This is a genomic window from Gluconobacter vitians (assembly GCF_015244565.1).
GTDB classification, from domain to species: Bacteria; Pseudomonadota; Alphaproteobacteria; order Acetobacterales; family Acetobacteraceae; genus Gluconobacter; species Gluconobacter vitians.
The window spans coordinates 1-57,553 of sequence record NZ_JABCQG010000007.1 but is presented as its reverse complement, the minus strand read 5'-3'; the positions used below and the strand labels follow the sequence as shown (position 1 = coordinate 57,553).

The 57,553-nt window shown below is 62.0% G+C and carries 47 protein-coding genes and 1 other RNA gene (1 of these 48 cut by a window edge); 29 read left to right on the top strand and 19 right to left on the bottom strand.

The annotated features are described in order from the left end of the window. Window positions 1–1,722, bottom strand: partial view of an ATP-dependent Clp protease ATP-binding subunit ClpA gene (gene clpA, locus HKD24_RS07075; protein ID WP_062507961.1) — the 5' portion only. Its footprint begins 594 nt before the window's first position; the window shows 1,722 of its 2,316 coding nt (coding positions 1–1,722); its start codon is at window positions 1,720–1,722; its stop codon lies off the left edge, out of view. Between the two features lie 129 nt (window positions 1,723–1,851). After that, entirely contained in the window at window positions 1,852–2,277 is a 426-nt protein-coding gene (gene clpS, locus HKD24_RS07070) for an ATP-dependent Clp protease adapter ClpS (RefSeq protein ID WP_228124239.1), read from the bottom strand. 242 nt (window positions 2,278–2,519) lie between these two features. On the opposite strand from clpS, the gene HKD24_RS07065 reads away from it, so the two are divergent. The 8 genes from HKD24_RS07065 (at window position 2,520) to HKD24_RS07030 (ending at window position 10,196) form a co-directional block, all read left to right on the top strand. Beyond that, window positions 2,520–3,566, top strand: coding sequence for a D-alanyl-D-alanine carboxypeptidase family protein (locus HKD24_RS07065; protein WP_194259651.1), 1,047 nt, complete (start codon window positions 2,520–2,522; stop codon window positions 3,564–3,566). A 91-nt stretch (window positions 3,567–3,657) separates the two neighbouring features. Continuing rightward, window positions 3,658–4,458 (top strand): type I methionyl aminopeptidase, encoded by an 801-nt coding sequence (gene map, locus HKD24_RS07060; protein WP_194259650.1) that lies wholly within the window; start codon window positions 3,658–3,660, stop codon window positions 4,456–4,458. Next, window positions 4,455–6,254, top strand: coding sequence for a gamma-glutamyltransferase (ggt, locus tag HKD24_RS07055; RefSeq protein ID WP_194259649.1), 1,800 nt, complete (start codon window positions 4,455–4,457; stop codon window positions 6,252–6,254). Before map ends, ggt begins: the two co-directional genes overlap by 4 nt. A gap of 74 nt (window positions 6,255–6,328) precedes the next feature. Next, window positions 6,329–6,425: signal recognition particle sRNA small type (gene ffs, locus HKD24_RS07050), an RNA gene on the top strand. Between the two features lie 95 nt (window positions 6,426–6,520). After that, on the top strand, window positions 6,521–8,479 hold the full coding sequence (locus tag HKD24_RS07045) for a DNA polymerase III subunit gamma/tau (RefSeq protein WP_194259648.1): 1,959 nt from the start codon (window positions 6,521–6,523) through the stop codon (window positions 8,477–8,479). A 10-nt stretch (window positions 8,480–8,489) separates the two neighbouring features. Beyond that, window positions 8,490–8,813 (top strand): YbaB/EbfC family nucleoid-associated protein, encoded by a 324-nt coding sequence (locus tag HKD24_RS07040; RefSeq protein ID WP_062497712.1) that lies wholly within the window; start codon window positions 8,490–8,492, stop codon window positions 8,811–8,813. Between the two features lie 25 nt (window positions 8,814–8,838). After that, the gene (recR, locus tag HKD24_RS07035; RefSeq protein ID WP_041111188.1) at window positions 8,839–9,435 is read left to right on the top strand and encodes a recombination mediator RecR; all 597 of its coding nucleotides are present in this window, start codon (window positions 8,839–8,841) and stop codon (window positions 9,433–9,435) included. Between the two features lie 2 nt (window positions 9,436–9,437). Continuing rightward, window positions 9,438–10,196, top strand: coding sequence for an SDR family oxidoreductase (locus tag HKD24_RS07030; protein WP_194259647.1), 759 nt, complete (start codon window positions 9,438–9,440; stop codon window positions 10,194–10,196). A gap of 4 nt (window positions 10,197–10,200) precedes the next feature. On the opposite strand, the gene HKD24_RS07025 is transcribed toward HKD24_RS07030, so the two are convergent. Both HKD24_RS07025 and HKD24_RS07020 read right to left on the bottom strand, forming a co-directional pair. Beyond that, entirely contained in the window at window positions 10,201–10,704 is a 504-nt protein-coding gene (locus tag HKD24_RS07025) for a chorismate--pyruvate lyase family protein (RefSeq protein ID WP_194259646.1), read from the bottom strand. A gap of 31 nt (window positions 10,705–10,735) precedes the next feature. Further along, a complete protein-coding gene (locus HKD24_RS07020; RefSeq protein WP_062507949.1) occupies window positions 10,736–11,062 on the bottom strand; it encodes a TIGR02300 family protein in 327 nt (108 codons plus the stop codon). 172 nt (window positions 11,063–11,234) lie between these two features. Here HKD24_RS07020 and aroA point away from each other — a divergent pair, with 172 nt between their 5' ends. The 6 genes from aroA (at window position 11,235) to HKD24_RS06990 (ending at window position 22,847) form a co-directional block, all read left to right on the top strand. Next, the gene (gene aroA / locus HKD24_RS07015) at window positions 11,235–12,563 is read left to right on the top strand and encodes a 3-phosphoshikimate 1-carboxyvinyltransferase (protein ID WP_194259645.1); all 1,329 of its coding nucleotides are present in this window, start codon (window positions 11,235–11,237) and stop codon (window positions 12,561–12,563) included. Beyond that, window positions 12,560–13,201, top strand: coding sequence for a (d)CMP kinase (gene cmk / locus HKD24_RS07010; protein ID WP_194259644.1), 642 nt, complete (start codon window positions 12,560–12,562; stop codon window positions 13,199–13,201). Before aroA ends, cmk begins: the two co-directional genes overlap by 4 nt. A gap of 253 nt (window positions 13,202–13,454) precedes the next feature. Beyond that, window positions 13,455–15,167, top strand: a complete 1,713-nt coding sequence (gene rpsA / locus HKD24_RS07005; RefSeq protein ID WP_041112613.1) for a 30S ribosomal protein S1 — start codon at window positions 13,455–13,457, stop codon at window positions 15,165–15,167. A 229-nt stretch (window positions 15,168–15,396) separates the two neighbouring features. Further along, entirely contained in the window at window positions 15,397–18,744 is a 3,348-nt protein-coding gene (locus HKD24_RS07000) for a glycosyltransferase family protein (RefSeq protein WP_194259643.1), read from the top strand. 24 nt (window positions 18,745–18,768) lie between these two features. Next, the gene (locus HKD24_RS06995) at window positions 18,769–21,759 is read left to right on the top strand and encodes a glycosyltransferase (protein WP_194259642.1); all 2,991 of its coding nucleotides are present in this window, start codon (window positions 18,769–18,771) and stop codon (window positions 21,757–21,759) included. Between the two features lie 50 nt (window positions 21,760–21,809). Next, complete coding sequence (locus tag HKD24_RS06990) at window positions 21,810–22,847, top strand: CgeB family protein (protein ID WP_228124238.1); 1,038 nt, start codon at window positions 21,810–21,812, stop codon at window positions 22,845–22,847. Between the two features lie 148 nt (window positions 22,848–22,995). Here the strand turns inward: HKD24_RS06990 and HKD24_RS06985 are convergent, their stop codons facing one another. Continuing rightward, window positions 22,996–25,695, bottom strand: a complete 2,700-nt coding sequence (locus HKD24_RS06985) for a M16 family metallopeptidase (RefSeq protein WP_194259641.1) — start codon at window positions 25,693–25,695, stop codon at window positions 22,996–22,998. A gap of 179 nt (window positions 25,696–25,874) precedes the next feature. On the opposite strand from HKD24_RS06985, the gene HKD24_RS06980 reads away from it, so the two are divergent. Together HKD24_RS06980 and HKD24_RS06975 are read left to right on the top strand one after the other, a co-directional pair. Beyond that, window positions 25,875–26,414 carry a hypothetical protein gene (locus HKD24_RS06980; protein ID WP_194259640.1) on the top strand — a complete coding sequence of 180 codons (540 nt, stop codon included), beginning with the start codon at window positions 25,875–25,877 and terminating at the stop codon, window positions 26,412–26,414. Between the two features lie 39 nt (window positions 26,415–26,453). Continuing rightward, the gene (locus HKD24_RS06975; protein WP_194259639.1) at window positions 26,454–27,494 is read left to right on the top strand and encodes a glycosyltransferase; all 1,041 of its coding nucleotides are present in this window, start codon (window positions 26,454–26,456) and stop codon (window positions 27,492–27,494) included. Between the two features lie 4 nt (window positions 27,495–27,498). Here HKD24_RS06975 and HKD24_RS06970 read toward each other — a convergent pair whose 3' ends face one another. From HKD24_RS06970 to HKD24_RS06955, 4 genes are all read right to left on the bottom strand, one after another. After that, window positions 27,499–28,092, bottom strand: a complete 594-nt coding sequence (locus tag HKD24_RS06970; RefSeq protein WP_062508047.1) for a DUF4339 domain-containing protein — start codon at window positions 28,090–28,092, stop codon at window positions 27,499–27,501. A 195-nt stretch (window positions 28,093–28,287) separates the two neighbouring features. After that, on the bottom strand, window positions 28,288–30,603 hold the full coding sequence (locus HKD24_RS06965; RefSeq protein ID WP_194259638.1) for a xanthine dehydrogenase family protein molybdopterin-binding subunit: 2,316 nt from the start codon (window positions 30,601–30,603) through the stop codon (window positions 28,288–28,290). Next, complete coding sequence (locus HKD24_RS06960; RefSeq protein ID WP_062497722.1) at window positions 30,596–31,072, bottom strand: (2Fe-2S)-binding protein; 477 nt, start codon at window positions 31,070–31,072, stop codon at window positions 30,596–30,598. The genes HKD24_RS06965 and HKD24_RS06960 overlap by 8 nt, the downstream gene beginning before the upstream one ends. A gap of 26 nt (window positions 31,073–31,098) precedes the next feature. Further along, entirely contained in the window at window positions 31,099–32,433 is a 1,335-nt protein-coding gene (locus HKD24_RS06955) for a cytochrome c (RefSeq protein WP_194259637.1), read from the bottom strand. 424 nt (window positions 32,434–32,857) lie between these two features. Between HKD24_RS06955 and HKD24_RS06950 the strand changes: the two genes are divergently transcribed. The 5 genes from HKD24_RS06950 to HKD24_RS06930 all read left to right on the top strand — a co-directional run bounded on the left by HKD24_RS06950 (window position 32,858) and on the right by HKD24_RS06930 (window position 38,617). Continuing rightward, window positions 32,858–33,922: a FecCD family ABC transporter permease gene (locus HKD24_RS06950; RefSeq protein ID WP_228124237.1), complete on the top strand. Its 1,065-nt coding sequence runs from the start codon at window positions 32,858–32,860 to the stop codon at window positions 33,920–33,922. Then, window positions 33,919–34,701 (top strand): ABC transporter ATP-binding protein, encoded by a 783-nt coding sequence (locus HKD24_RS06945; protein WP_194259636.1) that lies wholly within the window; start codon window positions 33,919–33,921, stop codon window positions 34,699–34,701. Before HKD24_RS06950 ends, HKD24_RS06945 begins: the two co-directional genes overlap by 4 nt. Beyond that, window positions 34,698–35,711 (top strand): ABC transporter substrate-binding protein, encoded by a 1,014-nt coding sequence (locus tag HKD24_RS06940; RefSeq protein WP_194259635.1) that lies wholly within the window; start codon window positions 34,698–34,700, stop codon window positions 35,709–35,711. The genes HKD24_RS06945 and HKD24_RS06940 overlap by 4 nt, the downstream gene beginning before the upstream one ends. A 30-nt stretch (window positions 35,712–35,741) precedes the next feature. Next, the gene (locus tag HKD24_RS06935; protein ID WP_194259707.1) at window positions 35,742–37,889 is read left to right on the top strand and encodes a family 20 glycosylhydrolase; all 2,148 of its coding nucleotides are present in this window, start codon (window positions 35,742–35,744) and stop codon (window positions 37,887–37,889) included. A 62-nt stretch (window positions 37,890–37,951) separates the two neighbouring features. Then, window positions 37,952–38,617, top strand: coding sequence for an HAD family hydrolase (locus HKD24_RS06930; RefSeq protein WP_194259634.1), 666 nt, complete (start codon window positions 37,952–37,954; stop codon window positions 38,615–38,617). 9 nt (window positions 38,618–38,626) lie between these two features. On the opposite strand, the gene HKD24_RS06925 is transcribed toward HKD24_RS06930, so the two are convergent. The 4 genes from HKD24_RS06925 to HKD24_RS06910 all read right to left on the bottom strand — a co-directional run bounded on the left by HKD24_RS06925 (window position 38,627) and on the right by HKD24_RS06910 (window position 41,306). After that, a complete protein-coding gene (locus HKD24_RS06925) occupies window positions 38,627–39,700 on the bottom strand; it encodes a LacI family DNA-binding transcriptional regulator (protein WP_194259633.1) in 1,074 nt (357 codons plus the stop codon). 184 nt (window positions 39,701–39,884) lie between these two features. Then, entirely contained in the window at window positions 39,885–40,145 is a 261-nt protein-coding gene (locus HKD24_RS06920) for a hypothetical protein (RefSeq protein ID WP_194259632.1), read from the bottom strand. A 127-nt stretch (window positions 40,146–40,272) separates the two neighbouring features. Continuing rightward, a complete protein-coding gene (locus HKD24_RS06915; protein ID WP_062507923.1) occupies window positions 40,273–40,662 on the bottom strand; it encodes an ArsR/SmtB family transcription factor in 390 nt (129 codons plus the stop codon). Then, window positions 40,659–41,306 (bottom strand): peroxiredoxin, encoded by a 648-nt coding sequence (locus HKD24_RS06910; protein WP_194259631.1) that lies wholly within the window; start codon window positions 41,304–41,306, stop codon window positions 40,659–40,661. The genes HKD24_RS06915 and HKD24_RS06910 overlap by 4 nt, the downstream gene beginning before the upstream one ends. A 110-nt stretch (window positions 41,307–41,416) precedes the next feature. On the opposite strand from HKD24_RS06910, the gene HKD24_RS06905 reads away from it, so the two are divergent. From HKD24_RS06905 to HKD24_RS06895, 3 genes are all read left to right on the top strand, one after another. Then, window positions 41,417–42,343: an MBL fold metallo-hydrolase gene (locus HKD24_RS06905; RefSeq protein WP_194259630.1), complete on the top strand. Its 927-nt coding sequence runs from the start codon at window positions 41,417–41,419 to the stop codon at window positions 42,341–42,343. 63 nt (window positions 42,344–42,406) lie between these two features. After that, window positions 42,407–44,095, top strand: a complete 1,689-nt coding sequence (locus tag HKD24_RS06900; protein ID WP_194259629.1) for a bifunctional protein tyrosine phosphatase family protein/NAD(P)/FAD-dependent oxidoreductase — start codon at window positions 42,407–42,409, stop codon at window positions 44,093–44,095. A 7-nt stretch (window positions 44,096–44,102) separates the two neighbouring features. After that, a complete protein-coding gene (locus HKD24_RS06895) occupies window positions 44,103–44,870 on the top strand; it encodes a sulfite exporter TauE/SafE family protein (RefSeq protein WP_194259628.1) in 768 nt (255 codons plus the stop codon). Between the two features lie 6 nt (window positions 44,871–44,876). Here the strand turns inward: HKD24_RS06895 and HKD24_RS06890 are convergent, their stop codons facing one another. Beyond that, on the bottom strand, window positions 44,877–45,227 hold the full coding sequence (locus tag HKD24_RS06890) for a hypothetical protein (RefSeq protein ID WP_194259627.1): 351 nt from the start codon (window positions 45,225–45,227) through the stop codon (window positions 44,877–44,879). 295 nt (window positions 45,228–45,522) lie between these two features. Between HKD24_RS06890 and HKD24_RS06885 the strand changes: the two genes are divergently transcribed. Next, entirely contained in the window at window positions 45,523–46,065 is a 543-nt protein-coding gene (locus HKD24_RS06885) for a cupin domain-containing protein (protein WP_194259626.1), read from the top strand. 137 nt (window positions 46,066–46,202) lie between these two features. Further along, a complete protein-coding gene (locus HKD24_RS06880) occupies window positions 46,203–46,631 on the top strand; it encodes an STN domain-containing protein (protein WP_194259625.1) in 429 nt (142 codons plus the stop codon). Between the two features lie 6 nt (window positions 46,632–46,637). On the opposite strand, the gene HKD24_RS06875 is transcribed toward HKD24_RS06880, so the two are convergent. Genes HKD24_RS06875 through petA form a run of 3 tightly spaced genes read right to left on the bottom strand, consistent with a single transcriptional unit; the run spans window position 46,638 to window position 49,150 of the window. Next, entirely contained in the window at window positions 46,638–47,330 is a 693-nt protein-coding gene (locus tag HKD24_RS06875) for a cytochrome c1 (RefSeq protein ID WP_194259624.1), read from the bottom strand. Next, entirely contained in the window at window positions 47,327–48,505 is a 1,179-nt protein-coding gene (locus tag HKD24_RS06870; protein ID WP_194259623.1) for a cytochrome b, read from the bottom strand. Before HKD24_RS06870 ends, HKD24_RS06875 begins: the two co-directional genes overlap by 4 nt. Window positions 48,506–48,517: 12 nt before the next feature. Continuing rightward, window positions 48,518–49,150, bottom strand: a complete 633-nt coding sequence (gene petA, locus HKD24_RS06865; RefSeq protein WP_194259622.1) for a ubiquinol-cytochrome c reductase iron-sulfur subunit — start codon at window positions 49,148–49,150, stop codon at window positions 48,518–48,520. Between the two features lie 164 nt (window positions 49,151–49,314). On the opposite strand from petA, the gene HKD24_RS06860 reads away from it, so the two are divergent. Together HKD24_RS06860 and HKD24_RS06855 are read left to right on the top strand one after the other, a co-directional pair. Further along, complete coding sequence (locus HKD24_RS06860) at window positions 49,315–49,791, top strand: c-type cytochrome (RefSeq protein ID WP_228124236.1); 477 nt, start codon at window positions 49,315–49,317, stop codon at window positions 49,789–49,791. A gap of 132 nt (window positions 49,792–49,923) precedes the next feature. After that, complete coding sequence (locus HKD24_RS06855; protein WP_194259621.1) at window positions 49,924–50,577, top strand: TetR/AcrR family transcriptional regulator; 654 nt, start codon at window positions 49,924–49,926, stop codon at window positions 50,575–50,577. Window positions 50,578–50,606: 29 nt separating this feature from the next. Here HKD24_RS06855 and HKD24_RS06850 read toward each other — a convergent pair whose 3' ends face one another. Further along, window positions 50,607–52,940 (bottom strand): TonB-dependent receptor, encoded by a 2,334-nt coding sequence (locus HKD24_RS06850; RefSeq protein WP_194259620.1) that lies wholly within the window; start codon window positions 52,938–52,940, stop codon window positions 50,607–50,609. Between the two features lie 233 nt (window positions 52,941–53,173). On the opposite strand from HKD24_RS06850, the gene HKD24_RS06845 reads away from it, so the two are divergent. Next, window positions 53,174–55,480: a TonB-dependent receptor gene (locus HKD24_RS06845; protein ID WP_194259619.1), complete on the top strand. Its 2,307-nt coding sequence runs from the start codon at window positions 53,174–53,176 to the stop codon at window positions 55,478–55,480. A gap of 29 nt (window positions 55,481–55,509) precedes the next feature. Here the strand turns inward: HKD24_RS06845 and HKD24_RS06840 are convergent, their stop codons facing one another. Further along, window positions 55,510–57,288: a putative bifunctional diguanylate cyclase/phosphodiesterase gene (locus HKD24_RS06840; protein WP_194259705.1), complete on the bottom strand. Its 1,779-nt coding sequence runs from the start codon at window positions 57,286–57,288 to the stop codon at window positions 55,510–55,512. Window positions 57,289–57,553: the final 265 nt, after the last annotated feature.

The following is a 57,553-nucleotide window of genomic DNA, read 5'->3' as shown; positions in this document are numbered from 1 at the left end:
CTTCTCGATTTCGTCCAGCAGCAGGACTGCATGGGGATGCTGGTCGATCGCATCCGTCAGCAGACCGCCCTGATCGAACCCGACATAGCCCGGAGGCGCGCCGATCAGACGCGAGATCGAATGACGCTCCATGTATTCGGACATGTCGAAGCGGATCAGCTCAATCCCGAGCGAGTTGGCAAGCTGCTTGGCCACTTCCGTCTTGCCGACGCCCGTGGGGCCGGAGAACAGATAGTTGCCGATCGGCTTTTCCGCATCGCGCAGTCCGGCGCGGGACAGCTTGATCGCAGCGGCCAGCGCATCAATCGCCTTGTCCTGTCCGAAGACCATGTTCCGCAGATCCCGCTCCAGATGGCGCAGGGTCTCGCGGTCATCGGCCGAGACGCTCTTGGGCGGGATGCGGGCGATCTTGGCGATGGCCTCTTCCACGTCCTTCAGTGTCACTGTCTTGCGGCGCTTGTTCTCGGGCACGAGCATCCGCGCCGCACCGACTTCATCGATCACATCGATCGCCTTGTCCGGCAGCTTGCGGTCATGGACATACTTGGCCGCCAGTTCGACTGCGCCACGCAGGGCTTCGTCGGTATAGCGGACCTTGTGATGCTTCTCATAGCTGCCCTTCAGGCCGCGCAGGATCTTGACCGCATCCTCGATCGAAGGCTCCGGCACGTCGATCTTCTGGAACCGGCGGACAAGCGCCCGATCCTTCTCGAAATGCTGGCGGAACTCCTTGTAGGTCGTGGACCCGATGCAGCGCAGCGTCCCGGCGGCCAGGGCAGGCTTAAGCAGGTTGGACGCATCCATCGCCCCGCCCGACGTCGCACCGGCACCGATCACGGTATGGATCTCGTCAATGAACAGGATGGCGCCAGGGGTCTGGTCCATTTCCGTCACGACGGCCTTCAGCCGCTCTTCGAAATCGCCACGATACCGCGTGCCAGCCAGAAGCGAGCCCATGTCGAGCGAATAGATCGTGCTGTTCAGCAGCACTTCCGGCACATCGCCTTCCACGATCCGCTTGGCCAGACCTTCGGCAATGGCTGTCTTGCCGACGCCCGGATCACCCACATAAAGCGGGTTGTTCTTGGTACGACGGCACAGGATCTGGATGGTGCGTTCGATTTCCTGATCACGACCAATGAGCGGATCAATCCGCCCTTCACGCGCACGTTCGTTCAGATCGACGCAATAGGTCGCCAGCGCGCCTTCCTTGGCACTTTCCTTGCGCTCTTCACGCTCGGACGTGTCCTTGGACGCTGCGGTCGCGCGTCGTCCCGTTCCACGGTCCGGAGCTTTGGCAATGCCATGCGAGATGAAATTGACCGCATCGAGTCGCGTCATGTCCTGCAACTGCAGGAAATAGACGGCATGGCTCTCGCGTTCGGCAAACAGGGCCACAAGCACGTTCGCGCCCGTGACTTCGTCGCGACCCGTGCTCTGGACGTGAATCGCCGCACGCTGGATCACGCGCTGGAAGGCCGCGGTCGGCTTGGGTTCTGTCGGGCGTTCTGCCGCCAGTCCCGCCAGATCCTTGTCGAGGAAATCGGTCAGGTCGGAGCGCAGCTTGTCGAGATCGATGCCGCAGGCCCTGAAGACCGTCAGGGCATCGTCATCTTCTGTCAGCGCGAGCAGAAGGTGTTCGAGGGTTGCATATTCATGACGCCGGTCACCTGCGAATGTCAGGGCGCGGTGGAGCGTCTGTTCGAGCGTACGGGACAGCATGTGATGGCGCTCCTCTCGACCTCTCGTAAGAAAGGTATCTTGTCGCGGAGTAACGTGTAACGCCAGTCAGAAACGCAGATGGAAACAAGAAATTATCCTGGGTCCGCGCTTTTCTGCCTGTCAGATGGATCAGTCTTTCTCGATCGTGCACTGAAGTGGATGCTGGTTCTGGCGCGCCAGATCCATCACCTGTGTCACCTTGCTTTCAGCCACTTCATACGTGAACACCCCGCAGACCCCAACGCCGCGCTGGTGAACCTGGAGCATGATGGCTGTTGCTTCGTCCCTGTTCTTGGCAAAGAAGCGCTCCAGCACATGCACCACGAACTCCATGGGCGTGTAGTCATCGTTGAGCATCAGGACCTTGTACATGGAAGGTTTGCGCGTCCGTGTCCGGGGGCGCACCACCACGCTGATTTCAAGGTCCTGATCCCCGTCTCCCGGGCCCAGTGGAGGAATGGAGTCGGGCGACTCCGGCCCCATGCGAGACATCATGCGCGTAAAAGCGACATCAGGACGGCCGTTCAGACAGGAGGGAAGATCATAAGAAGACATGACTGGTATGATATGGTGCGAATTTCCCTCTTGAGAAGGGCTGCCGGTCTTCGAAATAAGGTTTTTATGCGCCATCTGCCATGATGTTGCCTCCTTTGGCCCCTGCTTACGAAAAATTAAGGAAAGTCCTTCAAAGCTGGTGGACGGGAAGTTTTCAATGCGCCTAGAGTACCAGTAATGCAGGGCTTCAGAGCCCAGAATTGTTCCCGCGACGATATTCCCGTTCAGAGGCTGTCAGACACATGCGTTTCCCGTTTCAGAAAGCTTTTCTGTTGTGCGCCATGACAGCCATGGGTCTGGGATCGGCCAAGGCACAGTATGCGGGGCACGTTTCCAGTTACGTGATGGATGCAAAGACCGGTGCCGTCCTGTCCCAGACGGATGCGGATCTGCAGCGTTATCCGGCGTCCCTGACCAAGCTCATGACGCTGTATCTGACGTTCCGTGCCCTTGAGGCGCACCAGATCAGCCTGGACGAGCAGGTGCCGGTTTCCATTCACGCATCTGTTCAGGCTCCCTCCAAGCTCGGCCTTGTTCCCGGCACCCGTCTGACGGTGGAGCAGGGGATTCTGGGACTCGTGACCAAGTCCGCCAATGACGCGGCCTGCGCTCTCGGGGAATTTCTCGGTGGCGGCGACGAAGTCCGTTTCGCCCAGCTCATGACGCAGCAGGCCCGTGCACTGGGCATGACCAATACGACGTTCCGCAATGCCTCCGGTCTGCCGGACCCGGATCAGGTGACGACGGCGCATGATCTCGCGCTTCTGTCACAGCATCTGATCGCCGATTTCCCGCAATATTACCACTATTTCAACGTCCCATCCTTCTACTTCCATCGTCGCATGGTCCCGAATCATGATCCGATGCTGAAGATCTATGCAGGCGCGGATGGTCTGAAGACGGGTTACACTGATCTTGCGGGTCATAATCTCATCACGTCTGCTCAGCGTGGCAATGTCCGTCTGATCGGCGTGGTCATGGGATCGTCGAGCAATACCCGCCGTTCGATGGAAATGGTGGCTCTGCTCGATAAGGGCTTTGCCGATGAAGGCATTGCGCCGCAGCCGCTTCTGCATCCGGCAGCACCGTCCGGTGTCCTGATGGCGTCTGCCCGTCGTCGCGGCCGCTTCCATCAGAGCATTCTGCTTGCAGCATCCCGTCCGATGGAAGTCGCGGATGCGCCAACGGCACCGCGCCGTTATGGCCGGATTTCCCATCATGGCGCGGCTGTCCGGATGGTCAGCGTGCGTCATGTGGTTGCCCACAAGAAGCGCTCCCGGCACAGCTGATACCGAAAATCTGACCTGCCGCCTTGCGATCCAGCCCGGACAGACGCATTTTGTCCGGGCTTTTTGAAGATTGAAGGATCGGGCAGCAGATATGGACAAGCCACGGGGTATCGTTCTCTACGACCAGGACGATTTCAAACATCTGCATCGCGTCGGTCGTCTGACGGCGGAAGCTCTGGACATGATCACGCCTCATGTTCAGCCTGGCGTCACCACGGAAGAGCTCAACCAGCTGATCCATGACTTCACGATCGCTCATGGCGCCACGCCGGCCCCGCTGAATTATCGCGGCTATCCGAAATCCTGCTGCATTTCGATCAATCACGTCGTGTGCCACGGCATTCCGGGCTCCAAGAAGCTGTCCAACGGGGACATCGTCAATATCGACGTCACCTCCATTCTGGATGGCTGGTATGGTGACAGCTCGCGCATGTATGTCGTGGGCAAGGCGCCCAAGAAGGCCGAGAAGCTGGTCGATGTGACCTATGACGCAATGATGCGCGGCATTGCCCAGGTCCGTCCCGGCAACACGCTTGGCGATATCGGCCATGCCATCCAGGAATATGCCGAGGCCAACCGCTTCTCCATCGTGCGGGATTTCTGCGGCCATGGCATTGGCCGTGACTTCCATTCCGAACCGAACATCCTGCATTACGGCAGGCCGGGTGAGGGCGTGAAGCTCGTGGAAGGCATGGTCTTCACGATCGAGCCCATGCTGAACATCGGCCGTCCGGACGTGAAGATCCTTGATGATGGCTGGACAGCCGTCACCCGTGACCGCACCCTGTCTGCCCAGTTCGAACATCAGGTGGGTGTGACGGCTGATGGCTGCGAAATCTTCACCCTGTCCCCCAAAGGCTATACCAAGCCGCCTTATGGAGAGCCTGCATGAGAGCGTTCCCGCTTTTTCTCGCAACACTTCTGATCAGCGGTACGACGCTCGCCAATGCCGCGCCTCAGGCGCTCAGTTCCGCTCATGATCCGCTGGCGTTCGGCCCGGATCATGTCAGCGCCGGCATGCTGGCTTCGGGGCGTCACGGCATGGTGGTCTCGGCCCAGCATCTGGCCTCCGATGCGGGCGCGAAGATTCTGGCGCAGGGCGGGAATGCCGTCGATGCGGCCGTGGCTGTCGGATACGCACTGGCCGTGGTTTATCCCGCAGCCGGCAATATTGGCGGTGGCGGTTTCATGACCCTGCGTCTGAAAACCGGCCAGACACTCTTCATCGATTTCCGCGAGCATGCGCCAGGTGCGGCAACGGCCACGATGTATCAGGATGCTTCGGGCAAGGTCATTCCGGGTCTGTCCACCGAGGGCTGGAAAGCCGTTGCCATTCCCGGCACGGTCGCAGGTCTGGATTCCATCCTGCAGAAATGGGGGCACCTGTCGCGGGAGAAAGTCATGGCGCCTGCCATTGCGCTGGCCCGTGACGGCTTCATTCTGAATCAGGGTGATGCGGATCTCCTGCACACCTCCACGCGCTATTTCCAGAAGGACCCGTATGCCCGGGCGTTCTATCTGCGTCCCGATGGCACGCCGCTTCAGGCCGGTGACCGTCTGGTGCAGAAGGATCTGGCCAACTCCCTCGAGTTGGTTGCGAAGGAAGGTCCCAAAGCCTTCTATGAAGGTCCGATCGCGAAGGAAATCGTACGTGCCAGCACGGAAGGCGGCGGTCTGCTTCAGCCTGCCGATTTCACGTCCTATCACATCCGGCATCTCGAACCGATCCGCTGCACCTATCGCGGCTACACGATCGATACCGCCCCGCCGCCGAGCGGTGGTGGCGTTGCGCTGTGTGAGATCCTGAACATCCTGTCCGGCTACGACATGCATGCGCTTGGCCTGCACACGGCACCGTCCGTGCAGCGTGAAGTCGAGGCCATGCGCCACGCCTATTCGGACCGCCGTGACCTGGGCGACCCGGATTTCGTGCATAACCCCGTCGAGCACCTGATCGACCCGGCCTATGCCTACCAGATCCGTCAGGGCATCCCGACCGATCATGCTCTCGCGTCCAGCACGCTCAGGGCAGGCGAGCCGCTTCCCGCTCCCGTGGCGCAGGCGGCACCCGACACGCAGGAAAAGCACGAGACGACGCAGTTCTCCGTTCTCGATCATGATGGCATGGCTGTCTCCGCGACCTATACTCTCAATGGATGGTTCGGTGCGGGTGTGATGGGCGGCCATACCGGCATCTGGATGAATGACGAAATGGACGATTTCTCGTCCAAGCCGGGCGCGCCCAACATGTTCGGCATTGTGGGCTCCGAAGCGAATGCGATTGCACCGGGCAAGACGCCCCTGTCGTCGATGTCACCGTCCATCGTCTCGCGTGATGGCAGGACCGTCATGGTGATCGGCAGCCCGGGTGGGTCGCGGATTCCGACCATCACGCTGTCCGTCATTCTTGGTGTGATCGATTATGGGCTGGATATCCGTCAGGCCGTCGATCTGCCGCGAATCCACGAGCAGTGGGAGCCTTCGGCCGTCGAGCTGGAACCCGGTGCGCTGTCTGACGAGACCATGCAGACCCTCAAGGCCGAAGGTTATGCCCTGTCGCCACATCGCCCCTGGGGTGTGGCCGAAGGCATTCTTGCAGACCACCCGAGCCTGTCTGCCGCAAAGACCGGCCTGATCTATGGTGCGGCTGATCCGCGGCACATGGGCGGGGCGGCTGTCGGAGAATAAGACGGGATAATGAGGGCGCACTCTGATGATTGGGGGTTGTCAGACACCCCTCCCTCCGTGTTAGGAGAGCGCCGGGAGGTCGGCTTTGGACGGATACCTTGCCAACCCGGTCAGGTCCGGAAGGAAGCAGCCGCAGTGAGTTTTATCCGGGTTGAATGTCCGGCCTCCTACCTCACACAGATCACCGGACGCTCCGGTTTGTTAAACGCAGCGTCCCGACCGTTACTTCACGGTCCCATCCTCAGTGCTGAGGGTCAGACAGTTCCATGACTGATGAAAACGACGATCTCCCCCTGCCGCCCGAAAATGGCGGCGGCTTCTTTGGAGACGCGCCAGAGCCGGAAATGTCTGCGCCTCCGGCTGCCGAGGCCACGCCCTATCGCGTGCTGGCCCGCAAATACCGCCCGCAGACTTTTGATGACCTGATCGGTCAGGATTCTCTCGTCCGCATCCTGCGCCGGGCTTTCGAACTCAAGCGTGTTGCGCACGCCTTCATGCTGACCGGCGTGCGGGGTGTGGGCAAGACGACGACCGCCCGGATCATCGCCCGCGCCCTGAACTGCGTTGGCCCGGATGGCAAGGGCGGCCCGACGGCCGATCCTTGCGGCGTCTGCCCCAATTGCACCGCCATTCTCGCGGACCGTCATCCCGACGTTCTGGAAATGGATGCCGCTTCCCGCACCGGCGTGGATGATGTGCGCGAAATCATCGAGGCCACGCGCTTTCGACCGATGCAGGCGCGGATGAAGGTCTTCATCATCGATGAAGTCCACATGCTTTCGCGCAACGCCTTCAACGCACTGCTCAAGACGCTTGAAGAGCCGCCACCTCAGGTCACGTTCATTTTCGCCACGACCGAACTGCGCAAGGTTCCGGTCACGGTCCTGTCGCGCTGTCAGCGTTTCGACCTGCGCCGCGTTCCGCAATCGTTGCTGGCCGGACATTTCCACAATATCGCCGTCAAGGAGGGGGCCACTCTTTCCGAAGACGCGCTTGCCCTGATTGCCCGGGCGGCAGACGGTTCCGTGCGTGACGGGCTTTCGCTGCTCGATCAGGCCATCGCTCAGGGGGCCAGCGACGCCGATGCTGTGGCGGATATGCTCGGTCTGGCGGATCGCGGGTTGGTTTTCGATCTGCTGGATGCCCTGATGGCCGGCAAGCCCGCGGACGCGCTGGACCTGACCGATCAGGCCTATGCCCGTGGGGCCGATCTGGGCGTTCTGCTGGCGGATCTTCTGGATCTGCTGCATCTGATTTCGCGGCTCAAGGCCATTCCCTCGCTGCGGGAAGGCCGGGATCTGCCGGAAGCCGAGCGTACCCGCGGTGCGGCTCTGGCCGACCGGCTGTCCAATGCCGTTCTGGGACGTGCCTGGCAGATCCTGCTCAAAGGCGTGCAGGAAGTCGAAACCGCTCCGGATCGCCGTCAGGCCGCTGAAATGGTGCTGATCCGTCTGTGCCATGCCAGCCTGCTGCCCACGCCGGACCGCCTGATCCGCCAGTTGACCGAAGGGGGGCAGGATCTGTCGCTCTCGGCTGGACCGTCTGGCCCGACGGGTGGCGGATCTTCCGCAACACCGTCTGGGGCGGTCAGCGGCATCGCGTCCAGCAGTGTCAGTGAAACCTCTAGTGGCCACGGGCCGCGCGCTCATGTCCGCCTTGTCGCCAATGGGGGCGAGATTGTCGAGCCCGGCATCGGTTACGCTGAACCTGTCCCGGAACCAGAGCCTGAACCCGAGCTTCCGCCCCCGCCGCGGACCTGGCGTGAAATGGTGGCGATGGTGGCGCGTGAGCGCGAACCCGTGCTGCACGGACTGCTCCGCAATGCCGTGCATCTCGTGCGCTTTTCGCCGCCGGACGTGCAGATCCGCGCCGAAGAGCCTCAGGCCCGCATCGAACGCCAGCTTCAGAAGCTGTTGGACCGTGTCTATCCCGGCCAGTGGCGCGTCAGTGCCTCGACGGCTACGGGTGAGCCGACGCTTGATGAGCAGGGCGCCGAAGTCGTGGCTCTCAATCAGGCTTCGGTGGAGCAGCACCCGCTGGTGCAGGCCATCCTGAAGACTTTTCCGGGTGCGAAGATCGGGGAAGTCCAGGATCATTCCCTTGATGAATACGGTCTGCCGCCGGAAATCACCGTGCCGCTGACCGATGATGAACCGCCCGATCTGGAATTCGCGCCCCTGGATGCCGATTTCCTTGATGAAGACGATCTGAACCTGAACCGATAGGACGATACTGATGAAGAACCTTGCCGGACTGATGAAGCAGGCCAGCCAGATGCAGGCCAAGATGGAAGCTGCCCAGAGCAATCTGGCGTCCCTCATTGTCGAAGGCTCTGCCGGCGCGGGTCTGGTGACGGTCAAGCTGACGGGGAAGGGTGAGATGCGCGATCTGAAGATCGACCCGCAGCTTGCCGATCCGAGCGATATTGAAACGCTGCAGGACCTGATCGTTGCCGCCTATACGGACGCCAAGACCAAGGCCGAAGCTGCAAGCTCCGAAGCCATGCGCGATGTGACGGGTGGCCTCGACCTTCCGGCCGGTCTGAAGCTGCCGTTCTGATCCGGCTGACAGGGACTGCACGCCCATGATGGGCCACGGCGACATCGACCAGCTGATCACCATGCTCGCGCGCCTGCCAGGGCTGGGGCCGCGCTCTGCCCGCCGGGCCGCGCTGGCTCTTCTGCGTCAGCCGGAAAGCCGGATGCTGCCGCTCGCCCATCTGATGGAGCGCGCGGCCACGAGCGTGAAGACCTGCACTCTGTGCGGCAATCTCGATACGGTCGATCCGTGCCATATCTGCACGGATGCAGGGCGTGACCGGGGCCTGATCTGCGTGGTCGAGACCGTGGGCGATCTCTGGGCGCTGGAGCGTGCAGGGGTCCATCGGGGGGTCTATCAGGTTCTCGGCGGAACCCTGTCCGCGCTGGCCGGACTTGGCCCGGATGACCTGAATGTCCGCCCGCTGTTCGAGCGGATCGAGGAAGGCGGGGTGCGGGAAGTTATTCTTGCCCTGAGCGCCACTGTCGAAGGCGCAACGACCGCGCACTGGCTTCAGGAGCGTCTGCTGCCCACAGGCGTGACCGTGACGCGCGTGGGGCATGGTGTGCCCATGGGTGGTGCGCTGGATGTGCTGGATGACGGCACTCTGGCCGCGGCCCTCACGGCCCGTCGGTCTCTCTGACCATGACGCTGCCCTTCCGGATTTCGACGCGCGTTCCCCGTGTCGCTCTCGTCACGGGAAGCGCGCGTCGTATCGGTGCGGCTCTCGTGGAAATGCTGGCGGAACAGGGATTCGCAGTCGCCATCCATTGCCGTGACAGTACGGGCGAGGCCGAAGCCCTGCTGGAGTGGGTCGGGGGCAAAGGCTGCGTCCTGCAGGCAGATCTGCAACGCGAGGAGGACGTCGAGGCGCTTCTTCCCCGTGCCAGCGCCGCGCTTGGCCCGGTCGGCATCCTCATCAACAACGCCTCCGCCTTTGTTCGCGACGAGATGGGCAGCGTGACCCGCGAAAGCTGGGATCTGCATCTGGAAACCAATCTCCGCGCACCATTCGTCCTCTCACAGGCGATGGCGCAGGCGCTTCCCGAAGACGCCGAGGGCCTGATCCTGAACATGCTGGACCAGCGTGTCTGGAACCTGACCCCGCATTTTGTCAGCTATACCCTGTCCCGCACGGGATTATGGACCCTGACGCAGACCATGGCCCTCGCACTCGCGCCCCGGATACGGGTGAATGCGATCGGCCCCGGTCCGGTCCTGCCGGCCGTGCGTCAGAGTCAGGAGCATTTTGACAGCATGTGCGCGCGAACCCCGCTGCAACATGGCTCCTCGCCCGAGGAAATCGCTCAGGCCGCGCTCGCGCTGTTTGCGCTCCCATCCGTGACGGGCCAGATGCTTGCGCTCGACGGCGGGCAGCATCTGAACTGGTCGCCCGCCTCCTGAAGCCTCAGGGTCGGACAGCGGCCGGAAGATAATCTTCCACAACGAGAGAAATCGGTGCGCCGTCCGCACCACGCAGCAGAAGCGCGCGGTTTTCCAGAACGATGCCGGAAACGGCACCCGGAAAACGGGTCTCGAGTCTCTGTCGCCGGAATGCCGTCTGCTGCACAACGCGCCCGAACGGCGTGTCGGTCTGTTCCAGCAGCGTGTTCATGGCAGGGGAAAGCCGTTCGGGCACATACCAGTTCCACGCATCCGACAGCACGGTCTCACCACAAAGCAGCCGGACATGCCGTGTCATGACCTGATGCGTCTCGGTGACTTGCAGCAAGGTCAGGATCTCTTCCGTCACCGGCCGGTCCACGCTCAGGCGCAGTACCCTTATCGGGGAGGGGCAGCGGGCCTGAAGCACCGCCGTGGCACTGGGCTGACCGTCAAGCCGGGCCCTGAATGCGCGAACGGCTGCGCCGTCCGGGGTGAATACACCTTCCGGATCAGAACAGCCGCTCATCAGTGCCGCCAGAAAAACAGCGAAAACGACCTTAGTTGTCGTCGCGGTCATCCTTGTCATTCGGGACTTCGATGTCATTGCTGAGATCATCGTCATCGTCCAGATCGTCGTCCGGGGCGATCACATCATCATCGTCCTCGTCTTCGGCGACTTCCAGATCCACATCATCCTCATGCTCGTTGGCCTGGGGCTTCGGATCCTTCTCTTCCGGCAGCGGAACCTCGCTGCGCTTGAGACGGGAATCGTCCGGCTGCGTCGTGCCGCATTTCGGGCACACCGCAGGGACGCGGTTGAGGTCATAGAAGCGGGCGCTGCATTCAACGCATGTCCGTTTCAGACCGAGTTCGGGTTTTGCCATTGTGCGGAGCCTGCTAATGCCTCGAATAAGGAACGCGGCCATGCCATCTTGCGCGCGCCCTGTCAAATCCCGAAGCATGATTCCTGACAGTTTTCAGGCGCATGACTGTGCCACCCCGGCATGATTCACGAGGTGATTGACAGGCGAGGGGAGCCCCAGCAAGAACATTGCCATGCAAGTCTCGCGCCCCCTGACCGTCTCCGCGTCCCCCAAGGGACTTTCCGGCCGCACCCGTGTTCCGGGTGACAAATCCATCAGCCACCGCTCGCTGATGTTCGCCGCCCTCGCTTCCGGCCGCACCTATGTGACCGGCCTGCTCGAAGGCGAGGATGTGCTGCGGACGGCAGACGCCATGCGTGCGCTGGGCGCGACCATCACGCGTGAAGGTGCGGACTGGGTCATCGAGGGGCGTGGCGTGGGCGCCCTGACCGAACCGGCGGATGTGCTGGACATGGGCAATTCCGGTACAGCAGCGCGTCTGCTCTCCGGCATTCTGTCTTCCCATGCTTTCAACAGCATCATGACGGGCGATGCGTCCCTGCGCTCGCGTCCCATGCGCCGCGTAACAGTCCCGCTGGCGGCCAACGGCTCTGAATTCCTGACCCGCGAGGGCGGCCGCCTGCCGATGGCGATCCGTGGCACGGGTGAGGCAAAGCCGATTGAATACCGCCTTCCGGTCGCATCCGCCCAGGTCAAGTCCGCCATCCTGCTGGCCGGTCTGAACGCCCATGGCACCACGGTCGTGGAAGAGCCTGTCGCGACCCGTGACCACACCGAAAACATGCTCCGCCACTTCGGTGTCGAGGTTGATGTTTCCCGCTTCGGTGCCGGCGGACGCCGAATCGCCCTGACGGGTCCGGTGCATATGACCGCCCGTGACGTGACCGTCCCCGGCGATCCGTCTTCCGCGGCTTTCCCGATCGTCGCGGCCCTTCTGGTGCCTGGTTCCGACATCTGGCTCGAAGGTGTAGGGCTCAACCCGCTCCGCACGGGTCTGTTCACGACGCTGATCGAAATGGGCGCCAGCCTTTCCATCGAGAACGAGCGCGTCGAAGGTGGTGAGCCGGTCGGCGATCTGCATGTGCGCTATAGCCAGCTCAAGGGCGTGGATGTTCCGCCCGAGCGTGCGCCATCCATGATCGACGAATATCCGGTTCTGGCCGTCGCCTGTGCCTTTGCCGAGGGCGCGTCCCGTCTGCGCGGTCTGGAAGAGCTGCGCGTGAAGGAAAGCGACCGTCTGGCGTCCACGGTTGCGCTGCTGAACGTGAACGGCGCTGAAACCGAAGTGATCGGCGACGACCTTATCGTGAAGGGCCATCACGGTCCTCTCGGCGGTGGCACGGTCCAGACCCACATGGATCACCGTCTCGCCATGAGCGCCGTCGTGCTCGGCCTTGCCGCCCAGAAGCCGGTGAACGTGGACGACACGGCCTTCATTGAAACCAGCTTCCCCGGCTTCGTGGACCTGATGAACGCCCTCGGCGCGGGGCTGACGCCGTGACAGTGCGTCCGCTTGTCATTGCCGTTGATGGTCCCGCCGCAGCCGGGAAGGGCACGCTCGCCAAGGCGCTCGCTGCAAAGCTGGGATTGCCCTATCTCGATACCGGACTGCTCTATCGCGCCGTCGCCCGCCGGATGGTGAATGCGGGGCTGGACCCAGCTGGCGATGCATCGGCTGAGGCACAGGCCCTGCAACAGGCCGATCTGGCCCGCACGGATCTGCGTGTCCCCGAGATTGACCGGGGCGCTTCCCTCGTGGCAGCCCAGCCTGCTGTCCGCGCGGCCCTGCTCGAACGCCAGCGCGTTTTCGCGTCCGAAACCGGCGCGGTCGTGGATGGTCGGGACATCGGCACCGTTGTTTTTCCGGATGCGGACGTGAAGTTCTTCATCACGGCCTCGCCACGCACCCGTGCGCTGCGCCGGCATCATCAGGTCCATGGCGGGACTCCGCTGGGCGAGGCCGCCCTGGAGGCTGCCGTGGCCGAGATCGTGGCGCGGGACGAGCGCGACTCATCACGTGAAACCGCTCCGCTGGTGCAGGCTCCGGATGCCATCCTGATCGAGACCGATGCGCTCTCTGCCGCAGAGGTCCTTGAAAAGGCATGTGAAACCGTGGCCCGCCAGAAAGCGCGGAACTGACCTGCCGCAATAGCGCCCCGGAAACGGCTTTTTTTATTGACACCGCGCCCTCGCAGGGTGTTGGTGCACCGTATCACCCGGCCCGCAAGGGGCAGGGTGTGGTTCGTCCTGCGTCTGGCAGGCGGTCCAACAGCCAACAACCCGATCTGACCGTTCAGCGGCAGCGGGGAGACGTCCGGTCCGTCATGGATCTGGCGCAGACGTGGATATCCGCTCTGTTAAAGGAACGGGCATCCGGGAATATAGTATCTACATGGCTTCAGCCACTCAGACCCCCACGGCCAATCACGGCACCGAAGATTTCGCAGCCCTTCTCGAAGAGACCCTGGGCCGTGACACTGGCTTTGACGGCTCCGTCGTCACGGGCCGCGTTGTCCGCCTGACCGACGAATTCGCAATCGTCGATGTCGGCCTCAAGAGCGAAGGCCGCGTTTCCCTCAAGGAATTCGGTCCGGCCGGCGTTGCTCCGGACGTGAAGCCGGGCGATGTCGTCGAGCTTTATGTCGAGCGTTACGAAGACCGTGACGGCTCCATCGTCCTGTCGCGCGAGAAGGCTCGCCGCGAAGAGGCATGGACCGCCCTGGAGCGTGCATTCGCCAACAACCAGCGCGTCAACGGCACGATCTATGGTCGCGTCAAGGGCGGCTTCACGGTTGATCTCGGCGGCGCCATGGCGTTCCTTCCGGGCAGCCAGGTCGACATCCGTCCGGTTCGTGACGTCGGACCGCTGATGGGCCAGCCGCAGCCGTTCCAGATCCTGAAGATGGACCGCGCCCGTGGCAACATCGTTGTCTCGCGTCGTGCCGTTCTCGAAGAGACCCGTGCGGAACAGCGCTCCGAGCTGATCCAGGGCCTGAAGGAAGGCATGATCCTCGACGGCGTCGTCAAGAACATCACCGATTACGGTGCGTTCGTTGACCTCGGCGGCGTTGACGGCCTCCTGCATGTCACCGACATCGCCTGGAAGCGCATCAACCACCCGTCCGAAGCCCTGCAGATCGGTCAGCCGGTTCGCGTGCAGGTCATCCGCTTCAACCCGGACACGCAGCGTATCTCCCTCGGCATGAAGCAGCTTGAAGCTGATCCGTGGGAAAACGTCGCCATCAAGTATCCGGCTGGTGCACGCTTCACGGGCCGCGTCACGAACATCACCGACTACGGTGCATTCGTGGAGCTGGAGCCGGGCGTCGAAGGTCTGGTGCACGTTTCCGAGATGTCCTGGACGAAGAAGAACGTCCATCCGGGCAAGATCGTCGCCACTTCGCAGGAAGTCGACGTCATGGTTCTGGATGTGGACAGCGCCAAGCGCCGCATCTCCCTCGGTCTCAAGCAGGTTCAGCGCAACCCGTGGGAGCAGTTCGAGGAAGAGCACAAGGTCGGTTCGATCATCGAAGGCGAGATCCGCAACATCACCGAATTCGGTCTGTTCGTTGGTCTTTCCGCAGACATCGACGGCATGGTTCACATGTCCGACCTGTCCTGGGACGAGCCGGGCGAAACCGCCATGTCGCACTACGAAAAGGGCCAGGTCGTCAAGGCCAAGGTTCTCGACGTGGATCCCGAGAAGGAGCGTATCTCCCTGGGCATCAAGCAGCTTCAGGAAGATCCGGCAGCTGACACCCTGTCCCGCGTCCAGAAGGGTGCTGTCGTCACCTGCGTCGTGACGGCTGTTCAGAGCAACGGCATCGAAGTGAAGGTTGACGACGTTCTGACCGGCTTCATCCGTCGCGCCGAGCTGGCCCGTGACAAGGCCGAGCAGCGTCCGGAGCGTTTCGCAGTCGGTGAGAAGGTTGACGCCAAGGTCGTCTCCGTTGACCGCGCGTCCCGCAAGCTGGCCCTGACGATCCGCGGCCGTGAGGTCGAGGAAGACAAGCAGGCCATCAACGAGTACGGGTCTTCTGACTCCGGCGCATCCCTGGGTGATATCCTGGGTGCCGCCATCCGTCGCCGTAACACGGACGCCTGAGCTTCCGCTCCGGTGAACCGGGAGAGGGTCTCCTCTCCCGGTCGGATATGAAAAGGGTCGCTTCGGCGGCCCTTTTTTAGTTTGGCGTTAATCTTTCACGATGGGCTTTTGATCTTCCATGTCATCAGCTACAAATTATACGGGATACCAATGCTGTAGACAGACTTGGTGTTCTGAAAAACGGCGGTTCAGTTAGGAGTGGGAGTGGGCGTCCGCGCCCAGAAGTTTGATGGCGGTTATTTATAATACGAACTATACCCACAATCCCAATTCCTATCTGACCCTCGCCGTACAGAGGGCGGCACAGTCACTTTTCGGTAAGGAACAGGTTGTCGTTGCAGACAACATGAGTCTGGCAGGTATCGCTGCTTCGGGCGAACATGATGTTCTGATCTGTCTTGATGCCCAGCGTATCAATCTGCCGCTGATCCGCCGTGTCCGACCCGCATTCAGCACCATGATCCTCTGGACCTTCGAAGATCCTTTCATGCGGGACTTCAATGTCGAAAATGCCGGGCTTTTCGACTACGTCTTCACGAATGATCCGTCCTGTGCAGAGTATTATCACGGCAAGGGACACTATCTTCCACTGGCCGCCAGCCCGTCGATTCATGAAAGACCGGTTCTTCCCGCTTCCGAACTGGAATATGACATCTTCTTTGCCGGGACGATGTGGCCCAACCGGGTCCATACCCTGCGCAAGGTGATCGCGGCATTCCCTGATGCCCGCCTCAAGCTTGTCTGTCCGACCAACGAATTCCTGCCGCCCCTGCCGGCAGATCTGGCAGCGTTGGCCATCCAGCGTCCAATCAGCCACGAAGCCTTCATCGATTTCGCGAATGTCAGCGCCGTCACCCTGACCATGTTCCGTGATTATGCTAGCCATGGTGACGTCAGCCAGGCTACGGCTCCGGGACCGCGTTTCTTCGAACTTGCGCTGGCAGGTGCCGCCCAGGTCGTCGAAGCACCCGAAAGCATGAGTGCCGAGTATTTCGAGACCGTAGATGGAATTGCCCTGGCGCGGAATGCGAATCAGGTCGTGGATGCTATTGCCAGGCTACTCCAGCAACACGACACACGGCACAATGCAGCTCTGGCCGCGCAGAAATCAGTAATATCGCAGCATCTTTATGAGCACCGCCTTGAGAAGATGCGTGGAATCACCGGAGCTGATTTCGGACGTCGGACCCAGCGCCCGGCTCCCCTGCAGCGTCGTCGCCGTCTGCGTGTGCTGATGTGCACGCATTCCACGATTCATGAGCAGGCATGGGGAGGCGTTGAAGTCTATCAGCAGGGTCTCTGCACACTCCTGTCGCGCGATGTCGAATATTTTTACTGGCTGCGTCGTGGAGGGTTCTGCCGCCTGACCACGGCAAATGGTCACGAACTTGAACGTTTCGATGTGCCGGAAGTGGGCTGGCAGGACGCGATGTGTGATTCGCCGGAGGAAATGGCGTTTTCCAGTGTCGTCAGCCAGTACAATATCGACATTGTCCATTTTCAGCATCTGGGCCACCACGCACTCTCGCTGCCAATCATCGCAAAGGCCAATGGCGCCGGTGTGATTTTCTCAGCGCATGATTTCTGGCTGCTTTCCGCCCGTTACAATCTCCTCAATCATGAACTCCGCTATGTCGAGGACGAGGTCCGTTCCGTCCTTGCGTCCGACATCACGCTCAAGGCATCGGAAAATGTTGAACATGGCGGTGAACAGACCCGCCGTGCCTTCGTGGCCAAGATGCTCCATTCCGTTGACGCCATCCTGTTCGGAACAGATCATTCACGGAACCTGACGCACGAGATCTATCCGGTTCTTGATACCAAGCGCAGTCTTGTCATGGGCATCCCAAGCCCCGACAATACCGTTCCCGTTCTGATGAAGCCCTACGAGCCGCTGGGAGACCGTCCTCTTGGCGTTGCGATCGTCGGAAACTTCCTGCGCACCAAGGGTGCCGATACGATCCTCAACCTGATCGATATCGCCCATCCGGACCATTTCGTTTTCCACATCTTCGGTTACGTGCATCCGGAATATGAAGCCGTCCTGACCTCGGTCCCGCGGCCGCATGTCAAGATCTATGGCCGGTATGAGATGGGCGATATCGAGGCGCTGAAGGTCGCGGATGTTGCGCTGAATCTGTCAATCTGGCCTGAGACTTACTGCATATCCCTCTCTGAAGCCTGGCAGAATGGTCTGGTCCCCATCGTAACCGATGTGGGGGCTCTGGGAGACCGGGTCGAAGATGGCGTCAACGGTTTCAAGGTTCCCATCAGTCGCCCAAGCATGGTGCTCGAACGTCTGGAACTGCTGCGCTCATCCGAGCCGCTGCGTCGCCAGATCATGCAGAACATTACGCCTGCGCTCTGGACCCATGCGCGTGATTATGCGGACGAGTTGCTGGCACTTTATCACGACATGGCGCCCCGTCGTGACATGGGTGTGTCGGAACTTCGTCTGGATGCAGGGCAGGTCCATCTGCTGCCCCACGCAACCTGGCGCCATCAGGCTCCGCCGCGTCATATCTTCGATCCGCCGACTGCACGTGATCTGTCCGTCGAAATGCCGGTTCCGGTTCTGGACTGGTTTTCGGTGCAGGGGGGCGAATGTTACATTGATGACGTCTGCCATCATGTCTTTTCCGATATCGAAGAGAAACCTTTCGAAGGCGCGCCTGAATTTCATATTCGCGGCTGGATGATCCTTCCCGGTATCAGTTCCGCTGGCCAGATGTTCACGGTCCTGATCGGTGAAGATCCTGACAGCGCCATGATTTTCCTCGAATGTCAGCGTGAAATCCGGACTGATATCGCGGAACTCTTCACAAATGCGCCCCGTCGTTCCGGCTTTTCAGGCAAGGTCGCCCTGCGTGGCAAATGGTGTGAAGGACGTTTCCGGATTGGTCTGATCAACGTGATCAACGGACAGGGTGCCTTCCAGTTGACCCCTGTTCAGATCGAGGTTGAAGGGGGACAGATTCGGGACATTGTCCGTTCTTTCCCGTCCAACGATCTGGTGTTGTCCGATTTCCGTCGTGTGTCCCAAAGCGATGGCCTGATGCGTGGCGTGAAGCTGTCCGATGTTGGCAAGCATCAGATGCATCCCTGCACTTCAGGTGCGCTGGATTATTACATTGATGATTTCAGCGGGCTGCTTGGGAACCCGCCCCCTGTTCTGGAGCCGGAAGGCCCTCTGACTGTCCGCGGCTGGATGTTCTTCCGTAATCTGTCCCGCGCCGGTCAGGTCTATGGCGGCCTGGTCTCGGAAAGCCGGGACGAGATCGTTTTCTTCGCCATGGAGCGGGTAAGCCGGGCCGATGTCGGAACTGTGCATCGTGATGCCCCTCTCGGCGTTGGATTCAGCGGTGTATTCATGCCGCGTGAAGGCTATGCCTGCCCGCTTGATGGGGTCTATCGCTTCATTCTGGTGAATGTTGTCGGAGATGTCTTCGGCTCGAGGATGACCGATATTGCTGTGACATTCGATAACGGGGCGATTCTCTCCGTCGAGCAGGTCGATGTCCAGCCGTCCAATGTTGAACGCGCCGAACGCCTGCTCGCGGAAAAAATCAATTCCTGACCTGCGAGCAGGAGGCTTGCCCCAATGTCTGAAAGTATTTCAGCTCCCACATCAGAAACCCGGACTCCCCGCTGGTTCCGATTTGATGAACAATGGTACCTGTTGCGGTATCCCGAGGTGCGGGACTGGATGCAGGAAGAGGGGCAGGAAGACCCACATGTATTCTACCTGCAGACCGGGCAGCGTTACGGACATTCCCCGAACCGCTATTTTGATGAAATGTGGTATCGTGACGCACATAAGGATGTGCGTCAGGGGTTGATCCGGGAAGAATGGGCCTCAGGCTTCGAACATTATACGAAGACCGGTTACAAGACCCATTCTCCACACTGGCTGTTTGATGAGCCCGGCTATCGTCGGCGCTATCCGGAGCTTTCACAACGTTTCCTGAGCGAAAATGGCTTTCGGAATGGCTATGATCATTACCTGGAAATCGGAGAAAGCCATTATTACCGCGGACATCATTTCTTTGATGATGAACTCTGCCGTGAACTTGCGCTGACATTCCCGGATCATTTTGACAGCCGGATTGGCCTCTTTGGGTCATGGCTTGGTCTTCCGGCCCATGTCGCCGATGCAGGCCGGGTCTCCTGGTATTTCGATCCAGTCTGGTATCTGACGCGTTATCCCGAAGTCCGTCAGGAAATTGCTGCGGGACATTATTCAAGCGCCCTGCACCATTACCTCACCAACGAGACACCGCGCCTTTTCGATCCGCAGGAGTTTTTTTCCGAAGAGTTCTATCGGCAGGCCCATCCGGACATGGTGCCTTCGCTGGAGCATGGATATTTTCGCAACGGCTATGACCATTTCGTCCGTTACGGTACGCATGAAGGCCGCGCTCCGAAGGAAGATGTGGACCTTGCTGCCCATATGGCGCAGGCACAGGTCCGCAATGACGTCCGCAACCGGCTTTATGACAGCGCATTTGCGCATCTGGTTGCCGGCCGCACGGGGCTGGGCGAGGGGCGGATAGCAGCCCTTGCGGCGGTGTCCGAGCTTCCCGAAGAACAGTCGAGGCTCCTGTTCGAGCGTGAGGCCGAGGCCATTCTGCCGTCACTGGTCCGCCATCCTCTGGATTTTACCGTTCACGGTATTCCAGAAATCAGTGTTCTGATGGTTGTCTATGACCGGGTCGCCCTGACGGCGCAGGCTCTGGCTTCGCTCCGCGCCAACTATGCCGGCGCCATCCAGCTTGTGCTCGTGGATTCCGGCTCGCACGATCAGACCCGCCATATCGGACAGATGGTCCATGGCGCTACGATCCTCCGATACCGGCACAATATCGGCTATCTTCAGGGCTGCAATCTCGCGCTGGAGAAGGCCGAAGCACCGTTTGTCCTGTATCTGAACAATGATATCCGCCTGTATCCCGATGCCATTGTTCATGCCCTGAAACGGCTGCGTGCCGAGGCCAATATCGGGGCCGTTGGTGGCAAGCTGATCCGGACCAACATGCGTCTTCAGGAAGCTGGTTCCATTATCTGGCGGGATGGTGCGACCTATGGCTACCTTCGCGAAGACGATCCGAACCTGACGAATGCCAATTTCGTCAGGGATGTCGATTACTGTTCGGCAGCCTTCCTCATGGTTCGCACGGCGCTGCTCCGTCGCCTTGGAGGGTATGATCCCCGTTACATGCCGGCCTATTTCGAGGATGCGGATCTTTGCGTCCGTATCCTCAAGGCAGGGATGCGCATCGTCTATGATCCAGGCGTCGTCATCGAGCATCTGGAGTTCGGAAGTTCAGGAGCGGCCGGGTCCCATGCCCTGATCCGCGGCAATCTGAAAACTTTTGCCCGGCTGCAGCAGGATTTCCTGCGCCATCAGCAGCCGGCCCATATCCGCAATGCCATCCTGGGACGGGAACACCGGGTCAGCCAGCGCAAGCGGGTTCTCTTCATTGAGGACCGTCTGCCCCTTCGCCGTCTTGGATCAGGTTATGTCCGCTCCAATGACATTATTCGTGAGATGACGGCTCTGGGATATCAGGTCACGGTGTTTCCGGTCATGCTTAGGGACCAGACGGCCATTGACCTGTTCGGGGATTTTCCTGAAACGGTGGAACTGATCGTCAACCAGGATCTGTCCAGTTTTGCCGACTTCATCCAGGAGCGCGTCGGATATTACGATCTGGTCTGGATCGGCCGCACACATAACATGGCACGTCTTCTGCCGTTACTGAATGAATCGAGCCGCTATCTTCCGGCGTCGGGACCCGTCCTGGATACGGAAGTGATCGCCACGCCACGTACGATGGAGCGTATCCGGATTCTGGGTCTTCCTGAACCCGACATCAGCTTTGACGAGATGCTGCAGCAGGAACTGGACTGTGCCAGATTCTGCCAGCAGATCATCACGGTGACCTCTCATGACGCCGGCCTCGTACGCCGTGCGGGCCATGAAAATGTCTCCGTCCTGGGACATGAACTTCATGCCCAGCCCACGCCGGCCGCCTTCGAAAACCGTCACAACATTCTCTTCTTCGGAGCCATCCACGATGAGGGTGCCCCCAATCACGACAGTCTCGTCTGGTTCGTGGAGAAGGTGGTGCCGTTGCTGGATGGGGTTCTGCCTCCGGATGTCCATTTCACTATTGCCGGGTTTGTGGGGCCGGGCGTGGATATGACGGTGTTTTCGACGAATGACCGGGTGGAGATCGTGGGGCCGGTTGGCGATCCTCAGGAACTGTTTGACCGGCACCGGGTCTTTGTGGCGCCGACGCGGTTTGCAGGAGGCATTCCGTTCAAGGTTCACGAGGCGGCGTCCTATGGGCTGCCGCAGGTGGTAACGACGCTGCTTCGGGACGAGGTGGGCTGGACGGACGGGGTTGAACTGCTTTCCGCGCCGGCGAATGATGCGGAAGCGTTTGCGGCGGCGGTGGTCCGGCTGTATCAGGATGGGGAACTGTGGGAAAAGCTGAGGCAGGGCGCGCTGGCGGCTGTCGAGCGGGACTGTTCTCCGGTCCGGTTCCGGCAGGCGCTGTCAGACATTGTTCAGAGCTGCATTGCATGACATGACCGGAGAGATCCGGTTCAGGAAGGTTTGGGGAGAGCAGGAAGGCTATGGACGCAGTGAATGAAGCGATCGTGGAATCCACGGAAGCAAATGCGGGCGCCGGGACGGATACGGGCCTGACCGGGCGTGTTCTTGTCTGCAGCGGGGGCCGGTATGAAAGCCAGGCCAACGCCCAGATCCGTGAGTCCATCATGGATGGCTGGGCGGACTGTTTTGGCGAGGATAATGTCACTGCGGTTCATATCTCGGCTGCGGCCAGTTCGATCCGGATCCTGAAGCCGACGATTGTGTTCGCCATCGGCTCCTATCTTCCGGAAAGCACGTATTTCGGCGAAGTCTGCCGCGAGGCGAAGAAGATCGGCGCGGTGACGGTGTTCTGGGCGACGGAAGATCCCTATGAGCAGGATGCGAATTATCGCATCGCCGATGATTTCGACGTGATCTTCTCCTGCGACCGCTGGGGGCATAATTTCTACCAGCGCGAGCGGGTGTTCCATCTGCCGCTGGCAGCGAGCCCGAAGCTGCATTACGGCGAGATCGAAGCGAATTCCCAGAAGACGATTGATGTCCTGTTCTGCGGCGTGGCGTTCACGAACCGCAAGGACATCGTCCGCAACCTGCTGCCTGCGCTGCGGGACCTGAACATCAAGATTGTCGGGCCGGGCTGGGGCGAACTGGGGATCGGGTTCTCCGATGCGCGGATCGAGAAGTCCCAGCTCGTGGAGCTTTATCGCCGCTCCAAGCTGGTGCTGAACCTTGGCCGCTCGCTGAGCTTTGAGAACAAGCGCTTCATCATCGCGCCGTCCACACCGGGACCGCGGACGTTCGAGGCGGCTCTGGCAGGGGCGTTCCAGGTGTTCCACGAGGATACGCATGAGATCCGCCGCTATTATTCTGCGGACGAGATTCCGGTGTTCTCCAACCGGGTGGATTTCGAGCGGCTGATAGCGACCTATCTCGACAACAATGATCTGCGTGTGGCAATGGCGCGCAAGGCTCAGGCACGGACGCAGGCTGAGCATCTGTACAAGCATCGCATCCAGTATGCGCTACGCGTGCTCAAGGATGAGGGGCTGATCGGCTGAGGGTCGGTCTGACCTGATGCTCTTTTCCGCCTGAACCTGAGAAAAGCCGGAGCGTGTCTCCGGCTTTTTTTTGTCCGAAGTTCAGGCGGCGGGCATGAAAAAAGGCCGCGGAATGTTCCGCGGCCTTTTTCATGTTGTTGGGGGCAGGTCAGTTCGGCTGAGGGCCCATGACGATCTGGGCGAGATCGGTGGGTCGGACCCATTTGCGGAAGGCGGCCTGCACCTGTTCGGGCTTCATGTCGTAGATCGCCTGGGCGGCCTTGGCCGGGCTGTCCAGCGGCAGGTCCAGCGCGATCAGGGACAGGTAGCTTCCGGCCAGCGCGCTGAAGCTGGCGCGGGACATGGGCTGGCTGCGCAGCAGCGACGCCTTGGCGAGATCGAGGCTCTCCTGCGAGACGGGAGCGTTGCGCATGTCCTCGACGTCCTTGACCGCGAGGGCACGGGCCTTGCCGACCTTGTCCGGATCGGCGCCGAAGGTGATGCCAAAGCCGCTGCGGGTGCGGGAATAGGAGAAGCCGCTTCCGGCGCCATAGACATAACCCGTCTTCACGCGCAGGTCCTGCATCAGGCGCGAGGAGAAGCCGTCCCCGAGGATGGTGTTGCCGACGGCGAGGGCGTGGCGGTCGGGGTCGGTCACTTTCATACCGATGGTCTCGACGAGCTTGACCTCATCCTGCGAGCGGCCCGGATCGGCCACGACGGCCTGCGAGGTCCGGCTCAGCGGGACGGTGGGGAGGTCAACAGCGGGTTTGGGGCCTGTGGCTTTCCAGCCGCCGAATGCCTTCTCCACTTCGGCCTTTGCGGCTTCGGGGGTGATGTCGCCGACGATGACGATGGTGGTCAGGTCCGGGCGGTAGGCGTGGGCGTAATAGGCCTGCACGTCCGCAAGCGTCAGCTTGCCGATCGTGGCGGGGGTGGCTTCACGCAGGGTGGGATCCTGCGGCGGGACCAGCGCCTTGCGGGCGGCGCGGCCGAAGCGGTAGCCCGGCGACTGGAGTTCACCAGCCTGCGCCTGTGCGGCCTGCATCTGGGTGATGCGGAAGGCTTTTTTCGGGAAGGCCGGATTCAGCTCGTGATCGGCCAGCAGGGCGAGGCCCTTCTCGAAGTTCGGCGTCAGGGTGCTGAGCGAGAAGGACGGGCCGGCGTCTTCGTCCGCCGAGATGTCGTCGAGGGCGCGGGCGAGGGCCAGACGGTCATGCGTTTTGCTGCCGTAGAGGAACATCTGCTCGGTCACGTCCGCCACGCCTTCCTGACCGGCAGGCTGTTCGAGGTCCGCGTTCTGGCGGATGCGGCCGATCAGTTCGACGGTGTGGCTGACATGTTCGGGCTGGACCAGAAGATGCAGACCGTTCGGCAGCGTATAGGCGGCCGGAAGCGGGGCTGCGGCCGGGATGGTCAGGCGGGCGAGGGCCTGTTGTGCCCAGTCCGGCAGCGCGACCTTGCCGGAAGGCGGCGTATTGAAGGATTCCGCGCCGCCAAAGCCTTTCTGGCCGACCGGCTTGCCCGAAGGGCTCGGCGTCAGGGTGGCGGTGATGGCATGGGCAGGGTCGAGCAGTTTCTTCGCCAGCGCGTCAACCTGATCCTTGGTCACGTTGCGGAAGGCGGCGAGCATGTCCTGCGGGTCGTTCAGGTGCTGGATGGCGACGGCCTGCGACCAGCTTTCGGCGAGGCCGGAAATGCTGTTGGCGTTGAACTCGAGCGAGGCGATTTCCTTGCGGCGGGCGGCTTCGATCAGCTCGGCCGGGATGCCGTGGGTGCGGAAATTCTCCATGATGGAGGCGACGCTGGTCCGCAGGGCGTCCGGGTTCGCACCCTTGGGGAAGCCGGCATAGACGACGCCCAGACCGGCCTGTGCCTCGGGGTCATACATGAAGCCGGTATCCAGCGCTTTGCCGGAAGGGACGAGGTCGAACAGGGCGGCGCGCTGGCTGCTGATGGCGTCGGCGAGCAGGGTGGTCGCGGCATAATCGGGGTCACGCTGGCCGGGCATGCGCCAGGCCATGGTCACGAGGCCGATCGGCAGGTCGGTGTCGAGCGCGATGCTCTGGGCCTTGGCCGGGGTGGGGGAGACGGTGCCGCGTTCGGGCAGGGTAGAGGCCGGGAGACTGCCAAAAGCGGCCTGCACTTTCTTCAGTGTGTCCTGCGGGTCCACGTCGCCGGTGATGACCAGCACGGCGTTGTTGGGCGCGTACCAGGACTCATAGAACTTCCTCAGTAGCGGCGCGGTTGTCGCATCGAAGGACGGGCGGGTGCCGAGAGCGTCCTGCTCGTAGGGTGTGCCGGCATAAAGGGCGGCGCGGATCTGCGAGAGGTAGCGGTAGATCGGGCTGGAGAGGTCGCGGGAGACTTCCTGTTCGATCGCGCCTTTCTCATGCGCCCATTCGGCTTCGGTGATGTTCAGGCCGCGCATACGTCCGGCCTCGATCCGCAGCAGGACGTCGAGGTCGCTGGCGGGGGCCTTGAAGTAATACTGCGTGACGTCGGATGTGGTGTCGGCGTTGTCGTTATTGCCAAGTTGCGCGCTGATGGTGGAAAGCTGGTCGCGCGAGAGGGTCTGTGAGCCGTTGAACATCATGTGCTCAAGCGCGTGGGCCGTGCCGGGGAAGCCCTTGGGGGCGTTTACGGAGCCGGTCTCGTAGTTCAGCATGGTCTGCACGACCGGGGCGAGGGTGTCGCGCACCACGATGACCCGCAGGCCGTTGGAGAGCGTGGCCCGCGTCACCGTTGCCGGAGCCGCACTTGTCGCGGGTGCGACGGCGGGTGCGGCATGGGCGCCCGCCAGCACCGGCGGCGCCAGCATGGAGGCGGCCAGCAGTGACAGGCGGGACAGACGGGAGAGTGCGGACATGTGTTCAGGACTTTCCAGCGGGGAAACGTGCAGGGGAAACATAAATTTCACAAAGGAGTAAACCGGTTGTTCCGGCCCCTGTCCAGCATGTCTAGCGCGGGTTGGGGCGGGTGTATCTGACCGTTGGATGAAGAAAAAATTATGTGCAGAGGGGCGGGGCGCTGGCTAAACTGCGGGCGATGACTTTATCTGAACGCATTGCCCGGGTTGATGACTGGCTGATCGACCAGTTGTTCCAGCCGCTGGCGGACCGGCTTCCTGAACGTCTGACGGCGCTTCATCTTGGTCTGAGCTGTCAGCTCGGGGCGCTGATGCTGGACGGGCTGTCGCTCGTGCTGCCGATGCTGCTGTTCGGGGCGACGCTGGGCAACATGATCGACAGTACGCTGATCTGGTGCATCAGTCTGGCGTTCTTCCTTGGCATGAAGCGTTCGGCGCCGCTGGTGCGGCCGGGAATGCTCAATCCGCTGCGGCCGCTGCTGCGGGCCATGCGGCTGCTATCGCTGGCGTTTCTGCTCTACCAGTTCTTCCGGGGCATGGGCGCGCCGGGCATCGTCTGGCTCGTGACGCAGCTGACCACGATTTCGCAGGTCCTTTTCACGGTCGGGCTTTATCTCGTGGCATGTCAGCCGCGTCCGCCCTATCGGCGCATGTCCACCCGCGGAGGCCCGGTCATCGAGGGCGTCTGGGGCGCCGGAGGCCGGCTCAACAACACCTGACAGTCCGTTCTCTCGACACGCCTGTGAAGGAATAAGCGCGTGACTTCCCGACTGAGAATTCTGCACTGCCTCTCTACTCGGGAATTTGCGGGGACGGAGCGTCATCTCGCGGAGCTGTCGGCCATTCAGGCGCGGGATCATGACGTCACACTGCTGCTCAACCGCAGGACGGCTGATCCGCTGACGGGCGGGGATATCAGCGGATTTCTGTGTCCGGATGTGAAGGTGGTCCGGGCCGGGGCAGGCGGGTATCTGTCGGCTCTCGCGTCCGAACTGCGCAGTGGACGGCATGATATTGCCCATACGCATCTGGGTCGGGCCTCGGCGCGGGCGAGTTGGCTGCGGCGGGCAGGGCTGGCCGGGTCAGTGCCTGTGGTGGCGACGCTGCACACATCCTATCGTGGTCGCAGCTATGGCACGCATGACGGGCTCGTCTGTATTGCGTCCTGGCAGCGTGAGGCATTGCCGGACCGGCAGCGCGAGAGCTGTACCCTCATTCCGAACTGGACCGTACCGCCGTGTTCGACAGCCGAACATCGTGCCGCATTGCGGGAGCGGATGCGGCGGGAGTGGAACATTCCGGCCGGTGGCGTCGTGATCGGCGCGGCGGGGCGGATGGTTGAGGAAAAGAACTTCGGGCTGTTGATTCAGGCCTGGAAGCAGGCGGGGCTGCGGCCGGGGACGCGGCTTGTACTGATCGGGGACGGTCCGGAACGTGTGGCGCTGGAGCGTGCGGCGCAGGGCTGTCCGGAGATCCTCTTCACCGGGTATCGGACGGACATGCCCGATCTGCTGGCGGCGCTGGATGCGTTTGTGGTGCCGTCCCGCCATGAGCCGTTCGGGCTGGTGCTGCTCGAAGCCATGGAGGCTGGGTTGCCGGTCTGTGCCACGGCGGCGGGCGGTGTGACGGATATTCTGGCGGAGGCGCCGGAATGTCTGGTGGCGCCGGGATGTCTGGCGTCACTGGTGGCGGGGCTGCGGCGGCTGGAAGGGGCCGGGCCGCGCCAGTGGGACATGTCGCCTTACCGGATCGGGACGGCGGCGCGTCGGGTCGAGGCGTTCTATCGCCGGTACTGCTGAGCGCTTATAGCTCGTAGTAACGACGGGAGACGTAGCTTGAGAGACCTTCGCTCGGCATGATGTGCCAGCCATTCGTGACGCTTGGGACGAACTCCCAGAGGAACACCAGAATCGACAGGAAAAAGAGCAGCATGCCGTGGCCTACGATCTGGATGCGGCGCCAGAAATAGAGCGGCGGCAGGAGGATCCACAGGATCGTACCGGGGCGGAAGCCCGCAGCCAGCAGGCTGCGACGGTCCATGATGAGGGCGCCGTAGAAAATGGCGACGCTCACGACCATAGAGGCGATGTTGCTGGCGATGTCGGGAATAAGGCCGAAGCTCAGGAGAATGTCGACGGCCGTGCTGCCGAAGAACGGGCCGACCAGGCTGAGCCAGAGCCAGCGGTTCGAGATCAGGCTGGCAGGCAGTGCCGGGGGGACACCTTCGGGCTGGGGTGGCCAGAACACACAGCTTCCGGCCGGGTGCCATTCGCCGCCGAAGCTCTCGGTCCAGCACAGCGTGGCGTGTCCGATGATGCCTTCCGTGACGAGGGCTTTCATGCCATCTGCGGAGACCGGCCCCTTGCGGGCGCCATGTTCTTCGTAAAACCAGCTCACAGTTCGTCCTTTTTCCGGCGGCGCATCGTCGTTCCGGCTTCTGCTGCCTGCTGAACGGGTCAGTCTCTCACGACTTTTGGGGTTTTTGGCAAGACCCATCCTGTCAGTGTTGCGTGTTCAGGACTTAGAATAGGCAAGAAAAAAGGCCGCAGCTCCATACGGGGCTGCGGCCTTTCTCATGATATGCGGGCTGGATCAGCTTCTATGCTGCTGCAACTCGCGGCGCACATCGGCCGGACGCATCGGCATGTGACGCAGGCGGATGCCAACGGCATTGAAGATCGCGTTGCCGATGGCGGGGGCGACGACCGTGACACCCGGCTCACCAAGGCCCGTGGGCTTTTCGGTGTTCTGGATGAACTCGATGTCGATGTCCGGCACATCGGGGATGCGCAGCGGCGTGTAGGTGTTGAGGTTGCGGTCCTTGATCGTGCCGTTGACGATCTCGGTGCCCTCGAACAGCGCCATGCTGAAGCCCCACAGTGCCGCACCTTCGGTCTGGGCGAGCGCGCCGCCCGGATCGACGATGGTACCGGCATCGAGGACGAGCCAGAGCTTCTGGCAGGTCACGACGCCCGTCTTGCGGTTGACATGGATCTGCGCCGCACCGGCCGTCCAGGTCGGCATGCCACGTTCCTGACCGAAGCTGGTGGCGATGCCGATACCGGTATCGGCCGGGAGCTGCTTGTTGGCGTAACCGATCTTGTCAGCCAGACGCTGGAGAACGGCGGCCTGACGCTTGGCACCACCCACGGAGTTCGGAGCCTGACCGGCGTTACGGCCCTGTGCCGTGAACATGGACAGGCGGAACGCCAGCGGGTCCTGCTTGGTGGAATGAGCCAGCTCGTCGAGGAAGCATTCCAGAGCCCAGGGCGTCCAGCCGGCACTGACCGAGCGCAGCCAGCCGGGACGGAAGGTGGCGTTGGCCAGATCGTTGCTGATGGCGCGGACGCGGGTCGGGCCGGTTTCATACCAGTGATCCGCGCCTGCGATGGCGAAGGGATCGTACTTCTTGCCGTCTTCGCCCGTGGCGAGGAAAGCCGGCGCCATGACCTGCGTTGGCCAGCCGGCGACCGCAACATAGTCCATGCCCACGATCTTCTTGCGGTCGTTATCGAGCGCGACCTTGATCGTCTGGATGGACGGCGAGCGGATGGAGTCCAGTTCCATGTCGTCGGAGCGGGTCAGGATCAGCTTGACCGGTGCGCCACCGATGGCCTTAGAGGTCAGGGCCGCCGGGATGCAGTAATCGCCGTTCAGCCGACGTCCGAAGCCGCCGCCGAGCATATAGGTGCGCATGACGACCTGCTCTTCGGGGACCTGAAGCGCCTTGGCGAGCTGCGGCAGAATGAGGGACTGCCACTGGTTGCCGGTATGGACTTCCCACATGCCGTCGATGTGACGGGCCACGGCGTTGACCGGCTCAAGCTGGTAATGCGCGACCGAGGCGCAGGTATAGCTGCGTTCGAAAACCTGACCGGGATGGATGGTCAGGGCTTCGTCCACACCCTTGTCGTTGAAGACGCGGGTGCCGTTCTTCGGATCGGCGGCCAGCTTGCGGCCGTGCTCGATGATGTCCGCCTCGGAGACGTTGATCGTCGGGCCGGGCGTCCACTGCACCTTCAGGGCATCGGCAGCGCGGATGGCAGCGGGGTAAGTCTTGGCCAGAGCCACGACCCAGCCCGGAACGATGCCGGAGGGATCGTCCAGAACCACATAGCGCACATAGCCCGGGATCTTCTTCGCAGCACTGTCGTCTACGGAGATGACCTTGGCGGCGTAGCGGGTCGGCGGCATTTTCGGGCGGCCATAGACCATGCCGTCGAGCTTGACGTCGATGCCGTAGATGGCCTTGCCGGTCGTCTTGTCCGGAATGTCGAGGGCCGGGACCTGTTTGCTGATGAGGCGGCGGTTGCTCGTCGGCTTGAGCGGCAGCTTGGCCATCTCTTCGGGGGTGAAGGTCTGGGTCGGCTTGGCGCGGGCGACGATGTCGCCGAAGGAGACGCTTTTGCCACCAGCGGAGACGACGCTTTCACTGACCGTGCAGCGTTCCGGCGTGGTGCCGAGGAGCTTTGCGCCTTCGGTCAGCATCACGCTGCGGGCGGCTGCACCGGCCTGACGGAACGTGTCCCAGGTATCCCAGACGGACCAGGAACCGCCGGTGACGTATTTACCGGCCCATTTCGGGGCGGTGTCCACCTGCGTGATCTTGATCTTGTCCCAGTCGGCGTCCATTTCGTCCGCGATGATGCGGGCGAGGGCGGTGCCGACATGCTGGCCCATTTCGGCGCGGACGATGTTGACGTTGATTGACCCGTCCGGGGCGATGGCGCACCAGATGTTGGGCTCGAACGCGGCTTCCGGTGGCATGGCAGACGGCAGGGTCGTGGCAGCGCCGGCCTTGCGGGCGAAACCGAACATCAGCCCGGCGCCGGCCGCCGTCATCAGGAAGTTGCGGCGGGAGAGGCGCGTGGCGTCGCTCTTTTTCGCAATCTGTTCGATTTTAGCCATTGTTGGCGCCTTCCTGCTGCCTTGAGGCAGCTTCCTTGATGGCCTTGCGGATGCGGATATAGGTCATGCAGCGGCAGAGGCTGCCACCCATCACGCCGTCAATCTGGTCGTCCGTCGGGTTCGGATAGTCCTTCAGGAGGCTTGCGGCCTGCATGATCTGACCGGACTGGCAGTAGCCGCACTGGGGCACCTGCTGGTCACGCCAGGCGACCTGCACGACGTGGTTGCCTTCCGGGTCGAGGCCTTCGATCGTGGTGATCGAGGCGCCTTCGACGGCGGAAAGCGGCGTGATGCAGGAGCGCGTGGCGCGGCCGCCCACATGGACAGTGCAGGCGCCGCATTCACCGATGCCGCAGCCGAACTTGGTGCCGGTCAGGTTCAGGTCGTCACGGATGACCCAGAGCAGGGGGGTGTCTGCCGGGGCGTCGACCGTAACGGGCTGTCCGTTGAGTTCAAATTTCGTGGTCATGTCCTGTTTTCCCAGTCCTGCCCGGATCAGTGCGAAGCGTTGATGGGCGGAGCTTCGAGCGTGGCGCGCGCGCTGGCAGCCTTCTTCTCCAGATCCGTCCAGGGGGGCAGCGTGGTGCGTGTGCGACGCAGATACGCGGCGATGCGGGCCATGTCATGATCGGACAGGCCGGAATAGAAGCTCGGCATCGAGATGTGGTCCTGACCTTCCTCCGCGGTGATGCCGTGCAGCATGACCTGATAGAGGTTGTTCGGCTCATCCAGCCACAGCGCGTTGTTCAGGGCCAGTTCCGGACGACCCAGAACGGGGTTCGGGCCGGAATTGTAATGGCAGGCGCCACAGGCTCCCTGATACAGGCGTGCGTCTTCATCGAGCGGCTGCGGACCCGTCAGGTCACGGCCGGACATCTGCATGGCGCGGGAGATCGCGGCCTGATCGCCAGCACTGCGCTGGGCAGCCTTGTCCACGTCCGCATAATAATGAGCGATCGCATGCACGTCTTCCTCGGGGATCTTGGAGAGGAAGCGGTGCGGGACGGGCGACATCGGGCCTGCGGCGGAACCGTGCAGCGGGGCCACGCCGAAGCGCAGATACTGGAACAGCTCGTCTTCGGTCCAGACGACGGGCGTCGGGTTGTGGTCGTTCAGCGGCGGGGCAATCCAGCCGTCGATGACCGCACCGTCATAGACGCTGCTCATCTTCTCGGCGCCGAGAAGGTTACGCGGCGTATGGCAGGCGCCACAGTGCTCGTTGCCTTCGGCGAGATAGGCACCGCGGTTCCACTGTGCGTCATGCTTCGGGTCGTTCTGGTAGCGGCCCGGGGTGAAGAACAGCAGCTTCCAGAAGCCCTGGCCGATCAGGCGGATGTTGATCGGGAAGGGGACCGTGTTGTCACGCGGCTTCATGTGGATGGCCGGGCGCGTCATCAGATAGGCGTACAGGTCCGAGACGTCCTGATCGCTGACCTTCGTGAAGTGGTCGAACGGGAAGGCCGGATAGAGCTGGGAGCCGTCGCGGGCGATGCCCTTGTTCATGGCGCGCTTGAACGCGGCCAGCGACCAGTTGCCGATTCCCCATTCTTCATCAGGCGTGATGTTGGACGAGAAGATGTCACCAAAGGGGGTGGCCATCTTGAAGTCGCCGGCCAGTTCGGGGCCGGGCTTGCCATCCACGCGGGTATGACATTCCGCACAGTAGCCGCCATTCGCCACGATGGCGCCACGGCTGATGGCGTCTGCGGAGAATGACGATGCGGCTGGCCGCGGGATCGGGGCAATGGCGGGGTACCAGGCATAGGCAAGAAAGCCGATGCCTCCCACTGCGCCAAGGCCAATGACGGCGGCAGCTATCCGTTTGAGCATGCTTATACTGTCCCGGCAGGTTTGAAATCATTTGCCACAAAAGGTGGCTGTTGCGTGCAACCTAGTGCACGGAGCCGTGAAAGGAAAGATTGCGTTATCTCAAAACCGTGTGTTTCCGGAAATAAATGCAGTCGTTGTCATGAAAATAACACAGGTTTCCGGACGCCTCTGCGTAAATTAGGGTGATATCTGGTCCGGATTGCAGTATTTCAGGGTCTGGACTTTGTGTGGCTATGAAGGGGATATTAAGTCCTTGGCGCGGGAGTCTGTTACAATTCATGAAAAGGCCAGGGTGTCTTTGCATGAATATTATGACACCGAGTGCCAAAAACTTCCTATGCTTTGGGCGGACTTTCCGGAAGCGTTCTGACGCGTCCTGAGGCCCTGACGGGGGACGGCGCGGGTTCTGGCCGTGTTGTGATGCATGGCTTATGCTCGGGGCACGGCTGGTTCTGCGGTCGTTCTGCCGAGAGGATCCGCCATTTCTGACCGTTCCGCCCTGATCCGGTTTGCTGCGCTGGCGGGTGTTGTCCTGAGCGTCCTGTGCGCGCTTTGTCTGGGACGGTTTCCGCTCTCGCCGGGGCGGGTGCTGGGGGTGTTCGGGTCTCTGCTGCATCTGTCTTCCGCGAGTGATCCCGTGGCGCAGGTTGTGGTGATGCAGGCGCGGCTGCCGCGTATTCTGGCGGCGTTGCTGGTCGGGAGTGCGCTGTCCTGTGGGGGCGCGACCTATCAGGCGGTGTTCCGCAATCCGCTGGTCTCGCCCGATCTGCTCGGGGTTCTGAGCGGGGCGGCGTTTGGTGCGGCGCTCAGTATTGTCAGTGGCGGCTCGGCGGTCGTGGTGCAGATGGGCGCATTTGGCGGTGGTCTGCTGGCGGTCGGGACGGGACTGCTCATCAGCAGGACGCTGCCGGGCGGGGGTATTCTGACGCTGCTGCTGGGTGGCTTGATCGGGAATGCGATCTTCACGGCCTTACTGTCTCTGGTGAAATATCTGGCCGATCCGATGGATCAGTTGCCGGCCATCGTGAACTGGCTTCTGGGAAGTCTGGCGCCGAGCGGCTGGCAGGAGCTGGCCTGGATGTCTGGGCCGCTCATTATTCTGACGGTGGCGCTGGTTCTGTGTGCGCCTGTGCTGGATGTGTTGTCGCTTGGGGATGACGAGGCGCGCAGTCTGGGCGTGTCGGTGCGGGTCATGCGGCCGGCGCTGATCGTTCTGGCGACGCTGGCCTGTGCGATGACGATCTCGATGGCGGGGATCATTGGCTGGATCGGGCTGCTGGTGCCGCATGTCGCGCGGCTTCTCGTGGGGGCGGAGCATCGGGGGATGATGCCGGTGACTGCGCTGCTGGGGGCCGGGGGGCTGGTGCTGGCCGATACCTGTGCGCGCAGTCTGACGACGGGGGAGGTTCCGCTCGGGATTGTTACGCAGCTTTTTGGCGCGCTGGCGTTTGTGCTGGTGCTGCGGCGTCTGCGGCGGGGTGTGGAATGACGTTCCTGTGCTGCGAGGGGCTGACATTCTGCCAGCCGGGACGGAAGCGCCCGGTTCTGGAAGAGATCGATCTTGCGCTGGAGCCGGGGGAACTGGTCGGGCTTTTAGGGCTGAACGGGGCGGGGAAGAGTACGCTGCTGCGGCTGCTGATGGGGTTTGTCATGCCGACCTCCGGGGAGGTTCTGCTGGAGGGGCGGGCGCTGCGGGAATGGTCGGCTTCGGCGATTGCGCGGCGTCTGGCCTATGTGCCGCAAAATCATGTTGCGAGTTTTCCGTACACGGTGCGGCGGATGGTGGAGCTTGGGCGTGTGCCGTATGCGGGGCTGACGGGACGGCTTGGAGCTGCGGACCGTGCGGCTGTTGAGGCGGCGCTGGAGCGGATGGGGCTGGAGGCTCTGGCGGGGCGTCCGGTGACGGAGCTGTCCGGCGGGGAGCGGCAGCGTGTCGTGCTGGCGCGGGCCATTGCACAGGATGCGCGGGGGCTGCTGCTGGATGAGCCGATGACCGGGCTGGATTACGGGCACCAGATCCGGCTCATTGCGTTGTTGCATGATCTTGCGCGGGAGGGGCGGCTTGTTATGCTCACCTCACACCGGCCGGAAGAGCTTTATGTCCGCGCCAGCCGGGTCCTGATCCTTGATCATGGACGGATTGAAGCGGACGGGCCGCCGCAGGATGTTGTGACGGCGCAACGGATGTCAGCGCTTTACGGGGTGCCTCTGCGACAGATGGATCACGCCGGGAACCGCTTTTTCCATCACGGGAGGGATGAGGAATGAAACAGTCACGGATCTTGAAGCGGCTTCCGGCCCTGACCCGTCTGGCGTTGCTGGGGTCGGCTCTGGCGCTGCCGCTGGCAGCGGTGTTGCCCGCGCCTGTCGCCCATGCCGCGCCGCCGTCGCGGATCGCGGAAGGGTGGTACGCGCATAACGCGACGCTCATCATGCTCGGCGCGCAGGACCGGATCGTGGGCACGGTGGCGCGTCAGGCGATGCTGCCCTGGATGTTCCGTCTGGTGCCGGAACTGGCGAAGGCGAAGACGCTGGACCCCGGAAACCTGAATGCGGAAGAGGTTCTGGCGCTGCATCCGGATCTGGTGTTCGTGACGAGTTCGGGACATGCAGCGGATGCGCTGACCCATGCGGGGCTGAATGTGGCGCCCGAGGGCTTTGACCGGTTTGATTCCATGCTCGACTGTGTGGACGGGACGGCGACGCTGTTGCAGACGCCGATTGCGGCCAAGCGGGCGCAGGCCTATCGCTCGGCATTTCTGCAGGTGATTTCGCAGGCCCCGACCAATCCGGACGGGCCGCATGTGCTGCATGTTGAATCCCTCAAGCCGCTGCGGGTTGATGGGGATGACAGCATCATCGACCAGTGGATCCGCAGTGCGGGCGGGCAGAATGCGGCGCAGGGTATTCATGGCAACAAGCAGCCTGTCTCCATTGAGCAGGTCCTGTCCTGGAATCCTGACATTCTCATTATTGCTGCCAATGCGGGCGATCCGGCGACATTGAAGCAGGACCCGGTCTGGTCTAAGATCAAGGCCGTGCAGACGGGGCGGGTCTATCGCAATCCGACGGGTCTGTTCCCGTGGGACCGCTATGGGCCGGAACTGCTGCTTCAGGTGATCTGGGCGCGGCAGATCGTGCAGACCGGTCAGGTGGACGCGCCGGCGATGGTCCGCTCGATCCGGTCTTTCTATCATGATTTCTATGGCATTGCGCTTTCGGCCGATGATGCGCAGCGGATGCTCGATGCGCTTCCGCCCGCTTCCGACACGCCCTGATATTCCGGACAAGGATCTGATTTCCGTATGATGCAGACAGTTCTGCCCCGCCGTCTCTACGTTTTTCGTTGTCTTCTTCTGGCCGGGGCGGTGTTTGCGTCAGGCGGTGTTTTCGGGACGGCGCGGGCCGAAGAGAGCCTGCTGCCGGTGCCGAAATCCGTTTCGGTGTCCAATGGTGTGGCATCCATCGGGGGCGGGGTTCAGATCGTCTGGGAGACGCGGCCTTCGCCTCTGTTGCAGCGGGCGGCGGCGCGGTTCGTCACGCGTCTGACGGCGATCGCCGGGCCTGCGGGGCATGGAGCGCCTTATGTGCTGCATGTCTCGGCCGGGGCGGATCGGGCGTATCTGAGCGTGGACGAGAAGGAGCATTACACGCTCACGACGGCCGCGGGTGGGGCGCGGCTTGAGGCGGATGGTCCGGCTGGTGTGATCCACGGGCTGACGACGCTGCTTCAGCTGGTCCGGGCCACGCCGGAAGGAGCTGTGGTCGAGCGCGTTCATATTGATGATGCGCCGCGTTTTGCCTGGCGTGGGCTGCTGCTGGATGTATCGCGGCATTTCGATACGGTCGAGACGGTAGAGCGGCAGCTTGATGCCATGGAGCTGGTCAAGCTCAACGTGTTGCACTGGCATCTGAGTGATGGTTCGGGGTTCCGGGTCGAGAGCCGGATGTTCCCGAAGCTGCAGAATGTGGCATCGCACGGGCAGTATTATACGCAGGCGCAGGTGCGCGAGATCGTGGCGTATGCGGCGGATCGGGGCATCCGTGTCGTGCCGGAAATCGATGTGCCAGGGCATGCGCTGGCCATTCTGGAGGCCTACCCGGAGCTGGGGGCGCAGCCGCTGCCGGATCTGGGAACGAAGGGGCTGAACCTCAACAATGCTGCGCTGGACCCGACCAATCCGCAGACACTGCGCTTCGTGCGGGTGCTGTACGGGGAGATGGGCGGGCTGTTTCCGGACCGGTATGTGCATGCGGGCGGCGATGAGGTCGTGTCTTCGCAATGGACGAAGAACCCGGCCATTGCGGCTTACATGAAGGCGCATGGGTTCGAGACGGCGGCGGCGCTTCAGGCAGCCTTTACGGCGGAAGTTGCGAAGATCCTTGCGGCCCAGGGGCATGTCATGATGGGCTGGGACGAGGTCAGCGAGGCGCCGATCCCGAAGAACGTCGTGGTCGAGCCCTGGCGGGCGTCGAAATGGACCGGAGCGGCGACGCGGGCGGGACATCCGGTTGTGGTGTCTGCGGGGTATTATCTCGATCTGCTGCGGCCTGCTGCCATGCATTATGCGGTTGATCCATTCGATACGAAGGCCGAGGGGATCACGGCGGCGCAGCTGGCGAAATATCCGCCCAAACATCCTGAATTTTCGGTGCCGTTCGTGATGGACGAGCATGCGCCGCCGCTGGATGACGGGCAGAAGGCGCTGATCATGGGGGCAGAAGGGACGCTCTGGGCTGAGATGGTGTCCGAGCCGATGCTGGATGCGCGTCTGTGGCCGCGGATGGCGGCACTGGCGGAGCGGTTCTGGTCTGCGCAGGATGTGCGTGACGTGTCCGATCTGGAGCGGCGTTTGCCGGGTGTGATGACGGAGCTTGAGGCGACGGGATTGCAGGCATCGCAGCATCAGGAGGCCATGCGCGAGGCGATGGCGCCGGGACGTTCAGGGCCGCTGAAAGTGCTGACGGAAGCGGTGGTTCCGGTTCGCAATTACGCGCTCAATCATCTTGCGGCCCCAACGGGTGAGGCGATGCTGTCCGCGCCTGTGGCGGTGAGCAATCCGGATGCATTCCCGGCGATCCGGTTCAATGCGATGGCGGCTCGCTATGTGCAGGGTGAGGCCGGGCTGGCCGGGCCTCTGCGGGAGATGTTGCAGCGCTGGGCCGACAACGATCCGGCGTTTGTGGCGAGTGCGAAGGGTGTACCGGCCCTTGAGGCGGTTGTACCGGTGTCCCATGCCGTCGGATTGCTGTCGCGGGCGGGGCTGAATGTCCTGAGCGGGCGGGAGGGTTCGGCCTGGCGGATGGATGCGGAGCGGCTGCTTCAGGAGCAGGAACAGGCGTTTGAAGGCTCGGCCAGCATGCTGGCATCGGCGCATTCTCCGCAGCCGCCGGGCGGACTGCTGATTGCGATCCTGCCGGGGATCCGCGCACTTCTGGCGACGCACGCACCGTAAGTGTTGCGGATATTGCGACGCGGGGGATGGATTTCCGGATCAGGGCAGGAGAGAAGGAGAGCATGACACGCTTTCCGATCCTTCTTCTCGATTATGACGGCACGCTTGCGGAAACGCAGCCTGCCATTCTGCGCAGCCTCAGAGAGGCCTTTGGGGCCAGCGGGATTGCGGCCCCGTCCCCGGACGTCCTGAAGCAGGAGTTGACCCGTGGCGGCACCCTCCAGACGCTGTTTCAGGCGATCGTACCAGACAGTGACGAACATGATGCCGCAGCATTCGTGCGGTATTACCGGGCGTTCTATCCGGCGGCGGACGAAGAAGAGACGGTTCTGTTTGATGGGGTGGTGGAGACGCTGTCCGCTCTGAAAGAGCAGGGGAAGATCCTGGCCATTCTCAGCAACAAGCACGCGCCTACGGTCTGTGCGAGCATTGCGCGCTTCGGTCTGACATCGTTCTTTACCGGGGTGATCGCATCGGAGCCGCATTTTCCGCACAAGCCGGACCCGCGGGTCATGAATGAACGGGTTCTGCCCCTCTTTCCGAAACAGCCGCGTTCATCGTTCCTGATGGTCGGGGATACGGCGGCTGATCTGCAGTTTGCGCGCAATACCGGTGTGGCCTCGTGCTGGGCCAGTTATGGACACGGATCGTCCAGCCAGTGCGAGGCACTAAAACCGGAGATCCGGATCGATTCCTTCGGGGACCTGCTGACGGCGCTTCGGGACTGATCCCGAGCGTCAGGTCGGAACGGGGCCGATGCTGCCCCGCAGGACCAGTTCGGTGTCGAGGATGACGTTTTCGCTGCCTTTGTTGGCGCTGAGGAGGCGGATGGCTTCCGTGCCCTTGCGTTCATGGGGCTGGCGGATCGTGCTCAGATCTTCGGCTTCGGCCTTGGGGATGTCGTCGAAGCCGAAGATCGAGATGTCCTGCGGGATGCTGAGACCGAGGCGGCGGATAGTGCGCATGGCGCCGATGGCCACGCGGTCGCTCATGGCGAGGATGGCGGTCGGGCGCTGGGCGCGGTTGAGCAGGTGGCGTACGCCTTCGGCACCCATATCCTCGGAATTGATGGGGATTTCCCAGGTGGGGACGTCCTCGGGAGCGATGTTCGCTTCCTTGAGGGCCAGAAGATATCCTTCAAGGCGCATGGCGATGGTGCTGTGGGCAATGTTGGCGCGGCGCTTGGCGGTCAGCGGGCCGTAATAGCCGTCATGGGCGGTCTTGAGCGACAGGATGCCGAAATGACGGTGGCCGAGTTCAAGCAGGGTTTTCGCTGCGCGATAGGCGGAGCCGCGGTCGTCGATCCCGACATAGGGCACGCCGTTGAGACGGGGCTGGTCCACTACGACGAGGGGGACGTTGCGCTGCTGTGCCATCAGGACGCAGCGGCTGTCGGGGGCGACGGAATAGAGGACGTAGCCGTCCACGGCGGCATTGCCCAGCGAAACCGGGGCCGTGCGGTTGCGCAGGTTGCTGCCGGCGGAAATCAGGGCAAGATCGGTCTCCAGTTCGTCGCAGGATTTGGCGACGCCGTTGAGCACACTGAGCATGGCGGGATCGGAGAAGGCGTAGGGCAGGTCTTCGCTGAACAGGAAGCCCAGTGCGCCTGCGCGGCCGGTGGCGAGCTGTTTGGCGGCCGGGTCGGGGCCGGTATAGCCAAGCTCCTGGGCGGCGGCGAGGATCTTCTCCCGCAGGGCGGCGGAGAGCTGGCCCGGACGGATATAGGCGTTCGAGACGGTGGTATGGGAAACGCCGACCTGCGCCGCCACGTCCTTGAGGGTTACTTTGCGGCGGTCGTGCTGTCGGGTCATTGTTCAGGTCTGTCCAGTAACGACACCGGAGCCGTCATGTCAGATCCTGACGCTCGCCGTATGGTGTCAGTGCTCTTTTGAAAATCACTGCCGACACCATACTCATTTTCCCTGACATAAACCAGTCACGGGAACGGGAGGATTTGCGAAAACGTCAAATTCTTTATTTGGGCCTGACGCGGGGTCAGTCCTGTTTCGGCTTGGAAGTGGACTGGTTTTTCTTCGGCTGTTGCACGGGGGTGAACATGGCACGGCATTTGGGAGAGAGCTGGTCGATCTTCTTTTTCATGCAGGCGGTGATTTTGGCTTCGTTTGGAATGGCCAGCGTACACAGACGGATGGCGTCGCCCTGGCAGGCCTGCTTCTGCTGTTCGCGGGTGGCGGCTGATGCGCCCTGTGTCAGTGCAAATGCCAGTCCGGTCAGGGCGATGAAATAACGGATCATATGGTCTCTCCTTACCTTCAGGTAAGCGTATGAAAGGTTTTGTGGTTTCAGGTGACAAACACTTTATCACAACTGTGAAACCGTACCGCTATTCAATAAGGACCGGACTGTTCCTGATTGAGGACTGTCAGGGGTGAAGAATACGGGCAAATCTTGCTGATGCGGCGGGGCCGGGTGTGGGGTCCGTCGTATTGACCGGGTTGGGCAGTTCGGGTGGGAGGGCGCCGGGTTGGAGGCTCATGAGCAGGGCGCGGGCGCGTCGGGCGTCGGGTGTGTCGGCCCAGCAGTAATGGATGGCACGGGATTCACGCTGGGATTCGATCAGGCCGGCGCGCCGGAGTGCGCCGAGATGCTGGCTTAGTGTGGGCTGGCCGATACCGGTCATGGTTTCGAGTTCGCTCACGGCATGGGTGCTGTCGAGCAGGGCCGAGAGAAGCATCAGGCGCTGGGGCTGGGCGAGGACGCGGAGCCATTCGGCCAGTTCGCGGCTTTTCTCCAGCGGAAGCAGGACGGTCATGAGCGCTCCCGGGCTGCGGGCTGGAAGAACCATGTCGCGCCGGCTTTTTCCACGGCGGCCTGTGTCTGGAGCGGGGGCGCGACCGTGCGCTGTCCGGGCTGCCAGCTTTCGGGCGTCAGCGTGCCGGCGCGGTCCACTTCCTGCAGGGCGCAGAGCAGGCGCAGCAGTTCGGGGACGGAGCGACCGACGGTGGCGGGATAGTTCAGGATGGCGCGGATGATGCCCGACGGGTCGATCACGAAGACCGAGCGCACGGTGGCGCTGTCCTGTGCGGCGCTGTCGAGCATGCCGTAGGCGCGGGCGACGGCGAGGGACGGGTCTTCGATGATGGGGAAGGGGATCTGGATTCCGAACTGCGTGTTGATGGCCTCGACCCAGGCGAGATGGGCCGGAAGACTGTCCGCCGAGATGCCGAGCAGGGCGCAGTCGCGCTGCTGGAACTCCTCTGCGCTGCGGGCGAGGGCGATGAACTCGCTGGTGCAGACCGGCGTGAAATCGGCCGGGTGGGCGAAGAGCAGGACCCAGTGTCCGCGCAGGGCGCTCATGATGAATTCGCCATGTGTCGTGCGGGCGCTGAAATCCGGGGCGCGGTCGCCGATGCGCAGGGTCGGGAGTTGGGCCTCAACGGGGGAAGATGCGGTCATGATCCGGTTCCAAAAGCATCAGGGCGCTTGACATGCAACACTTACAATATTAACTTAACAGTTAATGAAAGTGTCGTAAAGGCATTCCACAGCCAGCAAGGTGAGCGCCCATGCATGACGCAGCAATCCAGGCCGCAACCGCGCAGATCCGGCGAACCGAGGAAGGCTCGGCCCCTGCGCCGGTTGTCTGTACCTTCTTTGATGAGGCCACCAATACCGCGAGCCATGTGGTCCACTGTCCCGTTACGAAACAGGCGGCGGTGATCGACTCTGTGCTCGATTATAACGCGGCTGCCGGGCGGACGTCGCATGGATCGGCGCAGGCGATTGTCGATTACGTGGAGCGTGAAAGTCTGACTGTTGAATGGCAGCTTGAGACGCATGCCCATGCCGATCATCTGTCCGCAGCCCCCTGGTTGCAGGAAAAGATTGGCGGAAAGCTCGGGATCGGGGCGGATATCATCCGGGTTCAGACCGTGTTCGGCAAGATCTTCAATGCCGGGACGCGGTTTGCGCGGGATGGGTCGCAGTTCGATCATCTGTTCACGGATGGCGAGACGTTCCGGATCGGCGAGCTTCCGGTCACGGTGCTGCATGTTCCGGGGCATACGCCGGCTGACATGGCGTTCGTGATCGGCAATGCGGCCTTTGTGGGCGATACGATTTTCATGCCGGATTTCGGGACGGCGCGGGCGGATTTCCCGGGCGGTGATCCGCGCCAGCTGTTCCGCTCCATCCGCCGTCTGCTGTCGCTGCCGGTCGAGACGCGCCTGTTCCTGTGTCACGATTACAAGGCGCCGGGGCGGGACGAATATGCCTGGCTGACGACGGTCGGGCATGAGCGCGCCTACAACATCCATGTGCATGACGGTGTAGGCGAAGACGAGTTCGTGGAGATGCGGACGGCTCGTGATGCCACTCTGGACATGCCGCGTCTGCTGATGCCGTCCGTGCAGGTCAATATGCGCGGGGGGCATCTGCCCGAGCCCGAAGCTGATGGCGTGAGTTACATCAAGATTCCCGTCAACCGTCTCTGACGTTCTTCTCCGGCGCGGGATGCGTGCCGGTCTTCTGATCCTTTTTCCGTTTCTGGAGTTCCCATGCCGACCCGCCATCTGACCGAAAGCTATGCCGTGTCTCCCCAGATCGCCGTCAGTGACGTGGCGGATCTGAAAGCGGAAGGGTTCCGCACGATCCTCTGTTTCCGTCCTGACGGGGAGTCTCCCGACCAGTCGGATATGAGTGCGATCGAAGAAGCCGCGAAGGAGGCCGGGCTGGCCTTTGCCGCGGTTCCGGTCAAGGCGGGAACAGTGCCGGATGAGGCACAGGTCGCGCAAACACGGACGGCTCTGGCCACGCTTCCCGCGCCGGTTGTCGGCTATTGCCGGTCGGGCGCGCGGGCCGCTCAGATCTGGGCTCTGGCCGAGGCAGGCAAGCGTCCGGCAGCGGAAATCATTGCGGCGGCGGGCAAGGCCGGAGTGGATGTCAGCGCTCTGCGGGAACGGATCGAGAGTGTTGCGGCACCGTCCGCGGCTCCGCGCAAGGGAGCAGCGCATTTTCAGGTGCTGATTATTGGCGGCGGTGCGGGTGGCCTGTCGGTTGCGGGCAGTCTGCTCAAGCGCAACAGCCATCTGTCCATCGGTGTGGTCGAGCCGTCGAACGAGCATTTCTACCAGCCGGGCTGGACGCTTGTGGGCGGGGGCGTCTTTCAGGCGGCCCAGACGCGCCGCAAGGAAGCGGATGTCATGCCGAAAGATGTCGTCTGGGTGCGTCAGGCGGCGAAGCTGTTCCGGCCGGATGTGCGGGAAGTTGTTCTGGGAGACGGGTCTGTCGTCTCCTATGACGCGCTGATCGTGGCGACGGGGATTACGCTGAACTGGGACGCCATTCCGGGTCTGGCGGAGACGCTGGGCAAGAACGGTGTGACGTCGAACTACCGCTTCGATCTGGCGCCTTATACCTGGCAGCTCGTGCAGCAGCTCAAGAAGGGCACGGCGATCTTCACGCAGCCGCCCATGCCGATCAAGTGTGCCGGTGCACCGCAGAAGGCCGTGTATCTGTCCTGTGATGCTTGGAAGCGCCGTGGCGTGCTGGACAGCATTTCGGTCGAGTTCGACACGGCCACACCGGGACTGTTTGGTGTGAAGGACTTCGTGCCGCCGCTGATGGAATACATCAAGCGCTATCACGTCGGGCTGCACACCGGATCGAAACTTGTGGCAGTGGATGGTCCGAACCGCACCGCCACCTTCGAGCGCAAGGCTGGCGAGGGTGTGGAGCGCGTGGAGCGCAAGTTCGACATGCTGCATGTCGTGCCGCCGCAGAGTGCGCCGCAGGTGATCCGCGAGAGCGCGCTGGCGGGATCGGACGGGTTTGTTGAGGTCAATCCGGCGACGTTGCAGCATGTCCGTTTTCCGGATGTGTTCGCCATTGGTGACGTGATCGGGACGTCTTCGGCCAAGACGGCGGCAGCGGTTCGCGTGCAGGCGCCTGTGGTGGCGACCAATGTGCTGGCGTTCCTGAAGCATCAGGCTCCGGTTTCGGAATATGCCGGCTATGGCGCCTGTCCGCTGACGGTGGAAAACGGGAGGATCGTGCTGGCCGAGTTCCGTTATGGCGGCAAGCTGGCGCCGACGCTGCCGAAATGGCTGCTCAACGGGCAGAAGCCGACGCGTCTGGCCTGGTGGCTCAAGAAATATGTCATGCCGCTGATGTACTGGGACGGGATGCTGAAGGGACGCGAACTCATGGTTGCCCCCAAGCCGCTGAACGCGAAGAAGAACGGCTGAACCGGCCGTGCAGATTGCGCTTGAACTGGCCTGCGGTGTCCTGATCGGGTTCACGCTGGGGCTGATCGGCGGTGGCGGCTCCATCCTTGCCGTTCCCCTGATGGTCTATGTGGTGGGGGTGAAGAACCCTCATGTCGCGATCGGGACGAGCGCGATGGCCGTGGCGGTCAATGCGCTGACCGGGCTGGTCAGTCATGCCCGGGCGGGGACGGTCAAATGGAAATGTGCGGCCATTTTCTCGCCCTGCGGTGTCGTGGGTGCGCTGATCGGGGCGGCCTTCGGCAAGGCGGTGAACGGGCAGAAGCTGCTGCTCTGTTTTGCGCTGCTGATGGTTGCGGTCGGTGTGCTCATGCTGCGGGGGCGCCGCAATCAGGGTGAGGCGGGGGCGGCGTGTAACCGCCAGAACATGCCGCGCGTCATGGTGGCCGGGGCCGGGACGGGTGTGCTGTCCGGGTTTTTCGGGATTGGCGGCGGGTTTCTGATCGTGCCCGCGCTCATTGCCTGCACGCGGATGCCCATTCTCAATGCCGTGGGAACGTCGCTGGTGGCCGTGGCGGCTTTAGGAGCAAGTACGGCGCTGAGTTACATGCTCTCGGGCTATGTGGACTGGGTGATGGGTGCGCTGTTCGTGGCGGGGGGAATTGTGGGCAGTTTCCTCGGAACCCGGGCGGCGAAGCGTCTGTCGGGTTCCGGTGCGGCGCTGACGACGTTCTTTGCCTGCGTCATCTTCACGGTCGCGGCCTATATGATCTGGAAGAGCCTTTCGGCCCTGTAAAAGCGGTCAGTCGAGGCCGAAATTCGGGAAGATGGTGAAACAGACCATCGAGAAATAGAACATCACTGCCAGCAGGATGTGACACATATAGAGCGGCGCGATCATGGCGCCACGCCTGCGGAAGAAGGCCATCAGAACGCCAAAGGATGCGATGGCGACGGCGAGGGCCACATTGAGCATAAGCCGGCTGTCACCATTGGACAGCGCGATGATCAGGAAGATCGATCCCACCACGGCCGAACCGACATGAAGCGGGGTGAGGAAGCTGTAGGGGCGCTTGTAGCGGGCCGCGAAAATTGCGAGCCAGACGCCCATCATCACTGTCAGAGTGAAACATCCCGTCGAAGCATACAGCATCTGTCATCCACCTTGTGCCTGATGTATCCGCGCATACCCTCGGAGCCATGACCGGAATATCCGGAAGTCACCATGTTCCTCAGAACTTGCGAAACAGGGCGCTCCGACTGAGTCTCTACTCCAGAACGGCTTTTGCGGCCAGACGTTCCCCGGCTCCGGATCATCGTGTGAGGGATCGTAAGGTCATATACGAGAAAATTATACCACCGTAGGGTATTTCGATCTCTGCGGGTTTCCTTTCTGTTTCGATATGACATACTGGTTACATGGAATGAGTCGGGAGGAAGACGAGGGAATGGATCTGGGAGCACGCCTGCGTTTTGTCCGGACGGCGAGGAGCCTGTCCCAGCGTGAACTGGCCAAGCGGACCGGTGTGACCAATTCCACGATTTCCCTCATCGAGTCCGGAGACATGAACCCTTCCGTCGGAACGCTCAAGCGGGTTCTGGACGGGATTCCGGTGACGCTCGGGGAGTTTTTCAGCATTGCACCGGATGGCGGGGAGAAGATCTTCTACCGCTCGGACGAGCTGGTCACGTTCGAGCAGGGGGGTGTGACGTTCCGGCAGGTGGGCGCGCCGGCATTTGGCCGGACCCTGCAGATCCTGAATGAGAATTATGCGCCGGGCGCGGATACCGGGTCTTCGGTCTATGCCCATGAGGGTGAGGAAGGCGGGTTTATCCTGCGTGGCCGGGTGGAGATTACGGTCGGCGAGCGGTGCGAGGTGCTGGGGCCGGGCGATGCCTATCATTTCGACAGCCGGCAGCCGCATCGTTTCCGCTGTGTCAGTCCTGACGGCTGCGAGATCATCAGCGCCTGTACCCCGCCGACCTTCTAGTTTCCCGTACCGCCATGTGCCGGGTTCTCAAAAAAGCGGGAGGGCTGTGGCTTCCCGTGATTATGGGGCGTTGAGTCCGCGAATAAGCCTGCCTGTGTTGCGGTCCGGGGCAGGTGGTCCAGCGGAGAGTCACGGACATGTGCGACCGTCCGTTTTCAGAAAAACATGAGTGGCGTCACGCGGTGTTCCGTTTCTTTCGGGCGGGACTGGGCGTAACGGTGATGCTCTGTGTCCTGTGCGCGGGCAGTCCGGTTTCGGCGGAGACGGTCACGCGGACGCGGGATATCTGTCCGATCCGCAGGACAACATTGCAGATCGGGCAGAAGAGCCTTGCGGCGGCCGTGGCGGAGCTGGCGCGCAAGACGAAATGCCCGGTCCTGATGGATGATGCGCTGTTGCAGGGCGGGAGCAGTATTGCGGTCCGTGGGTCCTATACGCCGCGGGAGGCGCTGATCCGGCTGCTGGGAAATACGGAGCTGGATGTGATCGAGACGGTGCAGGGGCTGGCGGTCATGCCGCTGACCTATCGGGCGGCGCATCGCATGGATAATGCCTCGCGGATGTAGAGGCTTTCAGCGGCGGGATGACCAGACGCGGCGTTGCAGCAGGAAGGTCAGGAGCGCCATCAGGGCGAGATAGGCCAGGACGTAAAGGCCGATCCGTCTGCGCTCGCTCTGATGCGGGTGGGCCACCCAGTCGAGGAAGGCGGAGACGTCGTTGGCCATCTGTACGGAAGTCGCACGGGTGCCGTCGGGGTAGGTCAGCATGCCGTCCTGAAGGGGCGGGGGCATGCCGATATGCTTCCATTTCAGGGCAGTGTTGTAATAGCGGCCCTCATCGAGTTTTACGCCCGGTGGGGTGGGGGCGTAGGAGAGCAGGATCTGCCGGATTTCGTCTGCGCCGCCGGGGAGTGTCAGGACTAGACGGGAGAGATCTGGCGGGAGCAGGCCGTGATTGGCGAGGCGGCCAACTGCGGCGTTGGGATAGGGCGAGAGGATCGGGTCGGAAGGCGTGGCGTGGCGGGTTTTCGGGTCGCCGTTGTCGTCCACGCCGTCGGGCAGGTCCTGATCTGCGGCCCATTTGCGGATGTCGTCCGGAGAGAGGCCGAGGGCGGTCATGTCTCCGTAATCGACATGTTCCATGCCGTGACAGGCGGCGCAGACCTGCTGGAAGACCACCAGGCCGCGCTGGGCCGGAGTACTGGCTGCGGCGGGGAGGGCGGTCAGGCTGGCGGCGAGGAGGAGGGGCCGGATCCGGCGGGTCATGACGGGATCTCCCGTTCGGAAGCCAGCGGCATGACGAGCAGGAAATGGATGAACCACCAGGCCATCGCCACACGGCTGACGATCAGCCATGTCTCGGTGGGCGGGTGCATGCCGGCGATGCCCAACAGGATGAAGGACGCGAAGGCGAGCGGGAGCGAGAAGCGGACCAGCGGGCGCCGGGTTGCCGGGCGGATCGAGGAGCGGTCCATCCAGGGCAGGGCGAAGAGGACGGCGAGGCTTCCGATGGCGAGGATCAGGCCGCCGAGGCGGGAGGGGACGGCGCGAAGGATCGCGTAGAACGGAGCGAAATACCATTCGGGCCGGATGTCGCGCGGGGTGATAAGCGGGTTGGCCTGAATGTAGTTGTCCGCTAGCGTCAGCAGGCCGGGCAGGAAGAAGACCAGTCCGGCATAGACCATCAGGAACAGGCAGAGCGCGAAGCCGTCGCGGCTGGTGTAATAGGGATGGAACGGCAGGGTCTGGGCCGGGCTTGTGGGGTCGATACCGGTGGGGTTGTTCGATTTCACGACATGCAGGGCCGCGACATGCAGGGCGATGACGCCGAGGATGGCGAAGGCCATCGTGAAATGCAGCACGAACAGGCGGCGCAGGGCGATGTTGCCCAGCGTCTCGCCGCCCAGCAGAAGTTCGGACAGCGGGTGGCCGATCAGGGGGATGGCGTGGACGGCATTGAGGACCACGGTCGCGCCCCAGTAGGACATCTGGCCCCAGGGCAGGACGTAGCCCGCGAAGGCCGTGACCATAATCATGAGCATGAGGCCGAGGCCCGTTAGCCAGAGCAGTTCGCGCGGGGCCTTATAGGAGCCGTACCACAACCCGCGGCCGAGATGGATGTAAAGGCAGGCGAACAGCATGGTGACGCCGCCCATATGCAGGCCGCGAATGAACCAGCCTGAGGGGATCTGCCGGTCGATGGTTTCGACGCTGGCAAAGGCCTGTGTGATGTCGGGCGTGTAGTTGATCGCGAGGAACAGGCCGCTGGCGATCATGAAGGCCATCGTGACGATCAGAAACGCGCCGAAGCTCCACAGGGCGTTGAGATTGCGGGGCATCGGGAAGGCGACATATTCGCGGCGCAGGAAGCCTGTGACCGGAAAACGGCGGTCGAGCCAGCCGGAGGGTTCTGTGTCGGGCATTCTGTCGGGTGAGGGCATGTCGTCCGGTCCTCAGATCTGCTGGATGTCGGACATGCTAAAGCCCGGATCGCCGGCGCTATGGCCGATGCGGATTTTCGTGTCGGAGAGGAAGGTCACGGGCGGGACAGGCAGGTTGTAGGGGGCGGGCGCGCGTTGGACGACACGGCCTGCGGCGTCGAAATGTGAGCCGTGGCAGGGGCAGAAATAGCCGCCCTCTGCGTCCGGTGCCGAGCTGGGTTTGTCGAAGGTCGGGACGCAGCCGAGATGGGTGCACACACCAATCAGCACGCCGTATTCCGGGCGGACCGAGCGGTGCCAGTTTGTGGCGTCTTTGGGCTGCTGGAGGATTTTGGAGTCTGCGTCGCGTAGGGTGGCAAGGTGTCCGGGGGCCTGAAGGGCGGCCAGTATCTGCGGCGTGCGGCGCTGGATGAAGACGGGCCAGTCCCGCCATTGCACGGTCATGTTCTGTCCGGGGGCAAGCGTGGACAGATCGACCTCCAACGTGTTGTCGGACAGGGGTGTGGCGGCGGGGTTTTTCAGGCTGTTGAGAAAGGGAACGCTCAGGGCGCAGGCGCCTGCGCAACCAAGGGCGAGGGTTCCGGTTGCCAGAAGGTCCCGCCGTTTCGTGCCGTCCGGGGACGGGGGTGTCTCGCTCTGGGCCATGCGGAACCTCTGCCGACTGTGCCGGAATGTCCGGCGGGAAAGAGAACGGAGGATAGGCGGCTTTGCCGTGGCGAGAAAGACGGGGGCGGTAGCTTTTGGGGAAAGCGGAGGCTAGTGTTTTCCGAAATGCTACGGCAATGCGAATTCCGGGAGGGCCCAGGGCCATGACAACGGGACACGGTTTGAGGATCATGCTGGCGGCTCTGCTGGGGCTTGGACCGGTGCTGGCGTCTTCGGCCATGGCGGCGGACGGCGCGGCGCTATACCGCGGCAAATGTGCGATGTGTCACGGGCCTTCGGGGGCCGGTCGTCCGGGGACATTTCCGCCGCTGGCCGGACGGGTCGGGCAGATTGCGGGCAGTTCTGACGGGAAGGCGTATCTGGCAGCGGTTCTGGTGAACGGGCTGCATGGGCCGGTTACGGTGGAGGGGCAGTCCTACAAGGGATACATGCCGGCGTTCCGGGCGCTGTCGGATGATGATATTGCGGCCGTGCTGGCTTATGCCGCTACTCTGGGCACAATGGGTACGGCTCCGGCGTTTTCTGCGCAGGACGTGCAATCCGCCCGTGCGACGCCCATGACGGCAGATGCATTGCGGGAGAAAAGACAGTCGCTTGCGGTGGTACAGTCTTCGCACTGACAGAAAATGGACATGTTTTGATACCAAACAAACGCAAATGCGTCTTGTAACCGTGCATCCATCTCTGAATATCTGTGTTTATTCAAAAATAATGCCAGCCGGTAAATGGCCAGAGAGAGGGGGGGAACAATCATGTCACAATCCGTCGTAACCCATACTTTACCGCTAAAGAATATCCATATTTCTGCGCGGGACCGGACTGCCGTTCGTGCGCCGGGGCGTCCGGTCAATCTTATGCTCAAGGATAACATCCTGGCAGCCATTGCGCGGGTTCTGGTGGAGGAGGGCTATCAGGGCCTGACCATCAGCCGCGTTGCCAAGGCCGCAGGTGTCTCCACCGCTACGGTTTATCGCCGCTGGCCGACCAAGCAGGTGATGTTCTTCGATGCCATCCGCCTGTGGCGCGATGATCTGACGCCCCAGATCGATACGGGCAGCTTTGCCGGAGACGTGGATGAGCTGATCGCAGCCCGCGTCAGATTTCTTGCGACACCGCTGGGCCGCACCTACGGAACCCTGCTGGGTGAGGCGGTACATGACCCGGAATTCGGTCAGGTCCTGTGGGAGACAAGCGTGGTCCCGGCGCGTGCGCAGATGTCACAGTTCCTTGAGCGCGCAAGCCGGCGGGGCGAGAATGTCTTCTGTCAGGATCCGAATACGGTTCTCGATATGCTGCTCAGCACGATCCACTTCCGGGCCATGAACATGCTCGGGCGTGAGCCCATGAATACCGAGAAGAACATTCAGGAAATCCAGGCTCTCGCGCACTGTCTGATTTCCTGCTGATCTTTCGGCCCTTCCCTCTCAGGCTGTGATCAGAATCCGTAGGATACGCGCCCGCCGATAAAGCGGGGCGGTCCGGGGATGTAGAAATAGGTTGTTGTCGCCATGCCGCCGCTCTCGAAGAAGCTGCGGTTGAGCAGGTTGGACGCGTAGACCGTGGCTTCCCACTTCCCGGACGAGGGACGCAGGGTCGCATGGGCGCCGAGCAGGAAATAGGGCGGCAGGCGATAGAATCCTGTGCCGCCGACCGCGATAGCCTGACTGCCGCGATAGGACCAGTCCGGCCCAATATCGAAGCCCAGCCCCGGCGTCAGCGTCTGCCGCCATTCGGCCTGACCGTTCAGGGTCAGCTTGGGCTGACCATTATCCACGCCCGCGAAATTGCTGTTCACGGCCTGCCAGACGCCCGTCTTGGCATAGGCGGTGTTGGTCGCAGCACGATTGACGTTCAGGAAGTCCTGATAATTGCCGCGCTGCCAGCCGATATTCTGCGTCACGAAGACATGGCGCACCGGATGCAGTTCGATTGTGCCCTCAAAACCCCAGCTTTCGGATTTGGGGACGTTCGTGATCTCGCTCAGCGGTCCGTAATTCGGGATCAGCACCGTGCCCACGACCTGCTGGTTGTGGAAGTCGTTATAGAACGCCGCTCCGTTCAGACGCAGGACATTGGGGATCGGGTCGCTCTTGAAGCCGAGTTCATAGGTCAGCACCGTCTCGGGGCCGAATGGGTCAAGCTGGGCCTGGATCTGGGTGTTGTTGGCGCTGAAGCCGCCGGGTTTGAAGCCCTTGCTCATCTTGTAATAGACGAGCGTGCTCTTCGTGGCCTGCCATGACACCCCGACCTGTCCGGCGAACTGCGCCGAGGCCGTGCTCTCGCCGTGGAAGGCCGTCGTCTTGCCGCCAAAGATTTCCGACGTCAGGCCGGGCAGGCTGCGGTCGTCGATTTCGTGCAGCAGGCCTGCGAACAGCGTCACGTTATGCGGCAGGCGATAGCTGATATGGCCGAATTCGGACGTGCTCTCCTGATTCATGGAGAAGGACGTAGCCATCATGTAACCGCGGGCTGCATAATCGGTATAGTCGAAGAAAAAGCGCTGTTTCATGCGGCTGCGCTGGTAGAACGCCCCGACCACCCATTGCAGGCGGTTGTCGGGATTGCTGGACCCCAGACGCAGTTCCTGCGTGAAGGCATTGGCGCTGATGGTGCGGTAGGTGTCGGCTTCGGAGCGGGAGGTGCCGTCCTGATCGGTGTATTCGCCCTGCCGCTCGGTCTCGAAGGCCGAGACGGAGGTGAGTTTCGCGAAGCCGAAATCATGGTCCATGTGCAGGTCCCAGCCCCAGAACTGGTTGTGCTCGCTGGGTTTGAGGCCTTCGGGACGTCCGATCAGGTTGGCAAACTGCGGGCGGGAGGACCATTCGGCCTGTGTCTGACCGAGCCGGGGCAGGCCGGTCGTGCCGATCAGGCGGTGAATGGCCTGACTGGTGACAACCTGGCTGTTGTCCTGCACGAAATGGCCGGAAAGCAGGATCGTGGTGCGGTTGTCATCCGAATGCCAGCGCAGCTTGCCGCGCAGGGCATAGGAATCCGCGTCTCCAAGATGAGCACCGTTCTGCGGATCGGTCTGCCAGCCGCCACCCTGCCGGATCTGTCCGGCGAGACGGAAATCCAGACCTTTGGCAATCGGGCCGGAAATATAGGCCTCGCTGCGGCTGCGGGCATAGGAGGCGATGTCCTGACTGGCGCCGTAATGCAGGGTGCTGGTCGGGTCAGCAGTGCGCAGACGGACTTCGCCGCCGGTGTCGGACTGTCCGTGCGTGGTGCCGACCGGGCCAGGGGTGACGGTGGCGTCCGCCAGATCGAACATCAACCCGCTCGACATGGTCGATAACGCGAAGGGCACGTCATCGAAATAGGTCATGACGGTGGGGATGTTGTTCATCGTGAAGTCGTTGAAGCCGACGCCACGCAGATAGAAATTGGTCGAGGCCGTACCGTTGATGGACTGGATCGTCAGGTTGGGCGCCACGCGTTCCAGATCGCGCAGGGTCACGACGCCGCGCTGGATCAGGCGGTCGGCGGTCAGGCGCGTGTCGGCATCGGGAAGGTGCTGGGCGGCGACGAAGGCGAAATCCGTCCGGCGGGCGGTGACGGCGATGGTTTCGGTATCACGCGCCTGAATGGCGTGGGGTGCCGCAGGAGCGCCTGCGTGGGAGGCTGGTTTTGCGGGCGTGTGGTGAGAGCCCGCATGATGGGGCGTGCGGGCCTTGCCGGCCAGCGGTTTTGTCTCTTCCGGCGGGGCCGCAAGGGCGAGGGATGGGCCAAGGAGACCGGCGCTCAGGAGAAGGGCCTTGCGAAGCGTCATGGAAAGGGCGGGTCTCCTGGAGGGGACGGTATCGGTTGGGACAGCCTGCCTGAAAATGGACAGGAAAGCCCTGAAAAACATCGTGCTTATATTGCACTCCTGCATCAGAGCCAACGGGCCGCGCAAATTGGTTCCCAAGGCGAAAGATTTCGCTTGAACTGTTATGATATAACATAATAAGAGAGCCGTTCCGATTATCCTTCGCTCCTGCCGTCTTCCTGTCCGGAGGTTTCATGCCGTCTTTCGTGTCTGCCCGTTCATTTCTTCTGCTACTGGGCTGCACCACTGCCCTTGCCGATTCCGCATTCGCGCAGTCGGTCACGTCGCCTGCTCCGGCATCCCAGGCAACGACAACGCCTTCCGCAGCACAGACGGATGACGAGGCATCCGATGCCCGTTCCAGCTTCGGTCATGCCGATGACCAGCATGGAACGACGACGACGGAAGTCTGTCGCGCAGGCGCGGATGACATTACCGTCAACGCCCATCTCGAACGGGCCCGCGCAGCACTTCAGCCCTCCACGGGCGCAACGACCTATACTTTCTCGCGGCAGGCCATCGAGACCAATCCCGGCGGCGACAATGCAGGTCTGAACACACTGCTGCTGCAGGCTCCGGGTGTGGCGCAGGACAGCTACGGACAGATCCATATCCGTGGCGATCATAACGAAGTGCAGTTCCGTCTCGACGGCGTAGCACTGCCCGAAGGCATGAGCGTGTTCGGACAGACGCTCATGACGCGCTTTGCACATTCCATGTCGCTGACGACCGGCGCGCTGCCGAGTGAGTACGGCTTCCTCCAGGCTGGCGTGATCGATATCAACACCAAGAACGGCTATTCGGATGCCGGCGGTGATGTCTCGATCTATGGCGGTGCGCGCGACTATTTCTTCCCGTCCGCGCAGTTCGGTGGGCATCATGGTAAGTGGGACTGGTTCGCCACTGCGGATTTCGTGCACAACCGTGTCGGGATCGAAAACACCACGCCGAGCTTCAATGCCCTGCATGATCTGACAAACCAGTATCACTTTCTGGGTCATGGCCGTTACACGGTGGACGAAAATACCCGGATCAGTTTCACGGCTGGTATTTCCAATGCCGAATACCAGCTTCCCAACAATCCGGGACAGCAGCGCCAGTTCGCCAACCCGTCCTTTGCCAATAGTGACCTGTCACAGAAGCTGTACGGCAATGGTGACAGTTCAAGCCTGAACGAGCATCAGAAGGAAATCACGGATTTCGGCATCCTGTCCCTGCAGAAGGACATGGGCAAGCTGAGCTTCCAGACGTCCGCCGTGCTGCGTTACAGCTCCCTGCGCTACTCGCCCGATCCGCTGGGCGATCTGGTCTATAACGGTATTGCCCAGCGTGCGGCGCGTTCGGTCTTCTCGACGGGAACGCAGTCGGACGCCACATGGCAGGCCGCCAAGGATCATACAGTCCGCTTCGGCTACCAGATCTATGTGGAACGAAACGTTTCCAAATCGGATTCAACGGTCTATCCGCAGAGCGGCGAGGACGGTGATGGCAATGCGGTCTATTCCGACAATCCGCTCACCATCCATGACGGCACGGGCCGGACGGGCTGGATGTACGGGCTTTATGCGCAGGACGAATGGCGCCCGCTGAAGAACCTGACGATCAATTATGGTCTGCGCTTTGACGGGGTGGATGAATATACCCACTCCAAACAGGTCAGCCCGCGCCTGAACATCGTCTACAAGCCTTGGCGTGGTGGCACGTTCCACGCAGGCTATTCCCGTTACTTCACGCCGCCGCCGTTCGAACTCGTGGGCGGCACGTCGCTCAACAAGTTTGCCAATACGTCCGCGGCTCCAGGGACGTTCCTAAACAGCAACGTGAAGGCCGAGCGCGACCATTACTTTGATGCAGGCTTCTCGCAGACCCTTCTGCCGGGCTGGCATGCCTCATTTGATGCGTATGTGAAGCTGGCCAAGAACATGATCGATGAAGGCCAGTTCGGCTCCCCGGTCATCCTGTCGGCGTTCAACTACCGTCGCGGTCAGGTTCATGGTTATGAATTCGCCACGGACTACACCCGCGGCGCCTTCAGCGTGTACGGCAATTTCTCCTGGTCGCGCGCCATCGGCAAGGACATCACCACGGCGCAGTGGAACTTCGATCCGGACGATCTGGCCTATACCAGCAAGCACTGGATCCATCTGGATCACGATCAGCGCTGGACCGCTTCGGCAGGTGGAAGTTATTCCTTCTTCCACCGCACCGGCCATCCGCTTCGCCTGTCCGCCACGATGGTCTATGGCAGTGGTCTGCGCGCCGACGGTGCGACGCCGAACGGCGCTTCCGTGCCACAATATGCGACGTTCAACCTGTCACTGGTGCAGTCCTTCAAGGATCTGTTCCAGGTTCCGTTCCTCAAGCGCACGCAGCTGCGTCTTGACGTGACCAACCTGTTCGACCGCACCTATCTGCTGCGTGATGGCAGCGGTATTGGTGTGGGTGCGCCGCAATATGGCCTGCGCCGGACGATCCTCACTGGTATTGACCAGCGTTTCTGACGCTGGTTCCTGACGGATCGGAAGATCCGTCAGGCTGGTCCGCCGACAGGTGACAGAAGCGTCTGATAGCGGATCTTTTCGAGGGCGGCCGGGATGTCCATCACCGGCACGGCCTCACACAGAAAATCTCCCTGTACGAAATCACATTCCATCTCAAGCAGCGCGCGCACCTGCGTGGCGCTGCCGATGCCTTCCGCCACGACCTTGCGCCCCAGACTGTGGACGATGTCGATCACGCCCCGGATGATGGCGGCGTCCGTACCGTGACGTTCCAGTCCGGCGACAAAAGCCCGGTTGATTTTCACGTAGTCGAACGTGATGGTCTTGAGATGGGTCAGGGAAGCAAATCCCGTCCCGAAATCGTCGAGTGAGATCTGCACGCCCTGGCTGTGCAGGGTGTCCAGTTCGTGTTCGAGCTGCTTGTGATGGGGGCGCGAGAAGACGTTCTCGGTGACTTCCAAGGCCAGGGCGTCGAGCGGGACGTTCATTTCTTCGGCGACCGTGGTGATTTTCCGGAAGAAGTCGCTGCCTTCGAGGTCGCATAAGGCGATGTTGATGGCGATGCGCTCGAAATGGATGTTCTGCTCCTGGAGCAGGCGCATGTCCTGCATGACCTGATGTGTGACGAAGCTGTTCAGCGTCAGGGTCAGTCGCGGGTCTTCGAAAACTTCGGGAAAATGCTGTGGGGACAGAACCCTGTGTTGCGGATGGTCCCAGTGCAGGAGGGCTTCAAAGGAAATACGGCCGGGAGCGCTCAGGGAGAAGATGGGCTGGTAGAAGACCTCGATGCTGTGGTCGCGCAGGCCGGTCTGGACGCGTCTGCGCAGCCGGGCTGCAAGGTCCAGCTTCTCTTCCATGGCGGGGTGATATTCACAGATGCGGTTCCGCCCGCCCGTTTTGGCGGCATACAGGGCAAGATCCGCGCATTTGAGCAGGGATTTTTCCCGGGCATCGGGCAGGGGAACGCAGACATAGCCAATGCTGACGGTGCAGACATGGCTCATGATCGGGTTGCGGAAGGTGAAACGCATCCGGGTGAGGATGTCCAGAAGATCCGTTTCGAACCGCGCCGGGGTGTTGCCCGTCATAAGGACGGCGAATTCGTCACCGCCGATACGGGCGATGAAACAGCTGTCGCTCTGGAAAGACTGGAGTTTCTCGGCGACCTTTCGCAGCAGGCGGTCGCCTGCGTCATGGCCGGACGTATCATTGATCGTTTTGAAGGTATCGATGTCGAGCAGGGCCAGGCAGATATGGCTCGCAGTGCTCGTACGCAGGAGCCGACGCAGGATGTGGGAAAAATGCTGGCGGTTGGAAATCTTGGTCAGGAAGTCGGTATTGACGGCTTTCTGCAGTTTCTGACGGCTGGCTTTCAGATGGTTCTCGGCCTGCTTGCGGGCGGAGATGTCAAAACGGATGGCCACATAACTCGTGACTTTTCCGTTTTCGGAGACATGGGGGACGATGGTTGTATCGACCCAGTAAAGGGAGCCATCGCGGCGACGGTTGCAGATTTCGCCGTGCCAGACATGGCCTGAGGCGATTGTCCGGTACATCTGCCGGAAGAACTTCCTGTCATGCTGACCGGAGTGCAGCATCCGGTGGTCATTGCCAATGAGTTCGTCACGGGTATAACCGCTGATTTCTTCGAACCGGCTGTTGACGGAAAGAATACGACCGCGGGTATCAGTAATGGCGACAATAGCGGAGCAGTCGAGAGCGTGAAGGACGAAATCATCACGCGTGCCCTGAGGCCAGTTATTGGCGTAGTTCAGGTTTTTCCTGACATCATCCTCTTGTTTTTCCATCACCTGGGTTGACTCTCTCAATAGGAGACCTGAGTAATATCATACAATAATTAAACGTTCGTTAAAAGGCGCTCGTGGTATTTTCGGGAATGTTTTCGCAGGTCTGCTGCGGCCGTTTCCGGTTTCTTGTATGTAATGTTAGGGCCTGTTAGCACTTGAATTTCTTCCCATATTGTAGGGATGGAAGAAGGAGACGGAACAGGCACTTTTACGGACGAGACATGGGCGATCTGGGAGCCTCTGATTGAAGCGGTTCGCCCACGAG

Excerpts from the sequence above, each read along its gene's own strand:
- clpS (WP_228124239.1), bottom strand. The coding sequence starts at position 2,277 with ATGTCTTCTTATGATCTTCCCTCCTGTCTGAACGGCCGTCCTGATGTC.
- HKD24_RS07065 (WP_194259651.1), top strand. The coding sequence starts at position 2,520 with ATGCGTTTCCCGTTTCAGAAAGCTTTTCTGTTGTGCGCCATGACAGCC.
- map (WP_194259650.1), top strand. The coding sequence starts at position 3,658 with ATGGACAAGCCACGGGGTATCGTTCTCTACGACCAGGACGATTTCAAA.
- ggt (WP_194259649.1), top strand. The coding sequence starts at position 4,455 with ATGAGAGCGTTCCCGCTTTTTCTCGCAACACTTCTGATCAGCGGTACG.
- HKD24_RS07045 (WP_194259648.1), top strand. The coding sequence starts at position 6,521 with ATGACTGATGAAAACGACGATCTCCCCCTGCCGCCCGAAAATGGCGGC.
- HKD24_RS07040 (WP_062497712.1), top strand. The coding sequence starts at position 8,490 with ATGAAGAACCTTGCCGGACTGATGAAGCAGGCCAGCCAGATGCAGGCC.
- recR (WP_041111188.1), top strand. The coding sequence starts at position 8,839 with ATGATGGGCCACGGCGACATCGACCAGCTGATCACCATGCTCGCGCGC.
- HKD24_RS07030 (WP_194259647.1), top strand. The coding sequence starts at position 9,438 with ATGACGCTGCCCTTCCGGATTTCGACGCGCGTTCCCCGTGTCGCTCTC.
- HKD24_RS07025 (WP_194259646.1), bottom strand. The coding sequence starts at position 10,704 with ATGAGCGGCTGTTCTGATCCGGAAGGTGTATTCACCCCGGACGGCGCA.
- HKD24_RS07020 (WP_062507949.1), bottom strand. The coding sequence starts at position 11,062 with ATGGCAAAACCCGAACTCGGTCTGAAACGGACATGCGTTGAATGCAGC.
- aroA (WP_194259645.1), top strand. The coding sequence starts at position 11,235 with ATGCAAGTCTCGCGCCCCCTGACCGTCTCCGCGTCCCCCAAGGGACTT.
- rpsA (WP_041112613.1), top strand. The coding sequence starts at position 13,455 with ATGGCTTCAGCCACTCAGACCCCCACGGCCAATCACGGCACCGAAGAT.
- HKD24_RS07000 (WP_194259643.1), top strand. The coding sequence starts at position 15,397 with ATGGCGGTTATTTATAATACGAACTATACCCACAATCCCAATTCCTAT.
- HKD24_RS06995 (WP_194259642.1), top strand. The coding sequence starts at position 18,769 with ATGTCTGAAAGTATTTCAGCTCCCACATCAGAAACCCGGACTCCCCGC.
- HKD24_RS06990 (WP_228124238.1), top strand. The coding sequence starts at position 21,810 with ATGGACGCAGTGAATGAAGCGATCGTGGAATCCACGGAAGCAAATGCG.
- HKD24_RS06985 (WP_194259641.1), bottom strand. The coding sequence starts at position 25,695 with ATGTCCGCACTCTCCCGTCTGTCCCGCCTGTCACTGCTGGCCGCCTCC.
- HKD24_RS06980 (WP_194259640.1), top strand. The coding sequence starts at position 25,875 with ATGACTTTATCTGAACGCATTGCCCGGGTTGATGACTGGCTGATCGAC.
- HKD24_RS06965 (WP_194259638.1), bottom strand. The coding sequence starts at position 30,603 with ATGGCTAAAATCGAACAGATTGCGAAAAAGAGCGACGCCACGCGCCTC.
- HKD24_RS06960 (WP_062497722.1), bottom strand. The coding sequence starts at position 31,072 with ATGACCACGAAATTTGAACTCAACGGACAGCCCGTTACGGTCGACGCC.
- HKD24_RS06955 (WP_194259637.1), bottom strand. The coding sequence starts at position 32,433 with ATGCTCAAACGGATAGCTGCCGCCGTCATTGGCCTTGGCGCAGTGGGA.
- HKD24_RS06950 (WP_228124237.1), top strand. The coding sequence starts at position 32,858 with ATGGCTTATGCTCGGGGCACGGCTGGTTCTGCGGTCGTTCTGCCGAGA.
- HKD24_RS06945 (WP_194259636.1), top strand. The coding sequence starts at position 33,919 with ATGACGTTCCTGTGCTGCGAGGGGCTGACATTCTGCCAGCCGGGACGG.
- HKD24_RS06940 (WP_194259635.1), top strand. The coding sequence starts at position 34,698 with ATGAAACAGTCACGGATCTTGAAGCGGCTTCCGGCCCTGACCCGTCTG.
- HKD24_RS06935 (WP_194259707.1), top strand. The coding sequence starts at position 35,742 with ATGCAGACAGTTCTGCCCCGCCGTCTCTACGTTTTTCGTTGTCTTCTT.
- HKD24_RS06930 (WP_194259634.1), top strand. The coding sequence starts at position 37,952 with ATGACACGCTTTCCGATCCTTCTTCTCGATTATGACGGCACGCTTGCG.
- HKD24_RS06925 (WP_194259633.1), bottom strand. The coding sequence starts at position 39,700 with ATGACCCGACAGCACGACCGCCGCAAAGTAACCCTCAAGGACGTGGCG.
- HKD24_RS06920 (WP_194259632.1), bottom strand. The coding sequence starts at position 40,145 with ATGATCCGTTATTTCATCGCCCTGACCGGACTGGCATTTGCACTGACA.
- HKD24_RS06915 (WP_062507923.1), bottom strand. The coding sequence starts at position 40,662 with ATGACCGTCCTGCTTCCGCTGGAGAAAAGCCGCGAACTGGCCGAATGG.
- HKD24_RS06910 (WP_194259631.1), bottom strand. The coding sequence starts at position 41,306 with ATGACCGCATCTTCCCCCGTTGAGGCCCAACTCCCGACCCTGCGCATC.
- HKD24_RS06905 (WP_194259630.1), top strand. The coding sequence starts at position 41,417 with ATGCATGACGCAGCAATCCAGGCCGCAACCGCGCAGATCCGGCGAACC.
- HKD24_RS06900 (WP_194259629.1), top strand. The coding sequence starts at position 42,407 with ATGCCGACCCGCCATCTGACCGAAAGCTATGCCGTGTCTCCCCAGATC.
- HKD24_RS06890 (WP_194259627.1), bottom strand. The coding sequence starts at position 45,227 with ATGCTGTATGCTTCGACGGGATGTTTCACTCTGACAGTGATGATGGGC.
- HKD24_RS06885 (WP_194259626.1), top strand. The coding sequence starts at position 45,523 with ATGGATCTGGGAGCACGCCTGCGTTTTGTCCGGACGGCGAGGAGCCTG.
- HKD24_RS06880 (WP_194259625.1), top strand. The coding sequence starts at position 46,203 with ATGTGCGACCGTCCGTTTTCAGAAAAACATGAGTGGCGTCACGCGGTG.
- HKD24_RS06875 (WP_194259624.1), bottom strand. The coding sequence starts at position 47,330 with ATGACCCGCCGGATCCGGCCCCTCCTCCTCGCCGCCAGCCTGACCGCC.
- HKD24_RS06870 (WP_194259623.1), bottom strand. The coding sequence starts at position 48,505 with ATGCCCTCACCCGACAGAATGCCCGACACAGAACCCTCCGGCTGGCTC.
- petA (WP_194259622.1), bottom strand. The coding sequence starts at position 49,150 with ATGGCCCAGAGCGAGACACCCCCGTCCCCGGACGGCACGAAACGGCGG.
- HKD24_RS06860 (WP_228124236.1), top strand. The coding sequence starts at position 49,315 with ATGACAACGGGACACGGTTTGAGGATCATGCTGGCGGCTCTGCTGGGG.
- HKD24_RS06855 (WP_194259621.1), top strand. The coding sequence starts at position 49,924 with ATGTCACAATCCGTCGTAACCCATACTTTACCGCTAAAGAATATCCAT.
- HKD24_RS06850 (WP_194259620.1), bottom strand. The coding sequence starts at position 52,940 with ATGACGCTTCGCAAGGCCCTTCTCCTGAGCGCCGGTCTCCTTGGCCCA.
- HKD24_RS06845 (WP_194259619.1), top strand. The coding sequence starts at position 53,174 with ATGCCGTCTTTCGTGTCTGCCCGTTCATTTCTTCTGCTACTGGGCTGC.
- HKD24_RS06840 (WP_194259705.1), bottom strand. The coding sequence starts at position 57,288 with ATGGAAAAACAAGAGGATGATGTCAGGAAAAACCTGAACTACGCCAAT.